The 56,686-nt window shown below is 47.4% G+C and carries 59 protein-coding genes (1 of these 59 cut by a window edge); 37 read left to right on the top strand and 22 right to left on the bottom strand.

Annotation, left to right across the window (positions count from 1 at the left end; all coding sequences use genetic code 11):
• The 7 genes from Q9R23_RS12025 to Q9R23_RS11995 form a co-directional block, all read left to right on the top strand.
• Window positions 1-740, top strand: partial view of a TerC family protein gene (locus Q9R23_RS12025; RefSeq protein WP_035411388.1) — the 3' portion only. 25 nt of this gene lie to the left of the window's left edge; only the last 740 of its 765 coding nucleotides appear in the window; the start codon falls outside the window, past its left edge; its stop codon occupies window positions 738-740.
• 51 nt (window positions 741-791) lie between these two features.
• Window positions 792-1,925, top strand: coding sequence for a YfbR-like 5'-deoxynucleotidase (locus tag Q9R23_RS12020; RefSeq protein ID WP_290756145.1), 1,134 nt, complete (start codon window positions 792-794; stop codon window positions 1,923-1,925).
• Window positions 1,922-3,124, top strand: coding sequence for a multidrug effflux MFS transporter (locus Q9R23_RS12015; protein WP_311247123.1), 1,203 nt, complete (start codon window positions 1,922-1,924; stop codon window positions 3,122-3,124). The genes Q9R23_RS12020 and Q9R23_RS12015 overlap by 4 nt, the downstream gene beginning before the upstream one ends.
• A gap of 151 nt (window positions 3,125-3,275) precedes the next feature.
• A complete protein-coding gene (locus Q9R23_RS12010; protein WP_035411379.1) occupies window positions 3,276-3,503 on the top strand; it encodes a hypothetical protein in 228 nt (75 codons plus the stop codon).
• Complete coding sequence (locus Q9R23_RS12005) at window positions 3,493-4,014, top strand: NfeD family membrane protein (RefSeq protein ID WP_214856226.1); 522 nt, start codon at window positions 3,493-3,495, stop codon at window positions 4,012-4,014. The genes Q9R23_RS12010 and Q9R23_RS12005 overlap by 11 nt, the downstream gene beginning before the upstream one ends.
• Window positions 4,011-5,531 (top strand): flotillin lipid rafts scaffold protein FloT, encoded by a 1,521-nt coding sequence (locus Q9R23_RS12000; protein ID WP_029343201.1) that lies wholly within the window; start codon window positions 4,011-4,013, stop codon window positions 5,529-5,531. The genes Q9R23_RS12005 and Q9R23_RS12000 overlap by 4 nt, the downstream gene beginning before the upstream one ends.
• 49 nt (window positions 5,532-5,580) lie before the next feature.
• The gene (locus Q9R23_RS11995) at window positions 5,581-5,796 is read left to right on the top strand and encodes a hypothetical protein (protein WP_214856225.1); all 216 of its coding nucleotides are present in this window, start codon (window positions 5,581-5,583) and stop codon (window positions 5,794-5,796) included.
• A gap of 275 nt (window positions 5,797-6,071) precedes the next feature.
• On the opposite strand, the gene Q9R23_RS11990 is transcribed toward Q9R23_RS11995, so the two are convergent.
• Together Q9R23_RS11990 and lipL are read right to left on the bottom strand one after the other, a co-directional pair.
• Complete coding sequence (locus tag Q9R23_RS11990; RefSeq protein ID WP_214856224.1) at window positions 6,072-6,920, bottom strand: DegV family protein; 849 nt, start codon at window positions 6,918-6,920, stop codon at window positions 6,072-6,074.
• A gap of 16 nt (window positions 6,921-6,936) precedes the next feature.
• Window positions 6,937-7,758 carry an octanoyl-[GcvH]:protein N-octanoyltransferase gene (gene lipL / locus Q9R23_RS11985; RefSeq protein ID WP_311247122.1) on the bottom strand — a complete coding sequence of 274 codons (822 nt, stop codon included), beginning with the start codon at window positions 7,756-7,758 and terminating at the stop codon, window positions 6,937-6,939.
• Window positions 7,759-7,903: 145 nt separating this feature from the next.
• On the opposite strand from lipL, the gene Q9R23_RS11980 reads away from it, so the two are divergent.
• The 3 genes from Q9R23_RS11980 to Q9R23_RS11970 all read left to right on the top strand — a co-directional run bounded on the left by Q9R23_RS11980 (window position 7,904) and on the right by Q9R23_RS11970 (window position 11,366).
• Window positions 7,904-9,211, top strand: coding sequence for an HD domain-containing protein (locus Q9R23_RS11980; RefSeq protein WP_214856222.1), 1,308 nt, complete (start codon window positions 7,904-7,906; stop codon window positions 9,209-9,211).
• Window positions 9,208-10,065 carry a phosphotransferase family protein gene (locus tag Q9R23_RS11975; RefSeq protein ID WP_311247121.1) on the top strand — a complete coding sequence of 286 codons (858 nt, stop codon included), beginning with the start codon at window positions 9,208-9,210 and terminating at the stop codon, window positions 10,063-10,065. Before Q9R23_RS11980 ends, Q9R23_RS11975 begins: the two co-directional genes overlap by 4 nt.
• Before the next feature lie 122 nt (window positions 10,066-10,187).
• Window positions 10,188-11,366 carry a NupC/NupG family nucleoside CNT transporter gene (locus tag Q9R23_RS11970; RefSeq protein ID WP_214856220.1) on the top strand — a complete coding sequence of 393 codons (1,179 nt, stop codon included), beginning with the start codon at window positions 10,188-10,190 and terminating at the stop codon, window positions 11,364-11,366.
• 269 nt (window positions 11,367-11,635) lie between these two features.
• Here the strand turns inward: Q9R23_RS11970 and Q9R23_RS11965 are convergent, their stop codons facing one another.
• Both Q9R23_RS11965 and Q9R23_RS11960 read right to left on the bottom strand, forming a co-directional pair.
• On the bottom strand, window positions 11,636-12,280 hold the full coding sequence (locus tag Q9R23_RS11965; protein ID WP_311247120.1) for an NAD(P)-dependent oxidoreductase: 645 nt from the start codon (window positions 12,278-12,280) through the stop codon (window positions 11,636-11,638).
• 72 nt (window positions 12,281-12,352) lie between these two features.
• On the bottom strand, window positions 12,353-12,538 hold the full coding sequence (locus Q9R23_RS11960) for a 2-hydroxymuconate tautomerase (RefSeq protein WP_023466792.1): 186 nt from the start codon (window positions 12,536-12,538) through the stop codon (window positions 12,353-12,355).
• Window positions 12,539-12,706: 168 nt separating this feature from the next.
• Between Q9R23_RS11960 and Q9R23_RS11955 the strand changes: the two genes are divergently transcribed.
• Together Q9R23_RS11955 and Q9R23_RS11950 are read left to right on the top strand one after the other, a co-directional pair.
• Window positions 12,707-13,231, top strand: coding sequence for a hypothetical protein (locus Q9R23_RS11955; RefSeq protein ID WP_311247119.1), 525 nt, complete (start codon window positions 12,707-12,709; stop codon window positions 13,229-13,231).
• Window positions 13,232-13,296: 65 nt separating this feature from the next.
• Complete coding sequence (locus Q9R23_RS11950) at window positions 13,297-13,791, top strand: YwhD family protein (RefSeq protein WP_308102229.1); 495 nt, start codon at window positions 13,297-13,299, stop codon at window positions 13,789-13,791.
• A gap of 35 nt (window positions 13,792-13,826) precedes the next feature.
• On the opposite strand, the gene Q9R23_RS11945 is transcribed toward Q9R23_RS11950, so the two are convergent.
• Both Q9R23_RS11945 and Q9R23_RS11940 read right to left on the bottom strand, forming a co-directional pair.
• Window positions 13,827-14,672 carry a metallophosphoesterase gene (locus tag Q9R23_RS11945; protein WP_311247118.1) on the bottom strand — a complete coding sequence of 282 codons (846 nt, stop codon included), beginning with the start codon at window positions 14,670-14,672 and terminating at the stop codon, window positions 13,827-13,829.
• 90 nt (window positions 14,673-14,762) lie between these two features.
• Window positions 14,763-16,319 carry a BCCT family transporter gene (locus Q9R23_RS11940; RefSeq protein WP_290748276.1) on the bottom strand — a complete coding sequence of 519 codons (1,557 nt, stop codon included), beginning with the start codon at window positions 16,317-16,319 and terminating at the stop codon, window positions 14,763-14,765.
• A gap of 378 nt (window positions 16,320-16,697) precedes the next feature.
• On the opposite strand from Q9R23_RS11940, the gene Q9R23_RS11935 reads away from it, so the two are divergent.
• From Q9R23_RS11935 to Q9R23_RS11915, 5 genes are all read left to right on the top strand, one after another.
• Window positions 16,698-17,369: an NAD(P)H-dependent oxidoreductase gene (locus tag Q9R23_RS11935; protein ID WP_311247117.1), complete on the top strand. Its 672-nt coding sequence runs from the start codon at window positions 16,698-16,700 to the stop codon at window positions 17,367-17,369.
• A 144-nt stretch (window positions 17,370-17,513) separates the two neighbouring features.
• Window positions 17,514-18,356, top strand: a complete 843-nt coding sequence (speE, locus tag Q9R23_RS11930) for a polyamine aminopropyltransferase (protein WP_023466799.1) — start codon at window positions 17,514-17,516, stop codon at window positions 18,354-18,356.
• A gap of 114 nt (window positions 18,357-18,470) precedes the next feature.
• Complete coding sequence (gene speB, locus Q9R23_RS11925; protein WP_290773770.1) at window positions 18,471-19,343, top strand: agmatinase; 873 nt, start codon at window positions 18,471-18,473, stop codon at window positions 19,341-19,343.
• A 463-nt stretch (window positions 19,344-19,806) separates the two neighbouring features.
• Window positions 19,807-20,595 carry a DUF4397 domain-containing protein gene (locus Q9R23_RS11920; protein WP_311247116.1) on the top strand — a complete coding sequence of 263 codons (789 nt, stop codon included), beginning with the start codon at window positions 19,807-19,809 and terminating at the stop codon, window positions 20,593-20,595.
• Window positions 20,567-21,172 (top strand): class F sortase, encoded by a 606-nt coding sequence (locus Q9R23_RS11915; protein WP_311247115.1) that lies wholly within the window; start codon window positions 20,567-20,569, stop codon window positions 21,170-21,172. The genes Q9R23_RS11920 and Q9R23_RS11915 overlap by 29 nt, the downstream gene beginning before the upstream one ends.
• Window positions 21,173-21,224: 52 nt before the next feature.
• Here Q9R23_RS11915 and Q9R23_RS11910 read toward each other — a convergent pair whose 3' ends face one another.
• The 9 genes from Q9R23_RS11910 to Q9R23_RS11870 form a co-directional block, all read right to left on the bottom strand.
• Entirely contained in the window at window positions 21,225-22,526 is a 1,302-nt protein-coding gene (locus tag Q9R23_RS11910) for a globin-coupled sensor protein (RefSeq protein WP_311247114.1), read from the bottom strand.
• Window positions 22,527-22,697: 171 nt separating this feature from the next.
• The gene (locus Q9R23_RS11905) at window positions 22,698-22,922 is read right to left on the bottom strand and encodes a hypothetical protein (protein WP_308102226.1); all 225 of its coding nucleotides are present in this window, start codon (window positions 22,920-22,922) and stop codon (window positions 22,698-22,700) included.
• A gap of 86 nt (window positions 22,923-23,008) precedes the next feature.
• Window positions 23,009-23,215 (bottom strand): heavy-metal-associated domain-containing protein, encoded by a 207-nt coding sequence (locus tag Q9R23_RS11900; RefSeq protein WP_023466808.1) that lies wholly within the window; start codon window positions 23,213-23,215, stop codon window positions 23,009-23,011.
• Window positions 23,212-25,341 (bottom strand): heavy metal translocating P-type ATPase, encoded by a 2,130-nt coding sequence (locus tag Q9R23_RS11895; RefSeq protein WP_311247112.1) that lies wholly within the window; start codon window positions 25,339-25,341, stop codon window positions 23,212-23,214. Before Q9R23_RS11895 ends, Q9R23_RS11900 begins: the two co-directional genes overlap by 4 nt.
• A gap of 13 nt (window positions 25,342-25,354) precedes the next feature.
• The gene (locus Q9R23_RS11890) at window positions 25,355-25,651 is read right to left on the bottom strand and encodes a metal-sensitive transcriptional regulator (protein WP_311247111.1); all 297 of its coding nucleotides are present in this window, start codon (window positions 25,649-25,651) and stop codon (window positions 25,355-25,357) included.
• A gap of 119 nt (window positions 25,652-25,770) precedes the next feature.
• Window positions 25,771-27,306 (bottom strand): DHA2 family efflux MFS transporter permease subunit, encoded by a 1,536-nt coding sequence (locus Q9R23_RS11885; RefSeq protein ID WP_311247110.1) that lies wholly within the window; start codon window positions 27,304-27,306, stop codon window positions 25,771-25,773.
• 259 nt (window positions 27,307-27,565) lie between these two features.
• Window positions 27,566-27,892, bottom strand: a complete 327-nt coding sequence (ytxJ, locus tag Q9R23_RS11880; protein WP_035411320.1) for a bacillithiol system redox-active protein YtxJ — start codon at window positions 27,890-27,892, stop codon at window positions 27,566-27,568.
• 6 nt (window positions 27,893-27,898) lie between these two features.
• Window positions 27,899-29,527, bottom strand: coding sequence for an acetolactate synthase large subunit (locus tag Q9R23_RS11875; protein WP_311247109.1), 1,629 nt, complete (start codon window positions 29,525-29,527; stop codon window positions 27,899-27,901).
• Window positions 29,524-30,960 (bottom strand): NAD-dependent succinate-semialdehyde dehydrogenase, encoded by a 1,437-nt coding sequence (locus tag Q9R23_RS11870; protein WP_311247108.1) that lies wholly within the window; start codon window positions 30,958-30,960, stop codon window positions 29,524-29,526. Before Q9R23_RS11870 ends, Q9R23_RS11875 begins: the two co-directional genes overlap by 4 nt.
• A 349-nt stretch (window positions 30,961-31,309) precedes the next feature.
• On the opposite strand from Q9R23_RS11870, the gene Q9R23_RS11865 reads away from it, so the two are divergent.
• From Q9R23_RS11865 to Q9R23_RS11845, 5 genes are all read left to right on the top strand, one after another.
• A complete protein-coding gene (locus tag Q9R23_RS11865) occupies window positions 31,310-33,010 on the top strand; it encodes a glycoside hydrolase family 13 protein (protein WP_311247107.1) in 1,701 nt (566 codons plus the stop codon).
• Between the two features lie 504 nt (window positions 33,011-33,514).
• Window positions 33,515-33,937, top strand: a complete 423-nt coding sequence (locus tag Q9R23_RS11860) for a YwiB family protein (protein ID WP_231496909.1) — start codon at window positions 33,515-33,517, stop codon at window positions 33,935-33,937.
• Window positions 33,927-34,346 (top strand): hypothetical protein, encoded by a 420-nt coding sequence (locus Q9R23_RS11855; RefSeq protein ID WP_050677289.1) that lies wholly within the window; start codon window positions 33,927-33,929, stop codon window positions 34,344-34,346. The genes Q9R23_RS11860 and Q9R23_RS11855 overlap by 11 nt, the downstream gene beginning before the upstream one ends.
• Window positions 34,347-34,401: 55 nt before the next feature.
• Entirely contained in the window at window positions 34,402-34,839 is a 438-nt protein-coding gene (locus Q9R23_RS11850) for an NUDIX hydrolase (protein ID WP_311247106.1), read from the top strand.
• A gap of 269 nt (window positions 34,840-35,108) precedes the next feature.
• Window positions 35,109-37,250, top strand: a complete 2,142-nt coding sequence (locus Q9R23_RS11845; RefSeq protein WP_311247105.1) for a (Fe-S)-binding protein — start codon at window positions 35,109-35,111, stop codon at window positions 37,248-37,250.
• A gap of 80 nt (window positions 37,251-37,330) precedes the next feature.
• Here the strand turns inward: Q9R23_RS11845 and Q9R23_RS11840 are convergent, their stop codons facing one another.
• Together Q9R23_RS11840 and Q9R23_RS11835 are read right to left on the bottom strand one after the other, a co-directional pair.
• Window positions 37,331-37,702, bottom strand: coding sequence for a type II toxin-antitoxin system PemK/MazF family toxin (locus tag Q9R23_RS11840; protein WP_087681817.1), 372 nt, complete (start codon window positions 37,700-37,702; stop codon window positions 37,331-37,333).
• 26 nt (window positions 37,703-37,728) lie between these two features.
• A complete protein-coding gene (locus Q9R23_RS11835; RefSeq protein ID WP_087681818.1) occupies window positions 37,729-37,989 on the bottom strand; it encodes an AbrB/MazE/SpoVT family DNA-binding domain-containing protein in 261 nt (86 codons plus the stop codon).
• 333 nt (window positions 37,990-38,322) lie between these two features.
• On the opposite strand from Q9R23_RS11835, the gene Q9R23_RS11830 reads away from it, so the two are divergent.
• The 5 genes from Q9R23_RS11830 to Q9R23_RS11810 all read left to right on the top strand — a co-directional run bounded on the left by Q9R23_RS11830 (window position 38,323) and on the right by Q9R23_RS11810 (window position 43,951).
• Window positions 38,323-38,691 carry a MerR family transcriptional regulator gene (locus Q9R23_RS11830; protein ID WP_035399153.1) on the top strand — a complete coding sequence of 123 codons (369 nt, stop codon included), beginning with the start codon at window positions 38,323-38,325 and terminating at the stop codon, window positions 38,689-38,691.
• 36 nt (window positions 38,692-38,727) lie between these two features.
• Window positions 38,728-40,050: a hemolysin family protein gene (locus Q9R23_RS11825; protein ID WP_214856193.1), complete on the top strand. Its 1,323-nt coding sequence runs from the start codon at window positions 38,728-38,730 to the stop codon at window positions 40,048-40,050.
• A 178-nt stretch (window positions 40,051-40,228) separates the two neighbouring features.
• Complete coding sequence (locus Q9R23_RS11820; protein WP_311247104.1) at window positions 40,229-41,905, top strand: LytS/YhcK type 5TM receptor domain-containing protein; 1,677 nt, start codon at window positions 40,229-40,231, stop codon at window positions 41,903-41,905.
• 89 nt (window positions 41,906-41,994) lie between these two features.
• A complete protein-coding gene (locus Q9R23_RS11815; protein WP_251137968.1) occupies window positions 41,995-43,026 on the top strand; it encodes an aldose epimerase family protein in 1,032 nt (343 codons plus the stop codon).
• 70 nt (window positions 43,027-43,096) lie between these two features.
• Window positions 43,097-43,951: a DegV family protein gene (locus Q9R23_RS11810; RefSeq protein WP_311247103.1), complete on the top strand. Its 855-nt coding sequence runs from the start codon at window positions 43,097-43,099 to the stop codon at window positions 43,949-43,951.
• A 47-nt stretch (window positions 43,952-43,998) separates the two neighbouring features.
• On the opposite strand, the gene crcB (Q9R23_RS11805) is transcribed toward Q9R23_RS11810, so the two are convergent.
• Together crcB (Q9R23_RS11805) and crcB (Q9R23_RS11800) are read right to left on the bottom strand one after the other, a co-directional pair.
• A complete protein-coding gene (gene crcB, locus Q9R23_RS11805; protein ID WP_311247102.1) occupies window positions 43,999-44,349 on the bottom strand; it encodes a fluoride efflux transporter CrcB in 351 nt (116 codons plus the stop codon).
• A complete protein-coding gene (crcB, locus tag Q9R23_RS11800; protein WP_311247101.1) occupies window positions 44,350-44,748 on the bottom strand; it encodes a fluoride efflux transporter CrcB in 399 nt (132 codons plus the stop codon).
• 154 nt (window positions 44,749-44,902) lie between these two features.
• On the opposite strand from crcB (Q9R23_RS11800), the gene Q9R23_RS11795 reads away from it, so the two are divergent.
• From Q9R23_RS11795 to Q9R23_RS11785, 3 genes are all read left to right on the top strand, one after another.
• The gene (locus Q9R23_RS11795) at window positions 44,903-46,372 is read left to right on the top strand and encodes a methyl-accepting chemotaxis protein (RefSeq protein WP_214856190.1); all 1,470 of its coding nucleotides are present in this window, start codon (window positions 44,903-44,905) and stop codon (window positions 46,370-46,372) included.
• 112 nt (window positions 46,373-46,484) lie between these two features.
• Window positions 46,485-47,420, top strand: coding sequence for an NADP-dependent oxidoreductase (locus tag Q9R23_RS11790; protein WP_311247100.1), 936 nt, complete (start codon window positions 46,485-46,487; stop codon window positions 47,418-47,420).
• A 167-nt stretch (window positions 47,421-47,587) separates the two neighbouring features.
• Window positions 47,588-48,172: a DUF4352 domain-containing protein gene (locus tag Q9R23_RS11785; RefSeq protein ID WP_311247099.1), complete on the top strand. Its 585-nt coding sequence runs from the start codon at window positions 47,588-47,590 to the stop codon at window positions 48,170-48,172.
• Between the two features lie 259 nt (window positions 48,173-48,431).
• Here Q9R23_RS11785 and Q9R23_RS11780 read toward each other — a convergent pair whose 3' ends face one another.
• Together Q9R23_RS11780 and Q9R23_RS11775 are read right to left on the bottom strand one after the other, a co-directional pair.
• Window positions 48,432-49,214 carry a nucleotidyltransferase domain-containing protein gene (locus tag Q9R23_RS11780; RefSeq protein WP_311247098.1) on the bottom strand — a complete coding sequence of 261 codons (783 nt, stop codon included), beginning with the start codon at window positions 49,212-49,214 and terminating at the stop codon, window positions 48,432-48,434.
• A 103-nt stretch (window positions 49,215-49,317) separates the two neighbouring features.
• Window positions 49,318-49,668, bottom strand: coding sequence for a winged helix-turn-helix transcriptional regulator (locus Q9R23_RS11775; RefSeq protein ID WP_029343241.1), 351 nt, complete (start codon window positions 49,666-49,668; stop codon window positions 49,318-49,320).
• Between the two features lie 121 nt (window positions 49,669-49,789).
• On the opposite strand from Q9R23_RS11775, the gene Q9R23_RS11770 reads away from it, so the two are divergent.
• Window positions 49,790-50,638 carry a VOC family protein gene (locus Q9R23_RS11770; protein WP_214856182.1) on the top strand — a complete coding sequence of 283 codons (849 nt, stop codon included), beginning with the start codon at window positions 49,790-49,792 and terminating at the stop codon, window positions 50,636-50,638.
• Between the two features lie 48 nt (window positions 50,639-50,686).
• Here the strand turns inward: Q9R23_RS11770 and Q9R23_RS11765 are convergent, their stop codons facing one another.
• Window positions 50,687-51,472: an NUDIX domain-containing protein gene (locus Q9R23_RS11765; RefSeq protein ID WP_214856180.1), complete on the bottom strand. Its 786-nt coding sequence runs from the start codon at window positions 51,470-51,472 to the stop codon at window positions 50,687-50,689.
• Window positions 51,473-51,744: 272 nt separating this feature from the next.
• On the opposite strand from Q9R23_RS11765, the gene Q9R23_RS11760 reads away from it, so the two are divergent.
• The 6 genes from Q9R23_RS11760 to Q9R23_RS11735 all read left to right on the top strand — a co-directional run bounded on the left by Q9R23_RS11760 (window position 51,745) and on the right by Q9R23_RS11735 (window position 56,483).
• Window positions 51,745-52,326 carry a DedA family protein gene (locus Q9R23_RS11760; RefSeq protein WP_311247097.1) on the top strand — a complete coding sequence of 194 codons (582 nt, stop codon included), beginning with the start codon at window positions 51,745-51,747 and terminating at the stop codon, window positions 52,324-52,326.
• A gap of 279 nt (window positions 52,327-52,605) precedes the next feature.
• Window positions 52,606-53,976, top strand: a complete 1,371-nt coding sequence (locus Q9R23_RS11755; RefSeq protein WP_290757216.1) for a PepSY-associated TM helix domain-containing protein — start codon at window positions 52,606-52,608, stop codon at window positions 53,974-53,976.
• Window positions 53,973-54,416 (top strand): hypothetical protein, encoded by a 444-nt coding sequence (locus Q9R23_RS11750; protein WP_290757213.1) that lies wholly within the window; start codon window positions 53,973-53,975, stop codon window positions 54,414-54,416. The genes Q9R23_RS11755 and Q9R23_RS11750 overlap by 4 nt, the downstream gene beginning before the upstream one ends.
• A 286-nt stretch (window positions 54,417-54,702) precedes the next feature.
• Window positions 54,703-55,875: an IS200/IS605 family element RNA-guided endonuclease TnpB gene (gene tnpB, locus Q9R23_RS11745; RefSeq protein ID WP_290784731.1), complete on the top strand. Its 1,173-nt coding sequence runs from the start codon at window positions 54,703-54,705 to the stop codon at window positions 55,873-55,875.
• A 105-nt stretch (window positions 55,876-55,980) separates the two neighbouring features.
• Complete coding sequence (locus Q9R23_RS11740; RefSeq protein ID WP_311247170.1) at window positions 55,981-56,127, top strand: hypothetical protein; 147 nt, start codon at window positions 55,981-55,983, stop codon at window positions 56,125-56,127.
• Window positions 56,058-56,483, top strand: a complete 426-nt coding sequence (locus tag Q9R23_RS11735) for a FixH family protein (RefSeq protein WP_311247169.1) — start codon at window positions 56,058-56,060, stop codon at window positions 56,481-56,483. Before Q9R23_RS11740 ends, Q9R23_RS11735 begins: the two co-directional genes overlap by 70 nt.
• Window positions 56,484-56,686 lie beyond the last annotated feature (203 nt).

Genomic DNA, 56,686 nt, shown 5'->3' with positions numbered 1-56,686 from the left:
ATGCGACCGTCGGGCTCGTACTGATCATTTTGCAGGGGTTACTTTCTGCTGATAATGCAATGGTCATGGCTGTCCTCGTCCGACCGTTACCGGACGATCAACGCAAAAAAGCACTTTTCTATGGTCTTGTCGGAGCTCTTGTCTTACGTTTCGTCGCAATCTTCTTTGCTTCGTATTTAGCGACGATTTGGGAACTTCAAGCACTCGGGGCGATATACCTTTTCTACGTCGCGTTTAAAGGAATCGTCGAGGCTCGATCGAATAAACACCAAGTACCAGATTCAATTGCCTCACAAAAAGCCTCACCGAACTTTTGGTGGACTGTCGTTAAAGTCGAGTTCTCTGACTTGGCGTTTGCTGTCGACTCGACACTTGCTGCTGTCGCCATGGCAACGACATTACCGATGATCGGAGGAACGATCGGTGGTCTGAACACAGGACAATTCTGGGTCGTCTTCTTCAGTGGGATCATTGGTCTCGTCATTATGCGTTACTTTGCGAGTTGGTTCGTTGTCTTGCTCCAAAAGCGACCAGGTATCGAAGAAGCTGCCTTTTGGCTCGTCGCATGGGTTGGCGTAAAACTCGTCGTCATGACACTCGCGCATCCGTCGATCGACGTCTTGCCGCATGAGTTTCCAGAGAGTACACTATGGCAAACGATCTTCTGGGTCGTACTTGCTCTGATTTTAATCATTGGTTGGTTCCGTAGCGGAAGCAGTTCAACCAAATCAGCAAAATAATACAATGGCGGGCAGGGTACTCTCTGTCCGTCTTTCGTTAGGAGAGATTTCATGCAAAATGGTAATTTCATTCGAATGCTGACGCGGATGCAAAACGTTCCACGGTGGGATGAATATGCACCACGTTTTCCGGATAACGCAGCCAGTCATAGCTTTCGTGTTGCCTTATTCAGTTTGATGGCAAGCTATTTAGAAGAAGCAGACGGACAAACACCAGTCGACCGCCTGACATTGCTCGGAAAAGCCCTATTCCATGACATGAACGAGGTCATCACCGGACCAATCAAACACCGGACGAAAAAAGAGCCGACGCTACATGCACACATTCAGGCAATGGAACAACAGGCGAGTGAACAGCTCGTCGCCTTACTCTCGAAGTCGCTTCAACCAGCCTTTACGACGTATCTTGTTCATGCAGAGGATGATTCACCGGAAGGACGAATTGTTGAAGCCATCGATACGTTTGATGCGATGTTATATGCACGCCGGGAAGCACGGATGACAGAGTCCGTCTTTTTCGAACAAAAAGCAGCGGAATTACAGGCTGTTCTGGAACGACACCCACTCGCTTCAATCCGTCGCTTGACACAGTCGGTCATGGAAGAGGACGAGATGTCTCATTTTATCGAAAACGTCTTGATGATGGATACGATTCGGCGCTGGAAAGGACGTTTTAATACGATTGATGATAACGACGCGACACATGCGTTTCGAGCAGCCTCGCTTGGTATCTTCAATGGTCTGATTGAATCAGAAAAATACGGCGTCACGATTGATATCGAAGAAGTCGTTTCCCGTCTGTTATGCCATGATCTCGTTGAAGGCACGACGGGAGATGTTCTCGGACCTGTCAAACATGCGACCCCGGTCACAGCAGCAGCCTTCGAAGCTTACGAACGGGCAGAAGGAGAGACGTTGATCAATAATTTACCGAAAGAAATCCGAGTACCATTCCGTCGGTTCGTCGTGGAAGCAAAAGACGAGACATACGAAGGACAGATGGTTGATGTGATCGATAAACTCGATGCGTTGATTAAAATGAACATGGAACGGAAGTTGAACGGGGTCGAGTATGAGACCGGTTATCGGGCCCAACTCAAAAAGGTACAGATGACATATGAAAATCCATCGGTCGTCTTTTTCCTCGCTTATGTCTTGCATGATTTGGATTACGTGACGTCATGACAAAGACGACGATGACACCAGGCCGCTTGACGTTGATCTTGATCCTCGGTTCACTCGCTGCACTCGGACCGCTCTCGATCGACATGTATCTACCTGCTTTTCCGGATATGTCACGCTCGTTTGATGCGAGTGCGTCACTGATCCAATTGAGTTTGACGGCTTGTATGCTCGGAATGGCGCTCGGACAATTGATCGTTGGTCCGCTCAGTGATGTTCGTGGACGTAAGCGTCCGTTAATGATTGCTTTACTTGCGTATCTGCTCGCTTCTCTTGCGTGTGCGATGGCACCAACGATCGAAGTGTTGATTGCGCTGCGCTTCATCCAAGGGGCAGCCGGAGCGTCAGGAATTGTCATTTCCCGGGCAATCGTTCGCGATCTATTCGAAGGACCGGAATTAACGCGGTTCTTTGCTGCCTTGTCCCTCGTCAACGGAACGGCACCGATTCTCGCCCCCGTCATCGGGGGACAGTCGCTTCGGTTCGGTGACTGGCATTTTGTCTTTTACTTGCTGGCGATTTTAAGTACGTTGATGTTGCTCGCTGTTGCACTGCGTTTGCCGGAAACACTTCCACTCGAAAGACGCGTTGAAGGGAATTTGACGACGACGCTGAAGACATTCGGACGTTTGTTGACGGACCGTGTCTTCATCGGCTATGCGTTTGCGCAAGCATTCGTCATGGGCGCGATGTTTGCCTACATCTCCGGTTCACCGTTCGTCTTACAAAATATTTATGGCGCTTCGCCGCAACAGTTCAGTTTTTTGTTCGGCTTAAACGGAATCGGAATCATTTTAGCGGCTCAAATCGCTGGACGTCTTGCTGGTCGAGTTGATTCAGAACGTCTGATGCGAATCAGCTTGACGGTTGTTGCGAGTGCAAGTATCTTTTTGTTCCTCGCTTTAACGTTAACGGACCAATTGATTTTCGTCATGATTCCACTTTTTTTCGTCGTCTCAAGCGTTGGTTTGATCTCAACGCTCGGTTTTACCTTAGCGATGCAAAACTACGGAGCAACGGCTGGAAGTGCCTCGGCACTTCTTGGTTTACTCCCGATGCTCGTCGGTTCGCTCGTGTCACCACTTGTCGGCATCATGGGGGAGCAATCGGCCGTTCCGATGGGGCTGATTATCATGACGCTTGATTGTTTGGCACTCGTCCTTTATTACGGACTAATCGTCCGACGTCCCGACCGCTCATAAATACTTGTTAGTCAAAAACGTTTGTCCTATTTATGGGACGAACGTTTTTTTATTTAATGAAAGGAAAAGAAATGGAATTCATTTTGAAACATTTTCTAGATGGTTTGCGTAGAAGAGGGAGAAAGCCAGTACTTCAGAAAGGAGTGGAGCGATGAAACAGGAGTTGCCGCGTGAACGAGAACCGTCGATTGAGGCAAGATTAGCACGTCATTTTGCCGCGCAAAAAAAATACTTACGTCGTCAAGAAGAGGCGATTGATCAGCGAGACAAAGAGTTGGCTCGTTTATTGTATGAAGAAAACCGGACTGCGTATCAGCGGGCTTATCACGAACTGTATGGTTCACATCCTTACATCGAGGTGAACGAAAATGGACGTTAGTACACTTTATTTATATGCGTTAGCGGCCGCTGCTTGTGGTGTGTTTGTGTCCATCTTATTCTCAGACGTCATTCCGGGTGTCGATCAAATTTTCCATCCTACGTTGATCTTATCTTTCGTCATCATCACGTCAGCGATCGGCTTCGGACTCGAACAACTGAGTCCGCTTGGTTCAATTTTGATTTTGATCATCAGCAGTGTCATCGCGTTGTTAGTGACGACGCTGATGCATATTTTTTTGTTCGTTCCGATGGCACAAGCCGAACAGTCGCTTGGATTTTCGGAACAGATGCTAGAAGGGCGTAGCGCAACCGTCATCGTGCCGATTCCGACTGAAGGATATGGTGAAATTTTACTTGATGACGTCTCAGGACGTGTATCGAAGTCAGCCGTCCTGTTTGAAGGTCCTGCCTTACCACAAGGAACAAAGGTACTTGTTATCGAGATGAAACAAGGCGTCGCGTCTGTCGTGACGTACCCCCAACAATGGAAAAAGGAGATGTTTACATGAATCCAGTGTTAATCGTATCGATCGTTGCAGTAGCATTGATCGTTGCATTGATTGTCCTATTCATCACGAAGTACCGAACGGTTGGTCCGGAAGAAGCATTAATCGTATCCGGTAGTTATCTTGGAGGACGCAATGTTAATACCGATGAGTCCGGCAACCGGGTGAAGATTATTCGCGGCGGCGGAACATTCGTGTTACCTGTCTTCCAACAAGCAACACCACTCAGTTTGTTATCGAGTAAACTCGAAGTCACGACACCAGAAGTGTACACGGAGCAGGGTGTACCGGTCATGGCTGATGGAACGGCGATCATCAAGATTGGCAGTTCGATTTCTGAGATTGCAACAGCAGCAGAGCAGTTCCTCGGAAAATCAAAAGAAGAGCGCGAAGGGGAAGCGCGTGAAGTTCTTGAAGGGCACTTGCGTTCGATCCTCGGTTCGATGACTGTCGAAGAAATTTATAAGAACCGCGATAAGTTCTCGCAAGAAGTCCAGCGGGTCGCGTCTCAAGACCTGGCGAAGATGGGACTCGTCATCGTTTCGTTTACGATCAAAGACGTCCGAGATAAAAATGGATATTTAGAATCACTAGGGAAACCACGGATTGCACAGGTGCGCCGTGATGCGGACATCGCAACGGCAGACGCTGAAAAAGAGACACGCATCAAACGAGCGGAAGCTTCAAAAGATGCGAAAAAAGCAGAACTCGAACGTGCAACGGAAATCGCTGAAGCGGAAAAAGAAAATCAGTTGAAGATGGCAGACTACCGCCGCGAACAAGATATCGCGAAGGCGAAAGCCGACCAAGCGTATGATCTTGAGAATGCACGTGCGCAACAAGAAGTCACCGAGCAACAGATGCAAATCAAAATCATCGAGCGTCAAAAACAAATCGAGCTCGAAGAACGTGAAATCCTCCGTCGTGAGAAACAATACGATGCGGAAGTCAAAAAACGTGCCGATGCCGATCGTTACTCGATTGAGCAAGCTGCCCAAGCGGACCGTGCGAAGCAATATGCGGAAGCAGATGCAACGAAATACCGGATCGAGGCATCGGCAAAAGCGGATGCAGAACGAATTCGTCTGGATGGTCTTGCGAAAGCGGACGCTGAGCGAGCACAAGGGGAAACAGAAGCAGACATCATTCGTTTGAAAGGTCTTGCCGAAGCGGAAGCGAAAGAAAAAATCGCGCAGGCGTTCGAACAATTCGGACAAGCAGCAATCCTTGACATGGTCATTCGGATGATGCCAGAATACGCGAAAGAGATTGCAGCACCACTCGGTAACATCGATAAGATCACGGTCGTCGATACAGGTAGTGGTGAAGGTGGCGGTGCGAACCGTGTCACAGGGTACGCGACAGATTTGATGGCGTCACTACAAGAGACGTTAAAAGCCTCATCAGGGTTAGATGTCAAAGAGTTGATCGAGAACTTCTCTGGTAAAGGAACAGCAAAGCCGTTGACGGTCAACTTGAATTCCCATGATGCGGTGGCAGCGTCGAAAACAGAAGACTGATATCATTACTATGTACTAGTAGAAGTAGTTTCTGAAAGGATATCTCATCATGGATGGTTTAGCGTTACTGCAAGAGCGTTGGATGTTGTTGCTCCCGTTCGTTGTCGTCTTCTTGATCAACGTCGGGTTATTGACAGCCCTTCTTAAGAAGCGACGTGATTTACCGAAACTGTTAGTCTTCGGAATGGGTGGGATGGCGATCGTGTTCATCGTCTCCTCGCTTGGATTAAGCATGGCACTGCTGTTCTTCGGATACAATTCATAAAAAACGGAGCTGACTCAAAAGTCAGTCTCTACAAAGATAGGGGTGGCAGAATGATGATCTGCCACCCCTATCTCGTAATAAAAAGAATGACGCGTCACACGCAACTCCTACAGGAATAAGCGCATTTATGCGCTGTCAGAGACAAACAAGACCCGCTTTCCTGCTTGAATGAAGCAGGAAAACTGGCTTGTGTCTCGCCTGAGGAAAGGGCGTGAACAGACGAGTCGTTCTTTTTTTTGAGTCAGCCTCGTTTAATGAAGTAAGAATGAATGCCGTTAACGTGGAAGGTCATACCCAATGACGACAAGTCCCGGTCCAGTATGTGAACCGATGGCTGCGCCGGCGATCGTCAAGATGACTTCGCTTGGTGAGAATTGTGCTTCAATCGATTGTTTTAACTGTTCTGCCCGTTCGATTGAATCCCCGTGACCAATCATGATTCGGTGTCCGTCAATCGCAGGACGTGCTTCTTCCATCCACTCGACGATCCGGTTCATGACCTTTTTCTGACCTCGGATTTTCTCTTTTGGAATCAACTTCCCGTCTTCGACTGTCAACAGCGGTAAGATCGATAAGAGACCACCAATGAAGGCGCTAGCTCGCGAAACGCGTCCACCGCGCATCAAATATTCGAGTGATTCGACTGTAAACAGATGACGAATCGTATTCACCTTGGCTTCAGCATAAGCCGCTGTTTCTTCAAACGAATGCGTCTTCGCATATTCTGCGACGTCAAGAACGAACAATCCTTGTCCTGTCGAAGCGGTTTTCGTATCGAGCACGAGATAGGGGACGTTCGGATATTTTTCGGCAAGTTCATCTGCGAGCATCTTCGCGGTTTGGTATGTTCCAGATAATTCACTTGAAAAAGCGAGATAGAGGAAGGGATCCCCTTGTTCGAAATGACGCGTGAACACCTCGACCATCCGGCTGACTTCGACCTGGAATGTCTTCGGTGCTGCACCGTCACGCATCTTATCATACAGTTGTTTCGGAGATATCGATTCTCCGTCGAAGAACGTGTCTTCGTCGATCAATACGCCAAATGGCATGACCGTAAAATCATAAGCATCTAACATGTCTTTTGGTGCATCAGCACCACTATCTGTGATCAATCGGATCATCACGCTCTCTCCTTTCTTAACCTAGGGCTTTTTCGTTTCGATCAAGCATCCGACTCAAGTTGACGCCGAAACGCTCGTTCTCGAGTTCCGTCAACGTCGCGGGCGTCAAATCAGCGCCGAGCGCAAGTAACGCCTCATACGCACGACGTAAGCACTCCTCGACCGTTAAGGAAGTACCAAGCAGTTCCTCGAGTGACGCCATCGTTTCCGGCACGACGGTCGGATAGATGAACTTTGTTGTCTCACCTTGAAGCGCTGCCGCGTAAAAGTCACGGACTAAAGCGGCGCGTTGACTTCCACTTCCATTGACACAAAGGTAGATTTGGACAGCGACTCCGCCACGAACACGACGTTGCGAGATACCGGCGAACTTTTTACCGGCAATCGACAAGTCATAAGAACCGGGACAATACGATCCGACGACTTCACCAGCGACGATCGCGTCTGTTTCTTGCGCGAACATATGGCGGACGAGCGCAAGCATCGCTTCGTAACCACTGTCGATATCGATCCCACCGCGTTCCGGTAGGACGAGCGAAATATTCAAGACACCGGCATCAAGGACGACGGCAAGACCACCTGAGTTACGGACGACGGGCGAGAAACCATGTTCATGCAGAACGGCTACACCGTCAGCAAGATGAGGAAGACGGGCATCCTGGATGCCGAGGACGACGGTTTCGTGGTGAATCCAAGAGCGGAGTGCGGCTCCTTCTGTTGCAACAGAGGCACATAATGTGTCGTCCATCGCAAACGATTGTGTCGCATGGAGAGCAGTTCCGAGTGACGTTTGATCAAAAATACGATAATGTTCTTGTTTTAAGAGTTCGATTCCCATAGGCTCGTTCCTTTATTGTAGATTTGCGACATCATTATAGCATAGGGTGTGTAAAGTTTCTGTGCGAAGCGCCGCGGGAGACAGGAATCCTTGGAAACAAAACCGAACAACAACGATATAGACACGATTTAAAGGAGAGAAACATATGTATCAATCATTAGGACAATTAAAGGAAACGAAGGTCTTCAAGGATCCGGTTCATCGCTATATCTATGTCAGTGATCAGTTGATTTGGCAACTGATCGGTACACGTGAATTTCAGCGACTACGCCGAATCAAACAACTCGGAACATCCTTTTTGACGTTTCATGGAGCAGAGCACACACGGTTCCATCATTCGCTCGGTGTCTATGAAATCACGCGTCAACTGATCGATGTCTTCAACGGTCGCGCCGATTGGGACGATCAGTACCGGGAGTTGACACTGGCTGCGGCACTCTTACACGATGTCGGACACGGTCCGTTTTCGCACGCATTCGAGAACGTCTTCGGTGTTAACCACGAGACGTGGACGGAGCGAATCATTCTCGGGGATACGGAAATCAAGAAAGTCCTCGACCAAGTCGGAGACGGATTTGCGGAAGAAGTAGCGTCGATCATCAACAAGACGCACCCGAATCAACTGCTTGTTACGATGATCAGCTCACAACTCGACGTTGACCGGATGGATTATTTATTGCGCGATGCGCATTTTGCCGGTGTCAGCTACGGAAAATTCGATCTCGAGCGGATGCTTCGGGTATTGCGTCCAGCCCATAATCAGATGGTCGTCAAACAATCGGGAATGCATTCGATCGAAGACTACATCATGCGGCGGTATCAGATGTATTGGCAAGTCTACCTGCATCCGGTGACACGATCGAGTGATTACCTATTAAAGGCTATTCTTGAGCGGGCGCAGGAGTTGTACCTGTCCGCATATCCGTTTGCGATCGCACCAATCCATTTGATGCCGCTATTTGATCAGAAGATGGAGTTGCGTGATTTCCTTGGGCTCGATGAGACAATCGTCTACTTCTATTTTCAGCAGTGGGCGAATGAGCAGGATCCAATCCTTGCAGATCTCTCGAGGCGATTCGTTGACCGGAAGTTGTTTAAGTATGTCGATTACCCGGCTGAAAAACGGGAACTCGTCCACGATAAGTTGTGTGAGTTGTTCGAAGCAATCGGCTTGAATCCGACGTATTATCTGCTTGAAGATAAACTCAGTCGTCTTCCTTACGATTTATATGGAGATAACGGTGAAATTAGTAAGCAGCCGATCATGCTACAGATGAAGGGTGGGCAGATGAAAGAGATTTCGCAAGTTTCACCGCTCGTTCAAGCCATTGCGACGTCACGCCAAACGGATGAGAAGCTGTTCTTCCCGCAAGAAATTTTGCACGACTTGCGCGAACATGCGAATGAGAAGATGCAAATCGACCAGTTATTGATTGGTAATGTGACATCATGATATCGTCCGCTGTCCTTACGAACATCTTGCAACAGCTTGGACAGGAGGGGGGAGAGGTCGAAGTCTTAAAAGGCGCGACATCCTCCCTTGTTTTTCGGGTCGGTGAGGGAATTCTTCGCGTCCATACGAATCAGGACTGGCTACATGAGGAGCCTGATCTTGTCTTGCACGAGGTGTTTGCGTTACGAGCAGCAGGTGACTTAGGACCAGATGTGTTGGACTATCAAACAGATGTTAGGGACGAAATACCGCCGTGGATATATATGACGCGTTCACCGGGAGAGATCCGGCTTGATCAGGTAGATGAGCAATATGTCGAACGACTAGCACAGATGCTTGCGGCAATCCATACACTACCGATACCAGAATCTCTTTATGTCTATCAGCCGTATGCGACGGAACGTCACGTTCCGACGTGGACGCAGCATCCGGAGAGATGGCGTCAGCTACTGGCGGTCGAACCAATCGAAAGTCAAACAATCCGATTTATTCATCGGGATTTCCATCCGGTCAATGTGTTATACGAAATGGATGGGACGTGTCATACGATTGATTGGATTAATGCGTGTGTAGGTCCCATTGAAGTCGACCTTGCGCATTGTCGTTTGAATCTTGCCTTGCTCGAATCCGTCGAGATGGCGGATCATTTTTTAAAAAGTTACCTTAAACAGACGAACCGTTTGTACGATCACGGGTGGGATATTCGGGCTGTTTTTGATTTTGGACCGGAAACGATTGACGTCTATTCGGGGTGGAAAGCATATGGAAGGCAAAACCTCAGTCAGGACAATGTTCGGGAACGCTTGGAAAAGTTTGTCTTGAAAGTCTATGAAAATAACGAAAGCGGTTACTAAATGAACTTTTCCTCTTGTAGTTCTTCGAAATATTGATTATTCTATTACTTGGAAAGAAATTAAACGTCAGACATCGTACGAATGTACAACTGATAAACAACTAATAGATAGAGGGGTACTTCATGAAATATCTTATCGCACTACTCGGACTGGCTATCGTTTTTGGTTTGGCGCTCCTTGTCAGCAGCAATCGTAAAGGCATCAAATTGAAACCGCTTGCGGTCATGCTAGTTCTTCAGCTCGTACTTGGGTTCATTTTACTCAATACATCGTTCGGATATATCGTCATTCGTGGCGTCGCGAAAGTCTTTGAAAAACTGCTGAGTTATGCGGCAATCGGGATTGATTTCGTCTTTGGTGGGCTAGCGAACGAAGGGGCACAACCGTTCTTCATTAACGTCTTGCTACCAATCGTTTTCATCTCTGCCTTGATCGGAATTCTACAATTCACAAAGATTTTACCGATCTTGATGCGCGGTATCGGTTTCGTCTTGTCGAAAATCAACGGGATGGGGCGTCTCGAGTCTTACAACGCGGTTGCTTCAGCTGCGATCGGACAATCAGAAGTATTCATCACAGTAAAAAAACAAATTGGTCAATTACCAGCAAACCGTCTTTACACATTGTGTGCATCAGCAATGTCGACGGTTTCGATGTCAATCGTCGGTGCGTACATGACGATGGTAGAACCAAAATATGTCGTTACAGCAATCGTCTTGAACTTGTTCGGTGGTTTCATGATCGTCTCAATCATCAACCCATACACGGTTGACCCGGAAGAAGATATTCTTGAAATCGTCGAAGAGAAGCAAACGTTCTTCGAAATGCTCGGCGAATACATCATGGATGGATTCAAAGTCGCAATCATCGTTGGTGCGATGTTGATCGGTTACAATGCTTTGATCGGAATGGTCAACGATATCTTCCTGATGGTTCTCGGTATCTCGTTCCAAGAAATTCTCGGATACATCTTTGCACCATTCGCATTCATCATGGGTGTTCCATGGGCGGAAGCCGTCAGTGCGGGTAGTGTCATGGCAACGAAATTGATCACGAATGAATTTGTCGCGATGTTAAGCCTTCCTGAGTACACGAAAGAGTTCTCGGAACGCACACTCGGAATCGTGTCTGTCTTCTTGATCTCGTTTGCGAACTTCTCGTCAATCGGAATCATCGCTGGAGCGGTTAAAGGATTGAACGACCGCCAAGGAAGCGTTGCGGCTAGTTTTGGTCTGAAGTTACTCTACGGCGCAACACTCGTCAGTGTCTTGACGGCAATCGTCGTCAGCGTCTTGCTATAATCGTTACACATGTAAAAGGGGCTGACTCAAAAGTCAGTCTCTACAAAGATAAGGGTGGCAGAATGATGATCTGCCACCCTTATCTCGTAACAAAAAGAATGCCGCGTCACACGCCACTCCTACAGGAAAAAGCGCATTATGCGCTGTCAGAGACAAACAAGACCCGATTTCCTGCTTGAATGAAGCAGGAAAACTGGCTTGTGTCTCGCCTGAGGAAAGGGTGTGAAAAGACGCGTCATTCTTTTTTTGAGTCAGCCTCTTTTTGTCTATTATTTCGTTTCACCGTGCGAAGCAATTCCGACACGGACGCGATGGTGGGTTCCGTCACGGTAGACTTCGTAAGCGAACTGCGCGACGTTTTCCCGGGGAATCGGTCCTGTCGATGCAGTGAAGCGTGTCGTCTCAATTAACAAGTCGTCAGCATCAAGTGCTTTATCTTCCGTCAATTGTGTTGGGCAGATGACGGTGAAGTCGACGTCTGCATCTTTTAAAGTTAAATAAGCTTTCAGGTGATCCTCTGCTGCGATTGTCGAGCGGCGACGGGATTCACTCGATTGGAAACGATACTTTCCAGGTTCTTCTGACGCATCGAGAATGCCTGCTGTACCAATGAAGACGATCCGTTCGATGTCTGCTTCCTTCATCTTGGTGACGAGATGTGGAATTGCTGTCGAGAGAACCTGCTGTTGATCGGTACCGAGACAACTGAAGACAGCGGTACTTCCTGCGAGTGCTTGTTCAAGATCGTCCGGGTTTGTCGCGTCTCCCGTCAGGATATGAAGTCGATCGTGAACTGGTAAGTCCGATGACGCGGAACGCACGAGTGCTTGGACATCGTAGCCGTCTTCTAATAACCGATCAATCAAAGGGCGACCCGTTCGACCGGTCGCACCAAGTACAGTAACAGTAGTCATAAGAATTCCTCCTTAGAGATCAAGTAGATGGGAAAAAGAGACGTGCGGTAGCGACCGGACGTCTCTTGTTGGTTATTTATCTGCGAACATGACGCCAGCTTGACCGTAATCCGTTTTTTCCATCTCTTCGATGAAGACCGTGATGTTTTCTTTTGGAGCATTTGTCGTTTCCGACACCGCTTCCGTGACTTTTTCAATCAAAGCGCGTTTTTGTTCAACTGTTCGACCCGATAACATTTTAACCGTAACATATGGCATGACTTCATTTCCCCCTCTAGCATGATGACGATACGCCATCAGTATAGCGCATTCGATAGGGGATTCGTCAATTCGAACATCGTTTTCGAAAAAGAAGGGTATAAGGTAGGAGCTATTCTTGTCGGAAGCGAAGGTAGTCATACACATACGGCGGAAAAGGAGAGACATATGGACGCAATCATACGGAAGAAGATTCATACGTTACTGATTTTTGATCGGGCGTTACCGGAAGATACGAATTATCCGTTGTCTGGCGCTAAAGGACTCGAGGTCGCAGATATCGTCTTCAAACAGAACATTCCGTTCGGTCGACTCGTGACGGATAAAGATTTGGCGCAATTGCTGAATCAAAAAGAAGCAAAGCGATACGGGATGCTGACATTGCTTGAAGATGATGTACGTTTCAAACCATTATTTCAAAACCGAAAACCGACAGCCGACATGGAAGAAGAGGTCGAGGCGAAGGTGCGAGAACTCGCGCATCAGTTACGTGCGATTCGGTCGCGGTGTTCTTCGCTGGAGCGTCTCTTCTTGTTCGGTCGTGCAGCGCAAACCCTGTTTGACCGCGCTTTGCTTCATCTTGAGGAGGTCAATCCCCCGGCACATGAGGAGATCGCGTCCATGACGTGTTATCGTCTCCCGACGATTCGCCGAGCATCAGAGGATCAATTACAGCTACTCCGTTATGAGTGACTGGTTGCAGACACCTCGGAATGCGGTATGATAGAAGCAACAGGAATAAAAGGGGACAAAACACGATGGAAAAAAAGATTAACTTCAATATCATTTCAGATAACTCTACAGACGGTCACGGAGGATTCGGTGTCGGGACACTCAGTTTAAATAGTATGTCACCAGTCATCATTTCTCCGGAAGACGGGGAAGCTTACATTGATATGGGTGCGATGCACGCAAAAGCAGCCATCGAGAAACGCGTCAAGTTCACGACGGATAAAGCCGATACGCCAAACGGTAAACTGTACTGGATCGTCTGGGTGACGGTTGGTCGTAAACCTGAAGGCTTCTATTACGGTGGTGTGGCTGCTTGTGATCTGCTAGTCGATGCAGAAGCACGGCGCGGATTCAAGATTCTCGCTGATCACGTCAATAAGATGGATAAATCTCTTAAAGGACGGATCGTCGTCGATCACATGGATGAGCGTTCAAAGGAATTGTTACGTGATTTCTTGCAGACTCATAAACCTGAGATGTGGGAAAATGCTGACACTGCTTTACATGAAGCATTGGTCTAAACAAAAGAACGTGTGCCGCGGCACACGTTCTTTTTTCATGGTCGTTTCAGCGTCAAGACGACGAGTTCTGGATGATTGAACAGACGAAACGGAAACAGGCTGTTCCCAAGACCACGACTGACGATCAGTTCAGTCTGTTGTTCCTGATAGCGGCCTGCCGTCACGCTTGGAAAGAATCCTTGACCAGGCGCATACAGACCTTCCGTAAACGGCAGGCGGATCTGTCCACCGTGGGCGTGACCGGATAAGACGAGATCAACGGAACGCTCTGCATACAAGGATTTATATTCCGGACGATGCGCAAGCAGGAACTGGAACGCATCAGGCGATACGTCTTGCAGTGCTTGATCGAGACTTTGACGAATCCCATCCGGTTCTGATAGTCCTTCGCGCCAACGTGTCGTCGTCGGATCATCGATACCGAGTAACGAAATCGATTGTCCTTTATACTCGATGACACGCGTTTCATTCCGAAGAACGGTGACACCGAGCTGCTCAAGCTTCGGTAAAATTGTTAAATTTCGTCGGACTTCATGATTCCCGGTGACGAAGTAGACAGGGTATCGATCGACAAGCGCTTTCATGAGTGTAAGAGCAGCTTCTTCTCCGTTTCGCCTCGAGTCAATCAAATCGCCAGTCATGACGACGAGATCTGGTGATTTACGACTAATTTTTTTTAATAGTCGTTGTTGATCCGATCCGAACGCTTTGCCATGTAAGTCGGCGATTTGAACGACGCGATAGCCATCAAATGATTTTGGCAAGCGACCCGACGTCACTGTGATCTCTGAGACGTCGATGACGTTATTTTCACGATATAAAAACCAACTACCTAGGGCGAGAATCCCAAGGGATACGAGCCAACGTGTACGTTTTCGCATGAGTCACCTCATTTCTTTCTGTTCAGCATAATTCAGGATAACAAAAAAGACCTCCTTCCGTATGCGACGGAAGGAGGAGTTCAAAACAATTTAAGCATCTTGCTTCAAATCAGTTACTTCTTTTTGGGCATCAGGTTCATCTGATAACTCCTTAAATAGAGCGATAATCATCATACCGACGACGAAGATGAACGGAAAGGCGGCAAGAACTGAAGCAGCCTGCAAGGCGCTCAATCCTCCGGCATAAAGTAAGACAGCGGCAATCGAAGACTGGAGAACACCCCAAGCGAGCTTAATGCGTAAGCTTGGCATGAGACTACCACCAGACGAAAGCATCCCGAGAACATATGTCGCGGAGTCAGCCGAAGTAATGAAGAACGTCGTGATCAAGAAGACAGCGACGATACTGAGGAATGTGCCTAATCCACCGAATGTCTCAAACAGAGCGAACATGCCGGTTTCGACTCCTTTATCGTTAATCGTCGTGATCAAATTGACGTTTTGGAACAGTTCATTCCAAATTGCTGATCCGCCAAAAACAGAGAACCAAAGCAATCCGAAAATCGTTGGGACGAGCATGATTCCGATGACGAACTCACGAATCGTTCGTCCCTTCGAGACACGAGCAATAAACGTACCGACGAATGGTGACCATGAAATCCACCACGCCCAGTAGAAGATCGTCCAATCGTTGATCCAGCCGCGTTCATCTGGATTAAAAGCAGATGCGCGGAAGCTCATGACTGGTAAATTTTGCAGATAAGCTCCTGTCGTTTGGACGAAGAGGTCCATGATGAAACTAAACGGTCCGAGGAAAAGGACGGCGACCATCAGTAGAACAGCAAGAACAATGTTGGCGTTACTGAGACGAACGATTCCTTTATCAAGACCAGATGCGGCACTCATCATATAAAGGACAGAGACGATCACGATAATGATCATTTGTGTAGCAAATGAGTTCGGAATACTACTTGTCAAGAAGTTCAGTCCACCTGAGATTTGTTGCGCACCGAGACCAAGTGACGTCGCGACACCGAACGCCGTTGCGACGATGGCGAGTACTTCGACGGTACCTTTACCGGCTGAAGCGAACTGAGGCTTCATCAATGAAGCGACCGTGTCGCCAATCGTAGCAGGACGTCCTTTTCGGAATGTCGAGTACGCGATGGCAAGTCCGACGATCGCATACAAGGCCCACGGATGTAATCCCCAGTGGAAGAACGAATAGCGCATCGCGAGTCGTGCCGCTTCCGTCGGATCATCCGTTGCGACCGGCGGTGTATGGAAATGCGTCAAAGGCTCTGAGACACCCCAGAAGACAAGACCAATTCCCATACCAGCGCTGAAGAGCATGGCAAACCAAGAAATGAGACCATATTCAGGTCGGTCCGAATCCTTACCGAGTCGGATGGAACCGAAGCGGGAAAAGATTAAAAAGATAGCAATGATTAAAAAAGCACTCATGCCTAGAAGATAAAGCCAGCCAAATCCGCCAGAGACAAAGGATTGTGCTTTAGCTGTGACATTTCCGAGACTAGCTGCACCGATTAGGGATTCCGGTAAGATTCCCCATATGGTAAAGAGCACACAGAAAATGACGGATACCATAAAGACTTTTGTAATCTTACTTTTTCGATTATTTTCCATCGTGTTCCACACCTTCTTTCGAATTTTACATGGTTGTTCTGTATCAAATGATGACAACGACATTATCATTACCCCGTGCATCCGATAACAAAACCTAATCACGCAGGGTACTACCGTAACAAACACTTTGGTGAAAAAGCAAATCGTTTGGGAAATGAAACCATAGAAACTAGGGGATTACCAGAAAGGAAAGGTGTAAAATGGCGGATAATCAAATGTTTAAAATGATTTTTAAATAGTGAAAGGAAAGACGTTAATATTTTTATTTCCCGTTTTACTTAAAAACTAACGTAATGATTAATCTGAGCAAATCAGAGGCGGTCTAAAATCAGATTTGATATAACAAAAGCAGTCATCATTTTGAAGGAGGCATTTCTCATGGAAAAACAACAACAAAAACAAACAATTCTTGAAGCATTTCAATCTCGTCATGCGACAAAGGCATTTAATGGTCAAATGATCCCAGAAGATGATTTTCGGTTCATTTTAGAAACGGCGCGTCTGTCACCGAGCTCGTTCGGATATGAGCCATGGAACATGCTTGTTATTCAAAATCCAGAAATCCGAGAAGCCTTAAAAAAAATTTCTTGGGGCGCACAAGGACAATTACCGACAGCGAGTCACTTCGTCTTATTCCTCGCCCGGACAGGAGAGCAAATGCAGACAGATGGACCGCATGTCACGCAGATGATGGATTTCCTTGGTCTATCTGAAGAAGCGAAAGCCGGACGGACGAAGCGTTACGGTCTGTTTTTAGAGGAGGATTTCGCGATTGGTGATAACCCGAAAGCGATGGAAGACTGGGCAGCAAAACAAGCCTATATTGCACTTGGAAACATGATGTCGACGGCAGCACAAATCGGGATTGACTCCTGTCCAATCGAAGGGTTCGACCAGCAAGCCGTCGAGCAATTACTCGTTGATCGTGGACTGCTCGATCGTTCTGTTTTCACGGTGCCGGTCATGGTCGCATTCGGTTACCGGGCAGACGAACCAAAACGTGAGAAGCAGCGCCGTCCGCTTGATGAAATCGTGACGTTCGTCGAGTAAAGACGGAAGACAAAAATTTTCGAATTATATAGAAGTTTCTTTCGAAATTCGGTATACTCGCATTTGTATGATTAAGAAGCGCCGTAAACGCCACTCGCATACGAACAACTTTTGTCTTGATGAAAGAAAGGGGTTCTATCGCAAATGGAACAAAAATTAAAGTTATGGTTCACGGAACACCAAACGGAAGATTACGGTATCACATTCCGTGTCAACCACGTTTATGAGAGCGAACAAACGGAGTTTCAACGCCTAGAGATGGTTGAAACGGACGAGTTCGGTACGATGTTGTTACTTGACGGAATGGTCATGACGACAGATAAGGACGAGTTCGTTTACCACGAGATGGTCGCGCACGTCCCATTGTTCACACACCCGAATCCAAAATCGGTTCTGGTCGTTGGTGGAGGAGACGGCGGAGTCATCCGTGAAGTCTTGAAACACCCGTCCGTCGAAAAAGCTGTTTTGGTTGAAATCGACGGAAAAGTCATCGAGTATTCGAAAAAATACCTCCCGAACATCGCAGGTGGATTGGACGATGCACGCGTCGAAGTCATCGTTGGGGATGGATTCATGCATATCGCAGAAGCAGAAAACGAGTATGATGTCATCATGGTCGATTCGACAGAACCAGTTGGTCCAGCGGTCAACTTGTTCACGAAAGGCTTCTACTCTGGTATTTCAAAAGCATTAAAAGAAGACGGTATTTTCGTCGCACAATCGGATAACCCATGGTTCACACCAGACTTGATCCGTGATGTTCAACGCGACGTCAAAGAAATCTTCCCGATCACGAAGCTCTATATCGCTAACGTTCCGACATACCCAAGTGGTCTTTGGACGTTTACGATCGGATCAAAGAAACACGATCCGCTTGCTGTCGCACCAGAGCGTTTCCACGAGATCGATACGAAGTATTACACGCCTGAGCTTCACACGGCAGCTTTCGCGCTTCCGAAGTTCGTTAAAGATTTGACGAACGGCTGAGTTCAGTCACTATAGCACACATGAACAGAGCGGTTTCGATCTTCGAAATCGCTCTGTTGTCAGGTAAAGAGGCGTTTGCAGCAGCAAACGACCAATGAACAGGGGGAATGGATCATGCGTTTTGATGAAGCATATTCAGGAAAAGTCTTTATCGCGAGTCAACCGACTCACGAGGATGCAAAAGGAATTTTATACGGCATGCCGATGGACTGGACGGTCAGTTTCCGTCCTGGTTCACGATTCGGTCCGGCACGTATCCGTGAAGTCTCACTTGGTTTAGAAGAATATAGCCCGTACTTAGATGGCGACATCGCCGACGCGAAGTTGTTTGACGCGGGAGATATTCCGTTACCATTCGGGAATGCACAAAAATCACTTGATATGATTGAAGAATACGTCGATTCATTACTGGCAGCAGGCAAGTTCCCGCTCGGTATGGGTGGCGAACATTTAGTCACGTGGCCAGTCGTCAAAGCGTTCGATAAACACTATGATGATTTTGTTGTGCTTCACTTTGATGCGCATACGGACTTGCGTGACGAGTACGAAGGTGAGCCGTTGTCACACTCGACGCCACTCAAGAAGATCGCGAACTTGATCGGACCGGAGAACTGCTATTCGTTCGGAATCCGTTCGGGGATGAAAGAAGAGTTCGAATGGGCGAAGACGTCAGGCTACAACCTTTTCAAATACGAGATCGTCGAGCCGCTTCGTCAAGTTCTTCCAACACTTGCCGGGAAAAAGGTCTACGTCACGATCGACATCGATGTCCTTGATCCGTCAGCAGCACCAGGAACAGGGACACAAGAAATCGGTGGGGTGACGACGAAGGAACTACTCGAAGTCGTTCACATGATTGCGCGAGCAGACGTCGACGTCATCGGAGCTGATTTGGTAGAAGTATGCCCAGCATATGATCAATCGGATATGACAGCGATCGCAGCAGCAAAAGTATTACGCGAAATGATGATTGGATTCATTAAATAAATAGACAAAAGAGACCAGACGTGATGTCGGTCTCTTTTGTTTTGTTCAGAAGAAGAACTGAATGACCCCGAATGCACCGAATCCGATGATCAGACTGACAGATGTCCATTGGACGACGCGTAGAACGAATGTCGCAATCTGGTGTTTAAGCAGGTGTATGATCTTTGCGAGGATGCTTCACCAGGTGGCAGAACTAAGAAAATACCGATTAGAAACAAAACGGCATCCTGTCCGCTCGTCATCTTCAACTCAAAGCGTGCAAACAACGTCAGAAATAGCGTGATCGTCATTGGATTCAAGAACGTCAATGTGTTTTCAAAACAAGTTCATAGCACACTGAAATCTTTACACATATACGGAAGTATCTTAAGTTTAAGATGTCACCACAATGGAAATGTTCTGAAGTGTAAGAATGTTGGTTTGAGAGCGATGTACATTTGACAATCAGAAAGGTGGAAAAAAGATGAAGAAACTCTTATCGTTTGTGACTGCTACGTTACTGTTTGCACTATTCGTGCTTCCGGTAGGCGCAGCAGATGACGCAATGGTTCGTGTCATTCATGCTTCACCAGATGCTCCGGCAGTCGATATCGCGGTCGATGGCAAAAAAGCCGTATCAGGAGCAAAATTCAAAGATGTCACAGATTACCTCACACTACCAGCTGGCGAACATAAAGTAGAAGTATTCGCTGCAGGAACAACAAAAGATCCTGTGCTCTCTCAAACACTCAATGTGGAAGCTGGTAAATTCTATTCTGTCGCAGCAATCGGTAAACTTGCTGATATTAAACTTGCTGTCATGAAAGACAACGGCAAAGGCGAAGACGGCAAATCAATGGTCCGTGTCGCACACTTTGCACCAGATGCACCTGCTGTTGATGTCGCACCAAAAGGTGGAGACCCACTCTTTAGCAACCTTGAATTCTCAAAAGTCTCTGACTACGGTACACTCGATGCAGGTACGTATGACCTCGAAGTCCGCCCTGCAGGCGCAACGGATGTCGTCAAAGCACTTGATGGCGTCAAACTCGACAGTGGCAAAAACTATACAGCTCTCGCAATCGGTTTACTAGAAGGCGAGCCAGCGTTTGATGTTCTCTTAATTCCAGATGGCGGTGAAATGGCATCAATGCCAGATACAGGACTTGGTGGTTCTGCTGATACGACTTCTGCTACACCATGGGCAGTCGCAGCAGCAGCAGCCTTGTTAGTAGGAACAGCGTATGTCGTCCGTCGTAAACAAAACGCTTAAGAGTAGTCTTCTTCTCTTACTCGTATTAGCCGGATGCCAATCGGGATCACCTCCAGGTACTACAAAGCCGGAAAAACCAAAACAAACTGAAACGACGTCTTCTTCGTCCACTTCATCCGAAATGGTGGACGAAGAAGCATTCATTCCAACGCGTATTATGATTCCGACGCTCGATGTGAAAGCAAACATCGAAGTCGTCGGGAAGGATAAGCAAGGACGGATGGATGTGCCAAAAAAAACGGATCAAGTCGCGTGGTATAAATACGGTGCGAAAGCCGGTCAAACCGGAAATGTCGTATTAGCAGGACATCTAGACGATGAAAAGGGACCTGCTGTCTTTTATGATTTAGCCAAGATGAAAAAAGGGCAACGGATTGAAGTGGCAGGGAAAGCGGGACAACAGGTGTCATACGTGGTGACGAACGTCATGTCCTATCCTGTCGATGAAGCACCAGTCGGATCAATCTTTGGTGCGACCGTCATGAACAAACTGACGCTCATTTCATGCATTGGTACGTTTACAAACTCAAAAGGGTACGATCAACGTCTTGTCGTCACGGCAGAACAAGACAATTAAAAAAACAGGCCTCTCACTTCGGCTATGACCGAAAAAGAGAGACCTGTTTTTTTTAGTGTGTTTCTGAAGCTGCGACAAGATCCGTCGTCAGTGTCGTCAAGCCTTGCGTCGTTTTACTGAGACCTTGGATCGTCTCGACGATTTGTCCAAGGTTTTCTTTATTACGACCAAACAACGTCAGTGAGTTTTCCATTTCACTCTTAACGGTTTGGATTCCTTGTTTGACTTGTTGCAATTCTTGCTGAGATGCGGTGTTGGCACGTGTGATATCTTCCATCTGAGAAACGAGTTGTGTGATGTTACCATTGTTCTTTTGGATTAGACCATTGATGCTGCTACTTAATGACTTGGCGTTTTCAGCGAGGTTCCGGACTTCCGTCGCGACAACAGCAAATCCTTTACCGTGTTCACCGGCACGTGCTGCCTCGATTGACGCATTCAACGCGAGTAAGTTCGTCTGATTGGCGATTGCTTCGATGCTTTGTGTCATCTGGACGATCTCATCCGACGTCGTCTTCAATTCATGAATACTTTCAAGTGAAGTACCGACTTGTTGTGTCGATTGTGCGAATTGTTGCTCCATCTGTTGCATCTGGCGTTCGTTGGCGATCGTCATTTGAACGAGTTGCTGACTCGTCTGTTCCGTCTGATCTGTTTCTGCCAACACTTGTGAAGCACGTCGGCTCGTTTCGATGATGGCATGATCTGTCTGTTCGACGGAGCTTGCGACTTCTTGACTGACACGAACGACGTCTGTCAGCAGTTGGCGGCGCGACTCGTTCGCTGCCGTTACTTCATGAAGACGAGAATCGACGTACTGACTCGTTACGATTTGAGCATCTAAGTTCATCGCGTGAGTCAATGCAAGCACGGCTGTTGTCAGTTGCGCTGGGTCATGCTGATAATGTTCGACGATTTTAGGAATCAACAACGTCTGAAACGCAGCATATGAGGCGATGAACCAAGTGACGGGAACGAAGTTGTGTTTATGCGTCTGTCCCATCCGTGTCCGCATCGCAAGGAAGGATTCATCCATGTTTCCTGTCAGAAGACTCGTGAAGTAGTCCGCAAAGACTTTTTTCAATCGTTCGCGTGTCGATGATTGTTTCGCGATCGTTGCCATCTCTGGATTCAATAATAGATGGTCAAGCACTTGCTCGAGGACCTCATCTAAGATGCCTTGAACGACAGGTGCCATCGATTTAAGTGTCTGTAACTGTTCTTCTGTATACCCCATGTATACGAGACGAGATGTAAGATCAGGATCTGCCGTCTTCGTGATGAGATGAGAATCAGGAAAACCGATTGTAGCTTGATAAACCGAAGTAGTCTTACTTTTAAAAGGATTGCGCACGTAGTTGCCTCCAATACTCAAGATGTGAATAAAATGATGTCTGTTTCTTATCGGTTCATCTTGACGAAGCGATACTGGTTTTCGAAAAAAAGACGAGAATATTGAAAAACATTGACCGGAAACAAAAAAACTCATGACAAGTGCCATGAGGAGAATGAAAAAAAGACAGGATTAGACCGGTTGATCTTCCTGGAATGCTTTTTTGGCGTCCACGATCGAGCGCATTCGTTGAACGCAGGTTTGAACGAATTGAATATCGATGGAGGTGAAACGGGTGACAGGTCCACGAGCTGACTCGGCACTGAATGTGAAGGTTCCGAGATTCCAAAGTTCGATTTTGAATCGTTTTCCTTTGTTGTCGTCGAAGTATTCTACGAATTCGATTTGCGGTACCATACGAACCCCTCCTTACTCCGTATATTCCCGCTTTTCAAAAAATAAAAAAGCCAAACTGCGTGTTAGAAGCAGTTTGGCATGGATGTTTAAGCAGTCGGCACATCATAGCCGATCTCTTCGATTGCATCGACGAGGCGCTCGCGAGGAACGTCTTCATGCTGTACCGTCACTTGGTTTTGTTCCAGTGAGACAGTAGCATGTTGTACACCTTCGACTTCAGATAAAGCTGATTCGACACTCGCTTTACAGTGATTGCATGTCATACCGATAACAGATAACGTTGTTTCTTTCATGATGAAGTTCCTCCTTCAGATAGTGGGGTACGTTTTAATCGTAACGCATTCGTCACGACAGAGACAGAACTGAATGCCATGGCAGCGCCCGCAAGCCATGGAGCAAGCAGACCGAGAAAAGCAACAGGGATGCCGATCGTATTGTAGCCAAGTGCGAAAACGAGATTTTGACGAATGTTTTTCATCGTCTGTTCACTTAGTTCGATCGCAAGTAAAACTTGTTTTAAATCGTGTCCAAGCAACGTCACGTCGGCTGCTTCGAGGGCGACATCCGTGCCGCTGCCGAGCGCGATGCCAACGTCCGCCGTTACAAGAGCGGGAGCATCATTGATACCGTCTCCGACCATCGCGACACGTTTCGTTTGTTGAAGTGACTGAATGACATCTGCCTTTTCAACGGGTAAGACGTCAGCAAACACGAACGCTCGATCGAGTCCGAGTTCTTCCGCTAGATGATCAGCAACTTCACGACGATCACCGGTCAAGAGATACACGTCCTTAGTCTCTCGCAACCGCTGGATTGTTTCTTTCGCTGAATCTTTTAACGCGTCACGGATGGCATATCCGGCAGCGACTTCTCCATCGACGGCGACGTATACGAGAGTCGCTCCAGGTGATGTCCAATCAGGAAGAACGATGTTTCGTTCCTGCATCATTCGCGCCGATCCGACGATCAAATCATGTCCCATGATTTGTCCCGTGATCCCACGTCCTGATTCGACGTGGAACTGTTCGATATCAAACACGACATCCCGCTCTGCTGTGATGGCACGGGCAAGAGGATGTTCGGATTGACGTTCGAGCGCGGCAGCGAAATCGAGCGCTGTCTCCGTACCGAACGTCTCGACGACGACAGGGTGACCGACTGTCAGTGTTCCAGTCTTATCAAAGACGACAGCATCGACATGTTGGAGGTTCTCCAGTTGAGCCCCCCCTTTAAAGAGAATCCCTCGTTCCGCTCCTTTTCCGGTTCCGACCATGATGGAAGTTGGTGTTGCGAGTCCGAGTGCACACGGACAGGCGATGACGAGAACCGCGATGGCAGGACGAATCGCTTCTGCAAAGGAACCGGTGAACATCCACCAAGCGGCTAACGTCAGAAGCGCGATGGCGACGACGATCGGTACGAACACACCAGAAATCCGATCGGCTTGGCGCTGGATCGGCGCTTTTTCCGTCTGTGCTTGCTCGACGACGCGAATGATCTGTGCGAGAACCGTTGCTTGCCCGATCTTTGTCGCCTCGATTTGTAAGGAACCGTTCGTATTCAGCGTACCACCAATGACGGATGCGCCAACAGTCTTATGAACAGGAACGGATTCACCGGTCAACATCGACTCATCGAGATACGCATCACCTGCGCGAACAATACCGTCTGTCGGAATTTTATTTCCGGGTTTTACGAGTAACACCATCCCGGCTTGGATCGCCTCAATTGAAACGATCCGTTCCTGCCCATCTTCCAAAACGATGGCTTCTTTCGCTTGTAAGGAAAGCAGACTTTTAATCGCTCCTGTCGTCTGTTGTTTCGCACGGTCTTCGAGAACCTTCCCAAGCAAGACGAGTGTAATCAGAATCGCACTTGTCTCAAAGTAGAGGTGTGGCATATCAGAGACGAACAGCATTTCAGCAACGGAATAGAAATAGGCTGCCGATGTCCCGAGCGCGACAAGGACATCCATATTAGCACTCCCGCTCCGTAAGCTTTTATAAGCCCCGCTGTAAAAGGGCGCACCGATGATGAATTGAACCGGTGTCGCTAAAGCAAATTGTAGCCACGGATTCATCAAGAATGGAAGATGAAATGGACTATTCGGAATATGTGTCAGCATGCTCGCGAGCAAAGGGAGCGAAAGAACGGCTGCGATGACGAAGCGATACAGCATCCGACGATTCGATTTTGTTGCGTGTGGTGCTTGTTTGACCGTTGCCTCGTAGCCGATTTTGCGAATTTTTTCGATGATCGCTTGATCATCATAGGCATCAGAAATCGAGACACGAGCCGTCTCGAGTGGTAAGTTGACCGTTGCTTCGACGCCGTCCATCCGGTTCAGGACTTTTTCAATCCGAGCGGAACAGGCGGCACATGTCATGCCTTCAATATCAAACTCAATCGTTTTTGACATCAGAAAACCCTCCTTACTTTTTCAGACGGGCAATGACTGCCATCAACTCATCGACGTAAGCGTCCGTACTGTCTTGACGCGTCGCGACCTCATGCATGCACATGTTGACGTGACGTTCGATGATTTGCAGTTCGACTTGCCGCAAAGCGGCTTGAATCGATGCGGTTTGCGTCAAAATGTCGATACAATACCGGTCTTCAGAAACCATGTTGGCAATGCCGCGGACCTGTCCTTCGATACGCTTCAATCGTTTCATCAAGGCATCTTGTTCTTCATGTGTTCGTGGGACGACAGGGTGATCGTGTGCCATAGTCGTGCCTCCTTTAGTAATCTTGTTGTTATCTTTACTCTAACATATAGGTATGGGGGGTACCAGTATATAGCTCAAACAATAAAAAAAGCAGTCGCGAGAGACGACTGCTTTTGCACTTATTGATTGGAGACTTGCGGTTTGACGATCGTTTCGTTCAATGAGCGTTGATCGCTAATGATGTCTTCAGCTTGTGTCGCCCGTTTAATGAAGAAGGCGAGGACGAATGCTAGACCAGCAATGAACGTCGAGATGAAGAACGCATAGTTGATTCCGTCAAGCGTCGCTTGCATCGTAATCTGCTGTTTTAAAGCAGCAGCTGCTTCAGCTGTCGGTTGACTTGTCATGTTCTTCGCCGCTTCGGTCGCAAGCTCTGTGCCACGAGTCTTCGCATGCGTTGACATGATCGTTACGAGCAAGGCCGTTCCGATTGCACCAGATACTTGTTGCAACGTATTGTTCATCGCTGTGCCGTGTGGATAATAGCGTGTTGGTAACTGGTTCAAACCGTTCGTTGAGACCGGCATCATGACCATTGACATCCCGAACATCCGTAACGAATACAGGATGATCAGATGCGTATACGTCGTATCCATCTCAAGTTGACTGAAGTAATAACTCGTGACGACTGTGATGAACAAACCAGTCAATGCAAGAGGACGACCACCAATCTTATCAAACAGCTTCCCGTTGATCGGTGACATGACGGCCATCAAGATGGCACCCGGTAACAGCATGAGACCCGCATCAAGTGGTGAAATACCGCGAATCGTCTGGACATAGATCGGAAGCAATAACATGCCCGAGAACATCGCCATCGTGACGACCATCGAGATCGCAGAAGACAAGGCGAACATCGGGTAACGATAAATCTTGAAGTTGAGCATCGGACGTTCCATATGCAGCTGACGATAAATGAATGTCACGAGTGCGATGACCCCGACGATCAGTGCTCCATAGACGTGGAAACTATCCCAACCTTTAGAGCCAGCAGAACTGAATCCGTACAATAAGCCACCGAAACCAAGTGACGAAAGTGCAACGGAAGTCAGATCGATCCGAGTCGCAGACCGTTCCTTGACGTCACGAAGCAAGAAGAAACCAGCGACGAGAACGATTAAGGCGATTGGTGTGATGAAGTGGAACAGCATCCGCCAATCATAATGCTCGATGATCCAACCGGATAACGTTGGTCCGATCGCTGGAGCCCCCATCATAATCAATCCGAAGAAGCCCATCGCAGTCCCGCGTTTTTCAATCGGGAAACTGACGAGCATGACGTTCATCAGTAGCGGCATCATGATGGCAGAACCCGACGCTTGAATCATCCGTCCTGCGAGCAGCACAGGGAAGACGTCTGCGAATCCGGCAAGAATCGTTCCGGTCGAGAAGAGGGTCATCGCAAGTAAGAACAAGCGACGAACCGAATACTTTTGAATCAAGAAAGCAGATGTCGGAATCAAGACACCATTGACGAGCATGAAACCAGTCGACAGCCATTGAGCAGTAGCTGGTTCGATCGCTAGATCCTTCATGATTGAAGGAAGGGCGATGTTGAGCAAGGTATTATTTAAGAAAGCGATGAATGCCCCGATCATCAAAACGGCGAGGATGCCGTAAGGAGCTCGAGCTGTGTGAGTTGCACTTTGTTGCATGAATATCCTCCTAACTAAACTAACGGTACAGATTTCTATACGGTCGTTCTATCTGTAGTTTATCTTAATCCGATTTAGTTCGAATTACAAATAATAATAGCTAAGAAAGATAATTTTATTTTTTATGTAGTTTTGAAAGCGTTTTTCTAAATGAGGAGAATGATTCGTAAGAAATAAAAAAGCGCAATTCTTCTCGTTAGAGGAAAATTGCGCTTTGTCTTTAGTTTGAAACAGCCAGAAGCTTGTTTCATAGTTAGCGTTACTGAACGTTCGTTTCGAGTGCATCCTTTGTAATGTCGTAGTGAGATGCTGTCCAGACAGATTTGCCGTCCTGAATGAAAAGAACTTGTGGCGACTCATGTCGGACATTATAGTGTTCAGCGATGTGATTCGATAAGGTCCGAGCTTCTTGGACGAAGAGATATGCTGTCGGAACAGATGTTTCATCCGCGAACTTCGTATACTCTGAGAATCCTGCGGCACTGATCGGACACGTCGTACTGTGTTTGCAAATCACGAACGCGCTATGCTCGGACGCAAATTGATCAAAATCAGAAATAGACTGCAGTTTACGTGGTTGTGTCATAATATATCACCCTCCATACGTCCGGAGACGTTCACTTAACTTTAGATTTTCCCGGTAATCGACCGGACAGTCAATCAATACGGGTCCATCGCTCGCGAAAGCTTGATCAAGACAATGGGCAAGCGAACCGTGTTCACCGACGCGAAGTCCAAGCGCACCGAAAGCATGAGCCAGTTGAACGAGATCCGGATTATCAAAGGTGATGTACGATGATTTTCCATATGCTTGTTGTTGTTTCCATTCGATGAGACCATATGTCCCGTCTCGCCAAATTAATACGACGAGTGGCAGCTTCAAACGAACGGCGGTCTCGAGGTCCTGACCGTTCATAAGAAAAGCTCCGTCTCCAGCGGCGCAGACGATACGTCGGTCGGGGTAGAGAAGTTTGGCTGCGAGTGCACTCGATAAACCATAGCCCATTGAAGCAAACCCATTCGAAATGAACAATTGATCTGGATGTGTCGTTTGATAATGGCGAGCGAGCCAGACTTTATGTGCTCCGACATCCGAGAAAACCATTCCGGCTTCACCAACCGTCCGTTCGAGCTCACGAACGATGCTTTGAGGATGTAAAGGGAGCGCGAGGGAATATGTTTCTTGAATCTCTTGGCGCAACTTATCGCGATTCCGTTGCCAACCGTTCCAGGAACGCTTTGGAAGCAGTGGTGTCAAAACGGTCAATACATCTGAAAGATTGCCGACTAGATTTGCAACGACTGGATAGTAGGCATCGATTTCGTGAGGGTTCGTATCCAGATGAACGACCGGCGTCTTTTTCGGATTCCATTTTTCCGGGGGCAGTTCCGTGATGTCATAACCAATCGTAATGATTAAATCACTCGCATCAAGAATTCGTTGGTTGTAATCAACATCCGGCAAACCGATCGTATGCGCGGCAAGCGGATGTTGTGAGGAGATGGAGCCTTTTCCCATCATTGTCTCGACGACCGGAGCATCGAGCTGTTCGACGAATGCCCGAAACGCCTCAAGTGCGTGTTGACGGTGAATCCCGAAACCGGCAATGATGACAGGACGTTGCGATCGCTCGATCAATCGTAAAACGTCCGGATCATCAATCGTCAACGGATGAAGATATGTCGGAGCACTGTCGTTTTTGACAGGAGTCACAGGTTGATCTCGTTCTTGTTTTGCGACGTCTTCCGGGAAAGAGATATGCGTCGCTCCCGGCTTTTCGCTCTGTGCCGTCGCAAAGGCACGACGGACGATTTCCGGAATCACTTCTGGTGTCAGAACGGACGTACTTGACTTCGTGACCGGACGATATAGATCAACGAGATCAAACATTTGATGCGACGCTTTATGTTGCCGTGATAGTGCTCCTTGTCCTGTGATGGCAACGACAGGAGAATGATCCATCGTTGCACTCGCAATTCCCGTCATCATGTTAGTCGCACCAGGACCAAGCGTCGATAAGCAGACACCCGGTCGTCCACTCAGGCGACCGAACATCGCTGCCATGAACGCAGCGTTCGTTTCGTGACGCGTCGTGATGAACGTGATCGACGAACGACTAAGTGATTCGAGCAATGTGATGTTCTCTTCACCGGGAACACCGAAGATATGCGTGACTCCCTCTGCCTCTAAACATTGGACGAACCAATCCGCCGCATTCATGCTAGTCCACCGATTGAGATGTATTTTGTCTCGAGATACGCTTCGAGTCCTTCACTGCCGCCTTCGCGTCCAAGACCGGATTGTTTCATTCCACCAAATGGTGCTTGTGCAGCAGAAGGAACCCCATCATTCCAGCCGACGATTCCATAATCAAGCCCTTCGATTGCACGAATGGCACGCGCGTAATCCTTCGTAAAGACGTATGAAGCGAGACCGAATGGTGTCTGGTTAGCGTAACGAACCGCTTCTTCATCAGAACTGACACGCTGGACGGGAGCGACAGGTCCGAACGTCTCCTCGTTCATGATCAACATGCCGGGTTTTACGTCAGCGAGCACGGTTGCTTCATAATAATAGACATCGTTCTCCTCGTCCGTTGTTCCTGTTCCACCCGTGACGACACGAGCACCGGCTGAAGTAGCGTCATCGACATGTTTTTTAACTTTATCGTAACCCGCTTTATTAATCATTGGACCGATCTTTGTTTCGGCATCCAGACCGTTCCCGGTTTTCAATTTTGCCGTCTCCTGACCAAGTTTTTCAACGAACGCGTCATAAATCGAATCAGATACATAGATCCGGTTTCCGCAGACACACGTCTGTCCGCCGTTTCGGAATTTCGACTTGATCGTCTCCGTAACAGCTAAATCGAGATCGCAATCATCAAAGACGAGAATCGGTGCATGTCCGCCGAGTTCAAGCGACATCGCTTTGATCGTCTCTGCTCCTTGAGCCATCAGTGTCCGTCCGACTTCGGTCGAACCAGTGAAGGTGATCTTATCGACATGCGGATGTGTCGCGAGTGATTCACCGAGTGCTTTCCCGCTACCTGTAACGGCATTGACGACGCCTTCTGGAATCCCGACTTCCTGACAAAGTTCAAGTAAACGAAGTGCTGTTAATGGAGTCGCGGTGGGTGGTTTGATGACGAACGTACATCCGGCAACGAGAGCCGGAGCCAATTTTCGGGTAATCATGGCTGCTGGGAAATTCCATGGTGTGATCGCGGCGACGACACCAACCGGTTGTTTGATGACTTGAAGTCTTTTAGAAGCATCGTGTGTCGGTATGACACGTCCGTATGCCCGTTTTCCTTCCTCTGCGAACCATTTGACGAAGTTTGCCGCATACTGGACTTCACCTTCTGATTCAGCCAGCGGTTTTCCCATCTCAAGCGTCATTAACCGGGCAAGTTCATCTTTTTTCTCGATCATTTTGGCATAGAGTTTTTCCAAGAGTTCAGCGCGTTCATATACTGTCCGCTTCGACCATTCTGGAAAAGCCTTCCGTGCTGCTTCGACAGCATCATTGACGTCTGATTTTGTTCCGTTTGGTACGCTACCGACGACTTCTCCGGTTGCTGGATTCGTGACATCTGTCCGTTCTCGTCCGTGATCCAGCCATTGTCCACCAATAAAGAATTGTCCCTTCATCTTGAAAATCCCCCTTTTTTACGTGCATTGGTTAGGGTATACCCGAACGAATAAAAAAAGATTCATTTTGGAAAGGAAAGGTTATGCAAAAAGGTAGAAATTGACCGATAAACAGTGTAGGATGATTCAGTAAATGTAATGTAAATTCAACTGAAATATTCGATGTAAACGAAGAGTGATCCCCATTGATGTGAAATGGTGAAATCATCCTCGAGACATTGACTTTAAAAGTGGATTTGATAAGATAAAAGTAAAGGGTTTGCGCAATCGGTTGCGCAAAACAAAATGAAGGACGAACAAATATACCTAACTCCTACTAATGACTCACCTACGAGAGGATTTCTAACACATGACACAAATGATACCGCGCCCTGAGACGGCCCAACAAACAATTACACGAGCTTGGTGGAAAGAAGCAGTAGCATACCAAATCTATCCACGCAGCTTTTATGACGCAAATAACGATGGAATCGGCGATATTCCGGGTATCATCGCAAAACTGGATTACTTGAAGGATCTTGGCGTCGACGTTTTGTGGATTTGTCCGATGTTCAAGTCACCGAACGATGATAACGGATATGATATCAGTGACTATGAAGACATTATGGATGAGTTCGGAACAATGGCAGACTTCGATCTCTTAATGGAAGAAGCGCATAAACGAGACATCAAAGTGTTACTTGATCTCGTCGTCAACCACACATCTGATGAACATCCATGGTTCCTTGAATCGCGTTCGTCAAAAGACAACGAGAAACGCGATTGGTACATCTGGAAAGATGCGATCAATGGAGGAGAACCGAACAACTGGGAAAGTATCTTCGGTGGATCAGCATGGGAATATGACGAGAAGACTGAGCAATACTTCCTGCACGTCTTCTCCCGTCGTCAGCCAGACTTGAACTGGCAAAACCGCGATATGCGTCAAGCGGTCTATACAATGATCAACTGGTGGCTCGATAAAGGCATCGATGGTTTCCGAATCGATGCGATCAGTCACATCAACAAGGATCAATCCTTCGCCGATCTCCCGAACCCGCTCGGTATGCCGTATGTCCCTTCATTCGATATGCATATGAACGTCGAAGGTATCCATGCGTATCTTGAAGAGCTAAAGGATGAGACATTCTCGAAATACGACATCATGACTGTCGGAGAAGCAAACGGCGTCTCGCCGGAAGAAGCAGATCTATGGGTCGGAGAAGAGAACGGCAAGATGAACATGGTCTTCCAGTTCGAACACATGGATCTCTGGCGTGCCGACGCGGAAAAAGGCGTCGACGTCGTCAAACTGAAACAAGTGCTGACGAAGTGGCAAAAAGGACTTGAAGCGACCGGTTGGAATGCGTTGTACCTCGAAAACCACGATAAGGTTCGTTCGGTCTCCCTTTGGGGTGACGAGGAACAGTACTGGAAAGAGAGCGCGAAGTCGCTTGCGATGATGTATTTCTTCATGCAAGGCACACCGTTCATCTATCAAGGTCAGGAAATCGGGATGACGAACGTTCAGTTCCCGGACATCGCGGATTATGATGACGTCGCGACGAAAAACATGTATGAGATGCAACTCGCTTCCGGGAAGACACATGAGGAAATCATGGAAGTCATCTGGAACTCGTCCCGCGATAACTCACGTACACCGATGCAATGGACGAACGAGCAAAATGGTGGCTTCTCGAATCAATCCCCATGGTTCGGTGTTAACCCGAACTACGCGGACATCAATGTCGCGTCACAAGAACAAGACGAAGACTCGATTTTGAACTTCTATAAACGAATGATTCAAATCCGTAAGATGGAAGAGACATTGATTTATGGTGCGTATGATCTCATCTTACCGGAAGATACGAAAGTCTATGCCTATACACGGACGCTTGGTGACGAACAGTTCTTGATCGTTACGAACTTAAAAGGCGAAACAGCAGAAATCGATACGGATATCATCTTGCATTCGGATAATATGTTGCTTGGCAACTATGCGACGATGCACCACGAAGGAACAGAACTGGAACTTCGTCCATTCGAAGCTCGTCTGTACCGTGTTCGCTAATATGTTTTGAACGGATTCGAAGTACATCGAATCTGTTTGAGACTGAAGATAAGTGCAATTGTTCTCTAACGAGAAGGATTGCGCTTTTTTTGTTCGTCTCGCATCGTTTTCCTGGGACAAGCATCGCGCCGCTTCGCTTCGCTGCAGGGTCGCTCTTGCTTGTTTTTCCCTAGGAAGCGATGTCGAGTGAACAAAACGCTTTTCTGATTCTCCTTCCGGGTATAAAGAAAATGACACGTTACACGCCACTCCTACAGGAAAAAGCGCAATTTTGCGCTGTCAGAGACAAACAAGACCCGTTTTCCTGCTCGAATGGAGCGGGAAAACTGGCTTGTGTCTCGCCTGAGGAAAGGGCGTGAAAAGGTGCGTCATTTTTTGAGTCAGTCCATTTGTCTACAATCTGGAACGGATTCGATGTACATCGGATCCGTTTTTTTTGTTGCATGTAAGCAGAAGGTGCATCAGACGAAAAAATCGTGTACGCTAAACGATGAGGTGATAGAAGTGAAACCAGTAAAGTACTCGGTGTCATTACGACAGGTGACGACGATTGAAGATGGTCCGATGCGTGAATCGGTCGAACTTGAGGCGGACGGCACGTTGTTCGAAACAAAGGACGGTTTTGCCGTGAAATTCGTTCAACCGGATGAACAACCGATTGATACGACGATCAAATGGTCAAAAGACCAGATCGCCCTGAATCGCAAAGGTCCTGTTGCGATGCATCATGTTTTCATTTTAAAAGAGACGACAAAAAGCCAGTATGGCAGTCAGTTCGGTCAAATGTTGATGGAGACAGACACGGAGACGATTGAGATGAAACCGCAGCAGATGAAGTTTCGCTATACATTAAAAATGAATGGACAAGCAGTCGGTACGTATACGATTGATTTAACTTGGAAACGGAGTGAGACGAATGGCATTTGAACAAACAGTACGTCAAATGGAACAGATGTTGGAAGAGGAATGGTTCGAGTGGCTCGAGAACGATGAGCCGCGCTACAACGAATGGCGTGATCAACTCGAAGGACTCGCAGAGCAGGTCATCACGGAATACAATCCGAAGGTCGATCCGGAGTCAATCGATACGCTACTTTTAATCAATGAAGAATTACCTGTCTTATACGGTGAAGATACCGTCATGCTGTATACAGCGCTTTTGAAAGCACGTCAGGAAGACGATCAAGTATATGAGCGTTACTTGACGATCCTGGGTGCGTTTGCAGACGAACAGCATCCAGCGATCCGTGAAGTCGAAAAGTTAGTCGCAAAAAAGGATTATAAAAATGCCTTCGCACGTGCAGTCCGTCTGCCACAGTCGCTCGGTCTAGAATAAACAATCAGTGGACCATCTTGTTTTAGACAAGGTGGTCTTTTTAGGAGGAAGCGTCATGTATCCACTCTATCGAATCATCGTCGCGATCATCCGGAAGGGCGATCAACTGCTCATTGTCAACAATCAATCGGGTCAGGACAATCGGTGGAGCTTACCCGGTGGACAGATTGAAGCTGGGGAGACACTCGAGCAAGCACTTCGTCGTGAGGTTGCTGAAGAGACTGGCTTGGCAGTCACATCATCGTCGTTTGCCTTCTTGACGGAGAACTTCATGCCAACTTATCAAGCGCACAGTCTCGTCACTTATTTTGATTGCGAGGTGAGCGGAGTACTCGATCCGAATGATCCTGATGAAGAAATTAGCGAGACGAAGTGGATCAATCAAAGGGAGCTAACGGAATACATCACAAGTGAGGATGTCCGTCATCCGTTATATACATACTTAACAGAACAACACAAAGGTTATTATATGTTTGAAGAGATGAAGTGGTAAGCAAAAAGAACGGATCATCCTTATGAAGGAATGTATCCGTTCTTTTTGCTTAGAATGTCCTATTAGACGAAGGAAATCTTGCTAAGCATGTCTATCGAACAATCGCACGTGACAATTTACTTTTAATAGATTCAACTCATTTTTTAAATCATATTGAGCCAATCAATCGAAAGAGAATTTATTTAAAAATTTATGAATGAATAGTCATTCATTATATGCTATACTCATTTCAACACAACTGCTTTAGGGGGAAAGGGGTTTGTTCGAACATGAATACATTTTTAATCATCAACTGGATTGCCTTCCTACTCGTCATCGGTTATGCAGGCTATCTGTTCACATCACTTGTCAAAAGTCGTTATGCCGCCATTAAACGGGGGAAAAAAGCGGAATGGACGCTGACGAATAAAGAACGACTAGACGCAGTTTTAGTTAACGTCTTTGGTCAAAAGAAACTATTAAAAGATAAGAAAAGTGGCGCAATCCACGTCATGATGTTCTATGGATTCTTACTCGTTCAATTCGGAGCAATTGATTTTATCTGGAAAGGACTTGCCGTCGGTCAGCGTTTTCCGCATGTCCCGCTCGGTCCACTTTATCCATTTTTTACATTCTTTCAAGAAATCGTCATGCTCGTCATCTTGATTGCCGTCGTCTGGGGTTTTTATCGCCGGTATGTCGAGAAGCTCGTCCGTCTGAAGCGAAATTTTTTAGCAGGTCTTGCCTTGATCTTCATCGGTGGCTTGATGGTTGCCGTCCTCTTCGGAAATGGATTCTTCCTTGTCTATGAGAACCACTCGACGCTCGGTGAACCCGTCGCTTCAAGCATTGCGTTCTTATTCGGCTGGGTACCGGAATCGGTCGCTTTCGGATTATTCGTCTTCTTCTGGTGGGCGCATCTTTTGTTCTTACTTAGCTTCATGGTCTACATCCCACAAGGTAAGCATGCGCACTTGATTGCCGGTACAGCAAACGTCTGGCTCGGTCGGACATCGAAGGTTGGTCGTTTGGCACCGATTGATCTATCCGTCATGGAAGAAGCAGAAGACGACGAAGCGGAATTCAGCTTCGGGGTCAATCGGATTGAAGATTTCAATCAAAAGCAACTCGTTGATCTATATGCCTGCGTCGAGTGCGGTCGCTGTACGAACATGTGCCCAGCAAGCGGAACTGGGAAGATGTTGTCACCGATGGATTTGATCGTTAAATTACGGGACCATCTTAATATGAAAACGGCAGCCATCACACAACGTTCACCATGGGCACCTGCTTTTGCGTTCGAAGGATCGCAAGGAAATCAGATTGCCTCGCTCGCTGCAGCCGGGCAGATGGATATCGTCCCGGATTCATTGATTGGGAACGTCATTACGGAAGAAGAAATTTGGGCGTGTACGACGTGCCGAAACTGTGAGGATCAGTGTCCGGTCATGAACGAACATGTTGATAAAATCATCGACCTTCGTCGCCATCTCGTCATGATGGAAGGCAAGATGGATCCGGAAATGCAGCGGACGATGGCAAACATCGAACGTCAAGGTAATCCATGGGGGATGAACCGAAAAGAGCGCGAAAACTGGCGGAAAAACCGTGATGAACTCGTCGTTCCGACAGCGAAAGAAAAGAAGAAAGCAGGCGAAGAGTTCGAGTACCTGTTCTGGGTCGGGGCGATGGGATCGTACGATAACCGGAGTCAAAAAATCGCGATGGCGTTTGCCCGTATTCTGAACGAGGCAGATATCTCGTTTGCGATTCTCGGAAACGATGAGAAGAACTCAGGCGATACACCACGTCGAATCGGTAACGAAGTCTTGTTCCAAGAACTCGCGGAAGCAAATATCAAATCATTTGAGAAGTATGGCGTCAAAAAGATCGTCACGATTGATCCGCATGCCTACAATACATTCAAAAATGAGTACCCAGACTTCGGACTCAGTCTGGATGTCGAAGTCTATCACCATACCGAATTGCTCGCTCGTCTGATTGATGAGAAACGCATTACACCGCTCCATGAAGTCAAGGAGCGTGTCGTTTATCACGATTCGTGTTACCTCGGTCGATACAATGATATTTACGACGCACCGCGTTATATTCTCGAGAAGATTCCAGGCATCACTCTCGTCGAGACAGAACGTAACCGTGAAAAAGGCATGTGTTGTGGTGCTGGTGGCGGCATGATGTGGCAAGAAGAAAAAGTTGGTGCACGTGTCAACGTCGCGCGGACGGAACAATTGTTGACCGTCCAACCATCCGTCATCGGGTCAGCATGTCCGTACTGTTTGACGATGCTTAGTGACGGTACGAAGGCGAAGGAAGTGGATGAAGCAGTCGCCACGTATGATGTCGTCGAATTACTGGAACGGTCGATCGTCGGCTCGTTTTCAAAAAATGATGATTTGATAGAAGTACTGTAGTGGACAGTCTGAAATCAAGATAATAAAAAAGCAATACATTCATTCCTTTTGAGTAACAAGGAATGAATGTATTGCCTTTTTTAGTTTAGACGAGTAATTGAACAATCGCCAAAAATGGAAGCAGCTACAATTTCTTGAACTTCTTCAACAACTTCTTCTGGGCAATTATCAGAAAATTCCCAATCTCTAGAACGCCAATCGATTGTAGAAGCTTGAATCACATTTACATATCCATCGACTTTTAGATTGGAAGGTAACTCTACAAAAAGGCTTTTTTCAGTATGTGTGATTGGACACACCATACAAAAACCGGTTTTGTTAAAATCATCAGTACTAATGACGAGCGCTGGTCGTCTTTTTTGTATTTCTTTTCCTGAACTAGGATCAAAATCGATGTAGCCAATTTGCCCAGTTAAAGGTCTTGCGACAGAAGTTGTTTGTTTTTTTACCATTAATTAAGAGTCCTCTCTAAATGTTTTTAATCTGCTTCTTTTCCTACAAATGGAACAATCTCCTCTTCAAGATCAGAGTATGCACTGTAGTCAAGGTCAGCAAAAACATTTTTAATCCGTTTTGGACGTCTGACCGGTTTTAAAATGAGTGTTCCGTCTGCTTTTTGAATTATGAAAAACTTGTCACCAACTTCTGCTGAAGAAGCTTTCGGTAAGGTTAACCCTTTAGAGTTACCTACTTTACGGACAACAACCTCTTGTTGATGCTCTTCAATTACCATGACCACATGTACATCTCCTTTCTTGAATTCCTTATTTCTCCTCTTTCTCCTCTGCTCTGCATCTCCACTTTTTTCCCCTTTTCCTCCTAAAAAACCGCTACAAAAGATATGACAACTTAGCGAATTCGATTAAGAGAATCGATCAATTTTATCTTTTGTACTATATATAATACCACGTGTAATACAAATAAAACAGTATTACGTGTATTACTCGTATTACATTTAAAAACATAATTTTTATAATAAGCGCGACGTTTTACTGTATGGTTTTGACATGATAAGATAAAAGAACTAGCTATGAAAAGGGGGTGAGAATCTTTTGGGAAGGCGTTACTTCGAATCGGTCAGGTCGCGGAGACCACCGGCTTATCAAAACGAACGATCGATTATTACACATCACTCGGTCTGTTAACACCAGAGCGTACTGCGTCTGGCTACCGTCTGTATGACGAATCGGTCATTCATCAAATCGAAAAGATTGAATATTTGAAGTCTCAACGGCTTTCCCTGCAAGAGATTCTTGCTTCTTTTACGGAACGGGAACAAAAAACAGGGGAGACGATTTATCAGGAAGTGAAACAACTTCAGGCGACGGTTGAAGGACTCGAGCAGCGTTTGTTACATTCGACGGACGTCGAAAAACAAGCGATCCGCTTAGAACTGTCCCGGCGTCTGACATTGATTGCTTCCTTGATTGCACAGCTTTAATACAAAACAATGGAGGTGACCCCTGTTTAGGGGATTTTGGATACTATATTATTCATCAATTTATTTTTAGTGGTGTTGTTGATCGTGTTGACGGCGTTCTTCGTCGGATCGGAATTCGCTGTCGTCAAAGTGCGGATGTCGCGTTTGGATCAGATGATCCAGGAAGGCAATAAAAGTGCGGTCCTTGCGAAAAAAATCGCCGGTGATCTTGATTATTACTTGTCTGCCTGTCAGCTCGGTATTACCGTCACGGCACTTGGTCTCGGGGCACTTGGAGAACCGACAGTCGAAAAGATCTTGCATCCGGTCTTCGATGACTTCGGGATCTCTGCTGCTGTTTCGACACTCTTGTCGTTTGGTATCGCATTTGTATCCGTAACGTTCTTACACGTCGTCATCGGCGAACTTGCTCCGAAGACACTCGCGATTCAGTATGCAGAACGCATGACATTGTTATTTGCTCGTCCGCTGTATGTGTTCGGGAAGATCATGTATCCGTTCATCTGGTTACTCAACGGTTCAGCACGCCTGTTCCTTGGTCTGTTCGGTGTCAAACCAGCAGGACATGAACAAGCCCACTCAGAAGATGAATTGAAAATCATCATGGCGCAAAGTTTCCAAAGTGGTGAAATCAATCAGACAGAACTTGCTCTCATGCAGAACGTCTTCGCCTTTGACGAGCATATTGTCAAAGACTTAATGGTTCCACGGATGCGGATGGAGACGATCTCGGAACGTTTGACGAAGAACGAACTGATGGAAATCTTCATGGACAATCCGTATACGCGTTATCCGGTCACAGAAGAGAACGATAAAGACCGGATTCTTGGATACGTCAACGTCAAGGAAGTCTTGACGGATTTTGCGAACGGGAACGAACATCCGGTGACACATTACGTCAAGGAACTACCGGTCGTCTCCGAAGTAACATCACTTCAGGACACATTGCGGAAGATGAAACGGACCCGGACACATCTCGTACTCGTCGTCGATGAATATGGTGGAACAGCAGGACTCGTCTCGATGGAAGACTTACTCGAAGAAATCGTCGGCGAAATCCGTGATGAATTCGATGCAGATGAAGTCGAAGAAATCGAACAAATCAAATCCGACGAATTTTTACTGGACGGTACTGTATTACTCGTGGATTTAGAAGAACGTTTCAACATTCGATTTACGAACGTCGAGGATGTGGATACGATCGGCGGCTGGATTCAGATGCACAACATTGATCTTCAACCCGGTGAGCACATCGATACACCAGATTTTTCGGTTGAAGTAACGGAGATGGAGAACTATCAAATCAATCGCGTCAAGATTTGGTTGCATCCAGCTGAACAAGTAGAAGCAGAAGGATAAGATGGTCGGTTCCTCATCGAGGAGCCGATTTTTTTATATCACATCAGTCAAAAAATCAAGAACTTGCGGATTGTGTGAACTTTCAGCGGTCATGATAGGAGAATGGTGGAGTGAGCGGGAATGTAATCTACAACTACCGTATTGTCGATTCGCGTCCTATGAAACGAGGAGGTATTCCGTGCTTGATCAGATTCCATTCTTACTGAGTCGTTTAGGTATGTTAGCACTGTTAGCCTTTCTATTGTCCCAGTGGCGCATTTCTCGATACATATTCAAGATGGACCGCGGGATGAATGTACCACTTCTTTTAGCATTCGTATCATCTGGTATTTTAATGAACTATGCGGGAATCGTGCTTTCGAATGATACAACGATTGATCCGTTACTCGGGTTATCCGTCAAAAAGGATGCTTTATTACTTGATACACGTTTAGCAGTCATCGTGACGAGTGGTCTGATCGGTGGACCAATCGTCGGTGGGATCACAGGATGTCTAGTCGGGTTGCACCGCTATTTACTCGGTTCTCTAGGGGCAGAAGCCGGTTGGATCATTGCGATGATAGCTGGGTTCGTGAGTGGATGGTACCGGAAACGTTGGCGCTTACGGGATGACTATGCCTTGATTCCACCAGTCGGCATCGTCTTCGTCGCATTGTTCTTTGAAAGTGGAATCACGTTGTTGCTGGCTCCAGACACGACGCAGGCGCTTGATTTAATCAGTCATGCGGTGTTTCCATTATTGTTCGCGAACACATGTGGTGTCGTACTGTTTATCATGATTTTACGAACGCAACTTCGACTCGAAGGTGATCTCTTCGTCCGACAAACGGAGCGTTCTGATCGGTTATTACAAGCGTTGCAACCCTTACGAAAGCAAGGGTTGACGTCAGAAGTCGCCCGACAAATCGGAGTGACATTATTAAAGGAAACGAAAATGCAACGTGTCGTCTTGCTCGGAGCGACGGAAGTCGTCATTGATATGACGGAACAGCAACCTGCTGTCTGTGGCGAACAACCGAGACGTGAGGAACAACAATGGATTGAGGCAGAAGAACCCGTCCGGCAGGAAGATGAACTGACGGGACAGATTCTAAGCTTTCATCCAATGCGCATCAACGGTCAAAAGGCGGGTGTCATCTGTTATTTCTCGAAAGATCTATTTGACGATACGGTCGAGCGAATGACGGAACAACTTGTCCGTTTATTAGCACGAGAGTTGCACATGCACCGAGAAGAGCAGTTGCTCCGATTAAGCGGTAGAAAGATGAAACCTATGTTACACGTCAGTTATCTCAAAGGCATCATCGAAGAAATTCAGCGGACAGCCGATCCCGGAACTCCTGTAAAACATCAATTGAATGCGTTGCTTCAACTTTTGACGACAGCGACGCGGCATGATGAACATCCACTGCGTGAGGAACTAGCGACGCTAAAAGCTTATCTATCGCTCGAAGGTACACGCCGCCGTCCGAATCAATTGACGTCCGCTGATATCACGGTCGATCTCGACATCGAGACTTCCGTTGAGGAATACTTCGTTTTCCCGTTCCTCGTGACACAGCTTGTCGATAATGCACTACGTCACGCGTTCGTAAAGGCAGGACGGCATCACCGGATTGATGTCCGCGCCTTTAAGTCGACGACGGATTGGGTCATCGAAGTCGCAGACAATGGGCAAGGAATGCCGTTTGCTGTGATGCAACAACTGGATCAAAAAGAATCAGGTGATTCGAATCTGTTCTTGATTCGACGCGCACTGGAGGTGACATATGGTCCGGCTGCGTCACTACACGTCTATTCCATTATCCATCAAGGAACACGAATCGAAGTCCGACTACCTTTTCCATCGCCTTGACGACAGTGGCACTTTGCTACTGTTGTTTTTTTGTGTTGCTTCAAGGGTAAATAGGAAAACAGCAAAACGTATTGTACAGGAGGAAGCAGATGATGATTACGACAACAGAAGTGGGTCAACTAGAAGATCAGTACTTGTTACGGTTCACGTTAGAGAATGTTCATGGACATAGTGTCGATATCTTGAACCGAGGCGCAAAAATTCTTGCGATACGGGTTCCAGATCAGCAAGGGATGATTGAAAACGTCGTACTCGCATTTGATGACCTGTCAGAATACCAGGATGATCCACACCATTTAGGCGCAACGATCGGACGTGTCGGAGGACGAATCGCGAACGGAGCGTTCGCGCTCGAAGGAATGACGTATGTACTTGAACAAAATGAAGGCGAGCATCATCTTCACGGGGGAAGCGAGAATTGGGCGAACCGGATGTTCACGCACGAAATCAACGATGACCGACTCGTCCTACGATTAGATAGTCCGAATGGAGAGAACGGCTATCCAGGTCACTTGTCGTTTGAGTTGACCTTCGAATGGACAGACGAGAACGTCCTGCATGTTCATTATGAAGCGGAGACGACGGCCTCGACACCGTTCAGTCCGACGAATCATACGTACTTCAATTTGACAGGTGAGGCGAAGACGACAATCGAACAGCATGTCCTGCGAATGGACGCCCCTTTTTATATTCCGTTGACGAAAGATGCCGTACCGACCGGTGACATTCTCCCGGTAACAGACACCGTTTTTGATTTTCTCGATGCCCGTTTTCTACATGAAGTCACACACGCACCAGACGAACAACTTCGTCAAGCGGGTAGCGGGGTGGATCATCCCTTCCTGCTTAGAGAAGGTGGGGAGATCGTTCTTGACGAACCAATCAGCGGGCGGCGGTTACGGGTCGTAACCGACCAACCGGGGGTCGTCGTCTACACGGCCAATCACTTGTCAGGCGAGTTCACGATTTGTGGAAGACGGGCAACGCCGTACCTGGGTATCTGTTTTGAGACACAAGGGCTGCCGGATGCGATCAATCAACCAGATTTCCCTTCCGTTGTCTTGCGTGCCGGTGAGCACTATCATAAGCGTACATCGTTTCATTTTCAGATGATGTCATGAGGTATCTTGCGATTTCCACTCCTGTATATGGTAGGATAGAGCAAGAAGAATCTAACGGAGGCTAAGGAAAATGACTAAAATTGCATGGGTGACCGATAGTATGGCCTATTTCACGAAGGAAGAGGCGGAAGCGATCGGCGTCAATGTCGTGCCGATTCAAATTTTACTTGGTGATACGACGTATCAAGAGAATGCCATTACGGTCGAGCGTCTGTTTCGTGCCCTGGATGCGGACAAAAAGCTGATTGCAAAAACTTCACAACCGATCTTTGGTGAGTTCGTCGGGACATACGAACGGCTAAAAGAAGAAGGATATGACTGCGCGATTGCAGTACATTGTACGAATGGATTATCAAGTACCGTTCAAAGCTCAGCATCAGCAGCGGAAGCGGCAAGCTTCCCGGTTCATATCATCGATTCCCATACCGCGTTCGAAAACCAACAGGAATTCATTCGTTACGGAATGGAACTTGAGGCGCAGGGGAAATCGGTCGAAGAAATCGTTGCGGCGTTACAAGCATTGGCAAAAAAGACCCATTTTTATATGATCGTCGGTAATATGGAGACGATGCGTCGCGGTGGACGTGTCTCGTCAGGAGACCTGTTCCTTGCGAACTTACTCAGCATCAAACCGATCATCACGACGGATGAAGCGGGAAAAGTCGTACCGTTCAAAAAAGCACGTTCTCTTAAGAAAGCTTACATCGAGATGGTCAAACAAATCGATGAGTCGATGCGTCAACACACGTTCTATAAGAACCGGATTTATGTCGCGACGACGATGGCACCAGAAATGGCAGCGGAACTGCGTCAGCAGGTCGCAGCGAAATTCCCGGATCTGACGATTCTTGAAGGCACGTTCGGACCGGCAATTGGGACACATGCCGGAGCAGAGACGGTCGGTCTGTTCTGGATGAATGACTAAAATTACATGTAAGAGGCGATGGATTTTTCCATCGCCTCTTTTTTCAATCAAGCGGTCAAGGTGATACCGAAAAAGGCAGCGAGGATTCCGAATCCATAACTGCATATCAAGTAGAAGGCGAGTACTTTTCGGTTTCCATCTTGTAAGAGCTGTAACGTTTCAATCTTGAACGTCGAGAACGTCGTAAACGATCCGAGAAAGCCGGTACCAAGCAGTAACGTCCAGGTCGTATCAAGATGCGATCCGATGACGAGTCCGAGTAAAAACGAGCCAAATACATTAATCAGGAATGTGGCTAGTGGAAATTCATGTTTCCATATCCTCTTGATCCATTGACTGACAGCAAAACGACTGATAGCACCACAAAAAGCACCGATGGCAAGGGCGAGTAATTCCATTCACTCACGTCCTTTCGTCACGTGACGCAGTCGTCTTGTCCCAAGCGCGTAACCGAGATAAGACAGGAATAGACCGCCGAACAGGCTGACGAGTACGTAGAGGAACGCATCCGCTAGATGACGTTCGTTAAATAAGGTCACAGTCTCGACGCTGAATGTCGAAAATGTCGTGAATGAGCCGATGAAGCCCGTTCCGATGGCAGTGATCGCATATTGATGCAAGAGTTTCGTTCGAAATAAAAAATGTGTCGCATAGCCGAGCAGAAAGCTACCGATCAAGTTGATCGCAAGCGTGGGCCACGGGAAAGGACCGACTGTAAAGTCGCCAATCAGCAGTCCGAGTCCATAACGTGCAAAGGCACCGAGAATACCTGCGAGACCTACGAGTACATAGAGCATAGGAATCCTCTTTTCTGAAAAAAGTCTACGTTAAACGTACTCCTGGCTTTAAGAAAGCGTCAAGAAAAAAAGTCATCCGAGGAACTTAACGATTGAATTCATTCTGCCGATGAACAATTGTATGACTTTACTATGATGAAGGAGTTTGAACAAGATGGTATCTGCCCTCGAGCAACAAAGTACAAAGATTTTGTCCCGCCTGATTGCAACGTTGATTACGATTGCGCACCCATTGATTTTCTTATTTGCCCAAATGAATTACGTTCCGATCAGTGTGTTTTATCAATTTTTAGTCGGTGGTCTGATCTTGACGGTCGCGTTGCTTGTCGGCAACCGCCTCCTCGGACATCGTCCGAGCGGGAAATATGTTCAAGTGACATTAACGTATCTCGTCCTCGCCTTGGTTTTGACGACATTACCGTCCCCAAGTATCTGGACGATTGCTTACCTTTATTTGACGATTTCAATCGTCTATTTGATTCCGCGTCTGGTCATTCTCGCCGGAATCCTTGGATTGGTTGAAATGGCAGTATTCACAGTGCTTGGAACGATTGTCTTTACGAATACGTTCGATTTGATCGTCGCGTACGTCATTTACTTGATGATTTTCTCAGCGGCTGTCTTCGTTGCTGTTTTTGGACGGAACATCATGCTAACCGTCCGAAAAGAACAAGAACGGTCGGAAGCATACGCAACAACATCACAAATTGCCCTGAAACAAACGGCAGCAACCGCAACGGAAGTGACGACGTTCACAGAAGAAATGAGTGAAACGGTCGACGCGGCGAAGGATTCGTTCAGTCAGGTCGATTTAGCGATGCAACAGTTAGCAAGTGAAGCAGCAGGTAGCGTTCAAGCGATTCGTGAAATCCGTCAATTGAACGAACAACAAGTCAATCGGATGGAGGAAGTGACGGTATCGGTCGACCGTGCCCTCAAGCGAAGCTCCTCATCACGGACGACAGCTGAACAAAGCAGACAGACGATCGGTCTTGCTGGACAATCCCTGCACCAATTAACGACGAGCATGGATGAGTCGGTCACGTCGTTCGGACAGCTTGCTGGGCGTTTCCAGGAAATCGTCGCTATCACGTCGACTATTAATGCGATTGCGACGCAAACGAACCTGCTTAGTCTTAACGCGTCGATCGAAGCGGCTCGTGCGGGCGAGTTCGGAAAAGGTTTTACGGTCGTTGCGCAAGAAATTCGTAATCTATCATCACAGACGGCAGAAGCGTCGAAGGAAATCAATTCGATCATCGAACGTGTTGAGCAGGACGTTACGCAAACCGGAAACTCGATTCATGCGAGCACAACACTGCTACGTGAACAAGAAGAACGGATGGCAGAGAGTCAATTGGCGCTACAGACGATTGAGACGGATACAACGGAAGTCGTTGGTTCGATCCAGTCGGCGCAGACTCAGTTCGCGACGATGACAAGTAGTCTTACTGCTATCACGACAGCAACCAGTCAACTCGACACGTTCATGAATGCCTTGCTCGCGCAAAGTGAGTCATTATCAGGTCTGACACGTCATCAAGTCGGACAGATCATGGAACTGCAACAGGCGATTCATGCCTTGAACGAGACGGCGTCCACCCTTCAGCAAACGAATCGTTAACGAAACAGCTCCTCATTGATCAGTGAGGAGCTGTTGTCTATCCTCAGACTGTTTGTTGGTGGAACGGACGGGGAAGAAGATAGGGAATGATTATCGAAGGAGGAGTCAACGGATGAAAGCAGCTTACATTGAACAGTATGGTGGATCGGAACAATTTAAGATCGGAGAACTGGAAAAGCCGGTCATCGGACCAGATGATGTTTTAATTGAAGTCTATGCCGCGAGCGTAAATCCGGTCGACTGGAAGTTACGAGAGGGGTACTTGCGTCAGATGCTGAGCTACGAAATGCCGCTCGTTATCGGTTGGGACGTTGCAGGAGTGATTCAGGAAGTCGGAGAAAACGTCTCGGATCTTCAAGTCGGGGACGCCGTCTTCAGTCGTCCAGAAATCGCTCGTCAAGGGACCTATGCGGAGTATGTCGCAGTTGATGCGCATTTAGTTGTGAAAAAACCAGAATCGCTCAGTTTCGCAGAAGCAGCGTCCCTTCCGCTCGTCTCGCATACAGCGTGGCAGGTCATGTTCGAAGTGATGGATGCGAAGCCAGGTGATCGGATCTTTATTGGTGCCGGATCAGGGGGCGTCGGAACGGTTGCGATCCAACTTGCGAAAGCGAACGGGTTGTACGTCATCACGTCAACAAGTACGAAAAATGTCGACTGGGTAAAATCGCTTGGAGCCGACGAAGTCATCGACTACAAACAAGAAAATCCAGCCGACCGTGTCCGGGACGTCGATTTTGTATTCGATACGATGGGCGGAGACAAGCAAGGGGAGCTCTATCAGATGCTGAAACCAAATGGCATGCTTGTTTCGATTTCCACACCACCCGATGAAGAGCAAGCGAAACAACACAATGCCCGTTCTGCGTATGTCTTCATGCAACCGACCGGTGAGCGTTTGCGGCATATCGCTAAAGCCGTCGAGCGAGGCGAATTGCAGCCTGTCGTCGATCGAATCTTTGATCTCGACCACATCAAGGAAGCGCACGATTATGGCGAAGAAGGGCATGCGAAAGGAAAAATCGTCATCCGGGTCAAAGGAGAATAAGGAGAGGAGGGCGCTGAAATCAGCGTTCTCTTTTATTTTTGTCAATCTTTTTATCGAACCATAAACAAAAAATAACCTGGTAAAAAAAGTGTAAAGGATAAGGGGTTGCTTCTTCCTATACTAGGGCTATCAGACGTGAGTCAGCCACATTAAAAGGAGGAAGTAACATGAAAAAAGGATTGAAGTGGGCAGGAATCATCGTAATCGGAGCAGTCATCCTTGGAAATCTAGGAGATGACGAAGAACAAGGAGCACCGGAGAAAAAAGTAGAGGTCGAACAAGAAGCAGTCAAATCAGAAGCAAAACCCGTGAAAGCAAAAGCAGCGGCGAAGCCGGTCAAGAAAACCTATGGCATCAACGATCAGGTGAAGGTCGGGAAACTGACGTATGTCGTCAATGACGTCAAGATGGTCGATTCGTTGTCGAACGTCCTCGGCGAAAAGAAAACGTCAGGACAATTCTTAGTCATCGGGTTGACGATTCTAAATGGAGACAAGGAAGAACGGTTCGTCGACAGCAACATGTTTAAAGTTAACGTCGGCGATACGGAATACTCAGCCGATACGGAGCTTGATCTTTATGCGAATGAAGACGGAATGGGCTTCTTCTTAGAGACGATCAACCCGAATATCAAGAAAACTGGCAACATCGTCTTCGAATTACCGAAACAGGTGAAAAATCCGATGCTTGAAGTCTCGTCTGGCTTTGGCTGGGCAGGTGGACAATCAAAAGAGATTCAATTGACACAGTAATGAGTGACCATAGAAGAGACTCAATAAAAGAATGACGCGTCTTTTCACGCCCTTTCCTCAGGCGAGACACAAGCCAGTTTTCCTGCTTCATTTAAGCAGGAAAGCGGGTCTTGTTTGTCTCTCACAGCGCATAAATGCGCTTTTCCTGTAGGAGTGGCGTGAAACGCGTCATTCTTTTTGTTACGAGATAAGGGTGGCAGATCATCATTCTGCCACCCTTATCTTTGTGGAAACTGATTTTTGAGTCAGCCCCTTCTTGTTACCGTCCTGATTGTTGGATCGAGAGTTCAGGCGTTAATCGATCGAGTAAAGCGAGCGTCTCTGGATGAGCGGCAAGCGTCTGGTCGAGTGCGTTCCGTTCAGTCTCTAGACACGCTAGATAACGTTGAGCCGCTTCAGCGTGCGTTGCGGGTGTCAAAACGTCATAGATTGCTTCAAGCGCAAAGCGTGGATGGTCTGGCAATGTCGTCGGAATCGTCTTTAATCCGAGTTGCGCTCGTTCAGGAACATGATGATGGAGTAATACTTTTGCGAACTTAATCAAAGCGCTACGGAGCATCTCGACTGCCCATAAGTCATTTCCCCGTGCTGCTGCTTTTTTATATTGGAACAAGAACCAGACAGCATCGATTGCTTCATCGGTCGCTTCTTGAGCAGAAAGTGTTAAGTCACATGTATCGGTAAAGTCCGTCAACTGTTCTTGTGGATCATACAAGACGCGCAATTGATCCTTGTGGTTCAGCGAATCGAGCGTCACCGTGAATAAATCGATATGTAGGAGATCATCATAGACGACGATCATTTGTGGTGCGATGATGTCGATCTCATCTTTCCAGATGATTGAACGATAAGTAGAAAGATGGGACAAACGACGCGATAAGAATTTTGTTTGACGTTCTTCCGAGACGAGACAGTACAAATCGATGTCTGAATGAACATCTTCTTCTCCCCGCCCGAAGGATCCTTTCAAGAAGATGGCTTCGACTGCAGGATCTTGTTTGAGTCGAGCAACGAGTTGCTCGATCGCATGAAGTTGATGCATAGGAACTCATTCCTTTCCAAAAACAGAAGTCTATTACGTCAGTATACGTGATAATAGACAGGTTTTTCCATGAAAAATGAGAAATCGCATCGGAATGGACTTCTCATTGTGAAGTAGACGTAAGTTTGTCTTTATTTTCGAGATGGATGACGTGTTGTTCGCCCCATGCATTGATGGCGTCAAGAACGGGGATAAGTGTCCGTCCATAGTCCGTTAGAGAATACTCAACGCGTGGCGGGACTTCCTGATAAATCTCGCGATGAACGATGTCGTTCAGTTCAAGTTCACGCAGTTGAGCCGTCAGCATTTTTTGCGTAATGTTCGGCAATTGTCGTTTCAATTCACTGAAGCGAAGCGTTCCGTGTGTGATCAAGACGAGTAAAATCGACGGCTTCCATTTTCCGGTCAAGATTTCGAGTGCTGTTTCGACCCGACAGCTTGGTGTCTCTTCCATCAGTCTTCCTCCTTCATGGTATCGTTTAGGATACTATACCACTTATTCGTGCCTACTTCCGCTTCGATCGCTTTCGCGTAATAATAGGGGTACGAGCTATTTCATTGAAGGAGGAAACACCATGTCGATTCATCCACAAATCACACTCGGTCCCGTTCGCTTGCGAATCACGGACCTCGATCGTTCGATTTCATTTTATACAACGTCACTCGGATTACGCGTGCTGACGCAAACCGATCAGTTGACGGTGCTTGGTGCACAAGATACACCACTCGTTGAACTTGAAGTCCACCCGAATGCCCGCCGTTTCCCACCGAACTCGGTTGCCGGGTTATATCATTTTGCGATTTTGCTACCGAACCGAAAAGAACTCGGCTTCGTTATCCGGAATTTGATCGAACAAGGAATCGAGATTGGTCAAGGTGACCATCTCGTCAGTGAAGCGTTTTATCTGTCGGATCCAGACGGGAACGGGATCGAGATTTATGCCGATCGTCCACGTGAGACCTGGACGTACGAAGCAAACGGAGACGTCAAGATGACGACGGATCCCGTCGATTGGCAAAGCATGCTCGTCGAAGCGGGAGAAGAAGACTGGTACGGCATGCCAAGCGATACGGTCATGGGACATGTCCATTTCCACGTCAAGACACTCGAAGCGGCGCGGGCCTTTTATGTCGACACGCTCGGCTTTGAGGTTGCGGCTGACGCTTCGCGGATGCGTGCGTTGTTCGTCGCTGCCGGCGGCTACCATCATCATATCGGTCTGAACGTCTGGTCGGGAGTCAACGCACCGACGAATCCGGAAGATGCGGTCGGACTTGTCTACTGGACGCTGCGTTATCCGGATCAAGCGACGCTTCAAGCAGCCATCGAGACATTAAAGTCTTCTGCTTATACCGTTACAGATCAAGCAGATGCTGTCTATGTTACCGATGATGCCGGAATCACTGCTCGATTGACAACGTAACCGAAAAAATCCCCTTGCGGCGAAAAATCTGCAAGGGGATTTTTTGTTTTATCGTGAAGATGATGTTGCATTGCCGTCATACCGGCTGATCAACTCATACGGTCTGACTTTATATAAGGCATGCGGGAAGTAGTGCGGATCCATCGCGTCAAGCGTCCGTAACTGGAAATGCTCCCGTTTGATGTATTCACTCAGCGAGTCACGTGTCAGCGGGAAGAAGCCGACATCCGTCGTTTCACCTTCTTGTGTCGCAAGTTCACCGCCAACCGCTTTTCCGCGGAAGCAGACACAAAGGACATGACTTGAGACATTTTGATAGATACCGGTAATCCCGTCAATCGTGACATCGACACCGGTCTCTTCTTTAACTTCCCGTTTGATCGCGTCAATAATCGACTCGTGATTTTCGACTTGTCCACCCGGCATCTCATACGTATCACCCCGGTGGAGGTTGCGGACGAGCAAGACTTCATCGGCATCGTTCGTGATGTACGCGGTCACGCTGACGATCGCGCGAGGGGGAGCATACGTACCAGTCGACGTCATGAAATCTTCATAGGATTTGATATAGAGGTTTTTGCCGAGGCGCGCGCGCTTCTTCATCGCTTCGCGACGTAAGGCACTGTTGCGGACATCACGATCGACTTGTTCGTAATGTTCACGGTCGCGGTATTCCCAGATAGCGATGACTTCATCTTCTGCCTCCGTCACCCAGCGCCCAACAAGACGGGCACCATGACTGACTTGAAGCGGGTACAAATAGGTATGGAAAAACTCAGTGAATTCTTCTAGGCGTTCGGGACGAATCGTATAGGTCTTCCGGCGATGTAGCATGGAAATTCCTCCTATCAGATGAGCGTTCAGATGTACGCTACACCCCTTCTCGAATGGATGGAGGAAACCCTTTTTTCTCGATGTGGGAAAAGGATTTTTTATGAAAAGGGGCTGAATCCATTCATATGACGTAACAGGCTTTCCGAAATCGATGACGATTTATTTTGCTCAAAAAAGTACAGCTAAAGAAGAACTTAAGAAATGGATAGGGCTCAACTTCAGAAAAATCGGGGATACTGAAAATAGAGAGAAATAGAAAGTAGGGATACGTGATGGATATCATGGCACTCGTCCGCCTGGCTGGCGGAATCATGTTCACCCCATTGTCGGACGATGTCTTGATGATGAGTTTTGCAGCACTTCGATTACGAGAGGGGATGTACCCGGTCGTCATCTGGCTGACCGCTTGGCCGATCTTCTTCATCGCCTTTACGTGGTTTTATCTACTTGCTCGGTTCTTCCGTGAGATTCCGCTCGTCAAACGCTGGATGAAATCACGTTTCTTAGAACGAGCAGAAACGATCATTGAACGACGGGGATTATGGGCAATCGGACTATCGTTCTTCTTACCCGGCGTCAGACACCCGATTCATTATGTCGCCGGACTCCTCGGTTATCCGTTACCGCGCTATTTAGTAATGACATTCTTAGCAGCAGGCGTGTATACAGGACTCTGGACTTTTTTGATCGTCCGGATCGGAGAAGCCGTGACGTTGTCGGAGCTATGGAACTGGCTCCAGGTGAATCCAGGGATCGTCGGCTCTGTCGTGATCATTGTGATCGGTATTGCCGTCATCGGTATCGTGCATCATCGCCGTCAAAAGGATGCGGTAGAAGAGAGTTCTTCGATTTAAACGATAGGTACTACGTGAGCGAATCCATTGCTGGATTCGCTTTTTTGATGAAGTTTGATTTTATGAATATAGATAGTTTTTTGAAATAAGAAGTAACCTGCAAAAAAAGTGAAATCATTGTCAAAAAATGACGCACATCACTTCTTAAAAGCTACCTGATTTACACACTGGATTGGCAATTTATCGTCACAGGTAGTTATCTGAAACTGGATTGTAAACTCTTATACTAAGAGGTGTTCACAGAGTGGACATATTTAACTGGGGTCAAGGGGGATCACGATGAAAGAAGAACAACAAGCCAAAAGAAAGCGGCAGAGCTGGTATCAATCGATGTGGCGGTGGCATTTTTATGCAGGAATTATTTTTGCACCCATCTTTATTATTTTAGCTGTCACAGGATCGATTTATCTCTTTAAACCGCAAATTGAAGATGCCTTATATGGTGATATGATTTTCACACAAGAAACAGGTAAACCCGTCACGCTTGAGAAACAGATGGATGCGGTCAAGGATGCGTATCCGAAAGCGACGATCACGTCGATCGGTCAATTCGAAGACGCGGACCGGACGACACGGATGGGAATTCAAGTTGGGGAAAAAGCTGGATACGCCTATGTTGATCCGTACACAGCAGAAGTGACGGGACAACGGATGGGAGATGGACCTCTTGGCTTCATCAAGACGATTCACGGAGAACTGTTCGCGGGGAAAGTCGGGAACCTGCTTGTTGAACTGGCAGCTAGCTGGGCGATTATCTTATTGATCACAGGTACATATCTATTTTGGCCGCGTGGGGAACAAGGGAGCTTTAAACGCGTGTTTCTCCCTTCATTCAAGAAGTCGAAAGGATCACGTAACTTCTGGAAGGGACTGCATGGATCAGTTGCTGTCTGGTCAACGATTGGTCTTCTGATCATCATCGGTTCTGGACTAGCTTGGTCTGGTGTAGCAGGTGAATGGATCAACACGGCTGCGACGAAAACGAACTCGAACTTCCCGCAGTATGCATTTGGTCCAGATGAGACGATGCAATCGCAAATCGTCACGAAGGATATCGCACAAGATATTCCATGGGCAACACAAAACGATGTCGTCCCGACTTCTGGACCGGCAAAACCGATCTCGTTGTCAGTGACGGACATCGCAACACAAGCAAAACAACTTGGTATGGAGCGTCCTTACCAAATCAGCTTGCCACAAGGAGAACAAGGGGTTTACACACTCTCTTCCTTACATAGTGAGCCGCTGAAGGAAAAAACGATGAACGTCGATCAGTACTCAGGCAATGTCTTGTCGAACGTCACGTTTGCCGATTATGGCTTCATGGCAAAAGCCATCTCGATGGGAATCGGGTTCCACGAAGGACGTCTTTTCGGTCTATTGAATCAACTCGTTGGACTCGCACTATGTCTCGGTTTGATCTTCATCGTTGTTAGTTCGTTCGTTTTATGGTGGAAACGCCGGAATGGTGCGGGTCAATTATCGGCACCAAAACGTGCCGTCGACCAGCGTGTCAAACGAATCGTCGCACTGCTTATCGTCCTGATCAGTCTGACGATGCCACTCGCAGCGCTTTCCGTCTTTGCGATCTTGATTCTTGATTTCATTCTGTTCCGTCGCCGGACAGGGGAAGAGGAGGTGGCGGCATGAGACGAATCGTTACGACGGTCATAATCGGGAGTGCCGTGTTATTAGCGGGCTGTCAGTTCGAGACGAAAGCGGCTCCGGTCGCGATGAAAGTCGGATTGTATGCGCCGGAAAAAATGGAGGAACCTGCTAATACGACGGTGTCTGTCGAGATCGAACATCCTGATAATGTCGATGAAGTTCATGTTCAGGTGACACCATACGGCAGTGAGGAAACGGAAACATTCGAGACGACACATCGGAAAGGGCACTATGTCAGTAGTATCCCGTTCAAGCAGGCGGGGATCTATGTCGTCAACGGCATGGTGCACTCAGGTCAAGCCGTTTATACGCCAAAAACGCTCGTTCGCGTCGGCAAGGTATCTGACGCGGATTTCAAAGACGCACAAGCAAGTTTTCAGTCGAACGTGTCGACAAGTGGTGGACACGGACATCATCATTAATCATGTAAAGGTGAGCGAGCGATGAGCGATCTCACTTTCATGATGTCATATGAATATTTTAGAGAACCGAGGTAATGTCATGAATCAACCGCAAACGATGACGGAAGAGAAACAAGTCACGACGTCATCTAACAAAGTGTATCGGACGATTTGGCGGTGGCACTTTTATCTAAACTAGGCGAGAATACTCCCACTTCTAAACGATGAGGATGAAGCCTCAGTAAAAGTGCGAGATGAATCTCCAACCTCCCTTTCGGGTATATCATCTGGAAAGGAGGTACACATCATGTTGAAGCATCGTGCGTACAAGTTCAGACTATACCCGACGAAAGAGCAGAAAATCATGATTTCTAAGACGATCGGCTGTTCGCGCTTCGTCTTCAACTATTTCTTATCGAAGTGGGAAGAGACTTACAAAGAGACCGGAAAAGGGCTTTCTTACGGCTCTTGTTCGAAAGAACTTCCGTTGTTAAAACAAGAGTTTGACTGGTTGAAAGAAATTGATAGTACGTCCGTACAAACGAGCATCAAACATCTGGCAGATGCATATGACCGTTTCTTCAAGAAGCAGAACGAACGACCACGCTTCAAGTCGAAGCGCAACCCTGTCCAATCCTATAAGACGAACATCCAAGGTAAGTCTCAACTTCCGGAAGTCTCGATTGTAGGCAACATGCTTAAACTCCCAAAGCTGAAGTGGGTCCGTTTCGCAAACTCGAAGCAGGTAGAAGGACGAATCTTGAACGCCACAATCCGACGTAACGCTTCAGGAAAATACTTCGTCTCCCTGCTCGTTGAACAGGACATCCATGAACTGCCGAAGACGGGTTCATCCATCGGCGTCGATGTCGGGTTGAAGAACTTTGCCATCCTGTCGGACGGCATGATCTACCAAAACGCCCGTTACTTCCGAACGCTGGAGAAAAAGCTGGCACGCGAGCAATGCAAGCTCTCTCGACGTCAGCGCATCGCCTTGGCTAAGAAAGTTAAGCTGTCCGAGGCAAGGAACTACCAGAAGCAGAAACGAAAGGTCGCCCGCATCCATGAAAAGATCGCCAACAAGCGCACCGACTTCCTGCACAAGGTATCCACCGAGATCGTCAAAAACCACGACGTTATCGGAATCGAGACCTTGCAGGTGAAAAACATGCAGAAGAACCGCAGGTTGAGCAAGTCCATCTCCGAGGTCAGTTGGTCAGCGTTCTTCCGCATGCTGGAGTATAAGGCAGGATGGTACGGAAAGACTGTCGTGAAGGTTGGGAAGACCTTCGCATCTAGCCAACTGTGCTCGAGTTGCGGTCATCAACACAAAGACGTGAAACATCTTGCCTTGCGTGAATGGACATGCCCGAGTTGTGGTGTCCACCACGACCGTGATGTGAACGCAGGACTGAATCTTAAACAAGAAGCCGAACGTATCCTAGCTTCTTCAACCGTCGGGACGACGGGGTTAGCCTGATCAAGTTTCGACCAATAGGTCGGATCACTCAGGAATTCACCACCTCTAATCAAAGCGAAGGTGAGGGGAGTTCAAGCTGGTATCATTTTTGCACCGTTCCTCGTTATGCTTGTCGTGACAGGATCGATCTATCTATTTAAGTCACGAATCGAAAACGTCCTGTATCAATCGTATATGAAGTCATACCGAAAGCAGATCGTATCACTGCGACAGAACAGTGTGTCGTATCTAAACCATTATCGATCAAAATGAATGTCCCGACAGACGTACAACCGGACGCGAAGAAAAAGCAGACGTTCGAAGCGACGGTCTGGTGTGAAGCCAAACCGCTTCAAAAAGTCGATTATGTTCACTTCGAAATCTGGAAAGCGGACGGAACAGTCCGCTATAGTATGGAACCGGCAGAGGAGACAAAGCCAGGTGTCTATACGATTGCGAAGGCACTACCGAAATCCGGTTTGTATTATGTCAAAGCGCATGCAAGCAGTGAAGGTACGATGATCATGCCAACACGGCAGTTCATCGTCGGTGAGTTATTGAAAGAAGATTTAAAAATCTTACAAGGTGGAGCAAAACCAGCTGGCGGAAGTAGCGGTCATCATCATTGATAGAGGCATCAAAAAGAGGCTGGGACATAACTAGCTGAATTTAACGAGAAGAAGGAATTGCCATCACTCAGGATGTGCAATTCCTTCTTTTTTCATTGTCTCGCGTCAAGTTGCCCTTCGGGCAACGCTTTGGATGAGCCATTTTCTTAAATTTACGGCCATGAGGATGAAGCCGAGCTCACGCTTCACCTTCGCTTTTCCTT

This window comes from Exiguobacterium sp. BRG2 (assembly GCF_031844245.1).
GTDB lineage: Bacteria > Bacillota > Bacilli > Exiguobacteriales > Exiguobacteriaceae > Exiguobacterium_A.
Note: the sequence above shows the minus strand (reverse complement) of the source record. Positions and strands in the feature narration are given on the sequence as shown.

Excerpts from the sequence above, each read along its gene's own strand:
- Q9R23_RS11935 (WP_311247117.1), top strand. The coding sequence starts at position 16,698 with ATGGAAAAACAACAACAAAAACAAACAATTCTTGAAGCATTTCAATCT.
- Q9R23_RS12000 (WP_029343201.1), top strand. The coding sequence starts at position 4,011 with ATGAATCCAGTGTTAATCGTATCGATCGTTGCAGTAGCATTGATCGTT.
- Q9R23_RS11980 (WP_214856222.1), top strand. The coding sequence starts at position 7,904 with ATGTATCAATCATTAGGACAATTAAAGGAAACGAAGGTCTTCAAGGAT.
- Q9R23_RS11770 (WP_214856182.1), top strand. The coding sequence starts at position 49,790 with ATGTCGATTCATCCACAAATCACACTCGGTCCCGTTCGCTTGCGAATC.
- Q9R23_RS11865 (WP_311247107.1), top strand. The coding sequence starts at position 31,310 with ATGACACAAATGATACCGCGCCCTGAGACGGCCCAACAAACAATTACA.
- crcB (WP_311247102.1), bottom strand. The coding sequence starts at position 44,349 with ATGGAATTACTCGCCCTTGCCATCGGTGCTTTTTGTGGTGCTATCAGT.
- Q9R23_RS11740 (WP_311247170.1), top strand. The coding sequence starts at position 55,981 with ATGCTTGTCGTGACAGGATCGATCTATCTATTTAAGTCACGAATCGAA.
- Q9R23_RS11900 (WP_023466808.1), bottom strand. The coding sequence starts at position 23,215 with ATGAAAGAAACAACGTTATCTGTTATCGGTATGACATGCAATCACTGT.
- Q9R23_RS11915 (WP_311247115.1), top strand. The coding sequence starts at position 20,567 with ATGTCGTCCGTCGTAAACAAAACGCTTAAGAGTAGTCTTCTTCTCTTA.
- Q9R23_RS11855 (WP_050677289.1), top strand. The coding sequence starts at position 33,927 with ATGGCATTTGAACAAACAGTACGTCAAATGGAACAGATGTTGGAAGAG.
- Q9R23_RS11960 (WP_023466792.1), bottom strand. The coding sequence starts at position 12,538 with ATGCCATATGTTACGGTTAAAATGTTATCGGGTCGAACAGTTGAACAA.
- Q9R23_RS12015 (WP_311247123.1), top strand. The coding sequence starts at position 1,922 with ATGACAAAGACGACGATGACACCAGGCCGCTTGACGTTGATCTTGATC.
- Q9R23_RS11780 (WP_311247098.1), bottom strand. The coding sequence starts at position 49,214 with ATGCATCAACTTCATGCGATCGAGCAACTCGTTGCTCGACTCAAACAA.
- Q9R23_RS11905 (WP_308102226.1), bottom strand. The coding sequence starts at position 22,922 with ATGGTACCGCAAATCGAATTCGTAGAATACTTCGACGACAACAAAGGA.
- Q9R23_RS11810 (WP_311247103.1), top strand. The coding sequence starts at position 43,097 with ATGACTAAAATTGCATGGGTGACCGATAGTATGGCCTATTTCACGAAG.
- lipL (WP_311247122.1), bottom strand. The coding sequence starts at position 7,758 with ATGGGAATCGAACTCTTAAAACAAGAACATTATCGTATTTTTGATCAA.
- Q9R23_RS11765 (WP_214856180.1), bottom strand. The coding sequence starts at position 51,472 with ATGCTACATCGCCGGAAGACCTATACGATTCGTCCCGAACGCCTAGAA.
- Q9R23_RS11940 (WP_290748276.1), bottom strand. The coding sequence starts at position 16,319 with ATGGAAAATAATCGAAAAAGTAAGATTACAAAAGTCTTTATGGTATCC.
- Q9R23_RS11775 (WP_029343241.1), bottom strand. The coding sequence starts at position 49,668 with ATGGAAGAGACACCAAGCTGTCGGGTCGAAACAGCACTCGAAATCTTG.
- speE (WP_023466799.1), top strand. The coding sequence starts at position 17,514 with ATGGAACAAAAATTAAAGTTATGGTTCACGGAACACCAAACGGAAGAT.
- tnpB (WP_290784731.1), top strand. The coding sequence starts at position 54,703 with ATGTTGAAGCATCGTGCGTACAAGTTCAGACTATACCCGACGAAAGAG.
- crcB (WP_311247101.1), bottom strand. The coding sequence starts at position 44,748 with ATGCTCTATGTACTCGTAGGTCTCGCAGGTATTCTCGGTGCCTTTGCA.
- Q9R23_RS11790 (WP_311247100.1), top strand. The coding sequence starts at position 46,485 with ATGAAAGCAGCTTACATTGAACAGTATGGTGGATCGGAACAATTTAAG.
- Q9R23_RS12010 (WP_035411379.1), top strand. The coding sequence starts at position 3,276 with ATGAAACAGGAGTTGCCGCGTGAACGAGAACCGTCGATTGAGGCAAGA.
- Q9R23_RS11920 (WP_311247116.1), top strand. The coding sequence starts at position 19,807 with ATGAAGAAACTCTTATCGTTTGTGACTGCTACGTTACTGTTTGCACTA.
- Q9R23_RS11975 (WP_311247121.1), top strand. The coding sequence starts at position 9,208 with ATGATATCGTCCGCTGTCCTTACGAACATCTTGCAACAGCTTGGACAG.
- Q9R23_RS11795 (WP_214856190.1), top strand. The coding sequence starts at position 44,903 with ATGGTATCTGCCCTCGAGCAACAAAGTACAAAGATTTTGTCCCGCCTG.
- Q9R23_RS11890 (WP_311247111.1), bottom strand. The coding sequence starts at position 25,651 with ATGGCACACGATCACCCTGTCGTCCCACGAACACATGAAGAACAAGAT.
- Q9R23_RS11995 (WP_214856225.1), top strand. The coding sequence starts at position 5,581 with ATGGATGGTTTAGCGTTACTGCAAGAGCGTTGGATGTTGTTGCTCCCG.
- Q9R23_RS11945 (WP_311247118.1), bottom strand. The coding sequence starts at position 14,672 with ATGCGAAAACGTACACGTTGGCTCGTATCCCTTGGGATTCTCGCCCTA.
- Q9R23_RS11815 (WP_251137968.1), top strand. The coding sequence starts at position 41,995 with ATGATGATTACGACAACAGAAGTGGGTCAACTAGAAGATCAGTACTTG.
- Q9R23_RS11845 (WP_311247105.1), top strand. The coding sequence starts at position 35,109 with ATGAATACATTTTTAATCATCAACTGGATTGCCTTCCTACTCGTCATC.
- speB (WP_290773770.1), top strand. The coding sequence starts at position 18,471 with ATGCGTTTTGATGAAGCATATTCAGGAAAAGTCTTTATCGCGAGTCAA.
- Q9R23_RS11970 (WP_214856220.1), top strand. The coding sequence starts at position 10,188 with ATGAAATATCTTATCGCACTACTCGGACTGGCTATCGTTTTTGGTTTG.
- Q9R23_RS11755 (WP_290757216.1), top strand. The coding sequence starts at position 52,606 with ATGAAAGAAGAACAACAAGCCAAAAGAAAGCGGCAGAGCTGGTATCAA.
- Q9R23_RS11990 (WP_214856224.1), bottom strand. The coding sequence starts at position 6,920 with ATGATCCGATTGATCACAGATAGTGGTGCTGATGCACCAAAAGACATG.
- Q9R23_RS11750 (WP_290757213.1), top strand. The coding sequence starts at position 53,973 with ATGAGACGAATCGTTACGACGGTCATAATCGGGAGTGCCGTGTTATTA.
- Q9R23_RS12020 (WP_290756145.1), top strand. The coding sequence starts at position 792 with ATGCAAAATGGTAATTTCATTCGAATGCTGACGCGGATGCAAAACGTT.
- Q9R23_RS11950 (WP_308102229.1), top strand. The coding sequence starts at position 13,297 with ATGGAAAAAAAGATTAACTTCAATATCATTTCAGATAACTCTACAGAC.
- Q9R23_RS11870 (WP_311247108.1), bottom strand. The coding sequence starts at position 30,960 with ATGAAGGGACAATTCTTTATTGGTGGACAATGGCTGGATCACGGACGA.
- Q9R23_RS11840 (WP_087681817.1), bottom strand. The coding sequence starts at position 37,702 with ATGGTAAAAAAACAAACAACTTCTGTCGCAAGACCTTTAACTGGGCAA.
- Q9R23_RS11875 (WP_311247109.1), bottom strand. The coding sequence starts at position 29,527 with ATGAATGCGGCGGATTGGTTCGTCCAATGTTTAGAGGCAGAGGGAGTC.
- Q9R23_RS11895 (WP_311247112.1), bottom strand. The coding sequence starts at position 25,341 with ATGTCAAAAACGATTGAGTTTGATATTGAAGGCATGACATGTGCCGCC.
- ytxJ (WP_035411320.1), bottom strand. The coding sequence starts at position 27,892 with ATGACACAACCACGTAAACTGCAGTCTATTTCTGATTTTGATCAATTT.
- Q9R23_RS11850 (WP_311247106.1), top strand. The coding sequence starts at position 34,402 with ATGTATCCACTCTATCGAATCATCGTCGCGATCATCCGGAAGGGCGAT.
- Q9R23_RS11760 (WP_311247097.1), top strand. The coding sequence starts at position 51,745 with ATGGATATCATGGCACTCGTCCGCCTGGCTGGCGGAATCATGTTCACC.
- Q9R23_RS11965 (WP_311247120.1), bottom strand. The coding sequence starts at position 12,280 with ATGACTACTGTTACTGTACTTGGTGCGACCGGTCGAACGGGTCGCCCT.
- Q9R23_RS11955 (WP_311247119.1), top strand. The coding sequence starts at position 12,707 with ATGGACGCAATCATACGGAAGAAGATTCATACGTTACTGATTTTTGAT.
- Q9R23_RS11885 (WP_311247110.1), bottom strand. The coding sequence starts at position 27,306 with ATGCAACAAAGTGCAACTCACACAGCTCGAGCTCCTTACGGCATCCTC.
- Q9R23_RS11785 (WP_311247099.1), top strand. The coding sequence starts at position 47,588 with ATGAAAAAAGGATTGAAGTGGGCAGGAATCATCGTAATCGGAGCAGTC.
- Q9R23_RS12005 (WP_214856226.1), top strand. The coding sequence starts at position 3,493 with ATGGACGTTAGTACACTTTATTTATATGCGTTAGCGGCCGCTGCTTGT.